Below are 41,306 nucleotides of genomic sequence, written 5' to 3'. Positions count from 1 at the left end.
CGCGGCCACCGCCCGCAACCGCAGAATCTCCTGCGCCGACGGCGACAGATGCCGCGCGTCCCCCACCAGATCACTCACACCCAGCTCAACGACCCAGAATCACAAGCGTTTCGGATCAATAGAAGACTCATCAGACCATCACCGTTCCCAGGATGTTCCCATCTGGACATCACAGGGCCCTCCGCGATCACCCGCGGAGGGCCCTGCGATGTCCGGACAGAGAAAAACCCCAGGTCACGGCGAGTGAGTCCTGGGGTTTCTCCGGAGCCGCCTTCGGGATTCGAACCCGAGACCTACGCATTACGAGTGCGTTGCTCTGGCCAACTGAGCTAAGGCGGCGCGCCCTGTCGCACCATGATGCGATCAGCAGCGTCGCCAAGTCTACACAGTTTCCAAGGGTGCTCCGTACCAGCCCGGCTCTGGCCCGTCTTCGCAGGTCAGGGACGGGTTGGAGAAGATCAGGAGCACATTTTGCCCTTGGCCGGCGGGGTGCCGTCCAGGAGGTAGGTGTTGATCGCCGTGTCGATGCAGTCGCTGCCGCGGCCGTACGCCGTGTGGCCGTCGCCGCGGTAGGTGAGGAGGGTGCCGGAGGAGAGCTGGCCGGCCAGGGACTCGGCCCACTTGTACGGGGTGGCCGGGTCGCGGGTGGTGCCGACCACGAGGATCGGGGCGGCGCCCTTCGCCTCGATCCGATGGGGGGTGCCGGTGGGCCGGACCGGCCAGTCGGCGCAGTTCAGGGCGGCCCAGGTGAAGGTCCTGCCGAAGACCGGGGACGCCTTCTCGAAGCTGGGAAGCGCCTGGGCGGCGGCTTTGGCGTCGGTGAAGGCGGGCGGCAGGTCCAGGCAGTTCACGGCGGCGTTGGCGAACATCAGGTTCGCGTACGTGCCGTTCGGCTCGCGTTCGTAGTAGCTGTCCGCCAGGGAGAGCAGGCCGGAGCCGTCGCCCTTCTCGGCGCCGGTGAGGGCAGCGCGGAGCTGGGACCAGGACGACTCGTCGTACATGGCGGCGATGACACCCGTGGTGGCGAGGGATTCGGTGAGCCGACGGGAGGCGCCGGTGGGGATCGGCCTGGCGTCGAGGTCGGCGAAGAGCTGCTTCAGGCGGGTGGCCGCGTCGGCGGTGGAGGTGGTGCCGAGCGGGCAGTCCGCCTGTTTCACGCAGTCGGCGGCGAAGGACTGGAACGCGGTCTCGAAGCCCGCGGTCTGGTCGCGGTTCACGTCGACGACGGGGCGCGACGGATCCATCGCGCCGTCCAGGACCATGCGGCCGACCCGGGCGGGGAAGAGCTCGGCATACGTCGCGCCGAGGTAGGTACCGTACGACGCCCCGACGTAGTGCAGCTTCTCGTCACCGATCAGGGACCGCAGCATGTCCATGTCGCGGGCCGTCTCGACGGTGGAGACATGCGGGAGGATCTCGCCCGAGCGCCGCTCGCAGCCGCTTGCGAACTCCTTGTAGGCGCCGCTCAGCCTGTTGACCTCGGTGGCGTCGTCCGGGGTCTGGTCGACCTGGGTGTAGGCATCCATCTGCGAACCGGTGAGGCATTCGACGGGCTCGCTGCGGGCCACTCCACGCGGGTCGATGGCGACCATGTCGTAACGGGCCCGAACCTGGGCGGGGTAGCCGATGGCCGCGTAACTCTGGAGATAGCCGATGGCCGAGCCGCCGGGGCCGCCCGGATTCACCACGAGGGAGCCGATCCGCTTGCCGGGTCCGGTGGCCCTGGCGCGGGAGACGGCCAGCTTGATGTCGCCGCCGTCCGGCTTCGCGTAGTCCAGGGGCGCCTTCATCGTCGTGCACTGGAACCCCTCGACGCCGCAGTCCCGCCAGTTCAGCTGTTGCGCGTAATACGGCGTGAGCTCGGCGGGGGCGGATGGGGCGGACGGCGAGGCGCTCGTCGAACTGCCGCTGCTGCAGCCGGAGATGAGGAGGCCGGCAGTGCCGAGCGCGGTGGCAAGGATGCGGAGCGGGCGCCTGGTGTCCATCCCCGGAGCGTAGCCGCCGCGTGACGGCCCGCCCGCTTCCCTGCTCATACGGGTGAAAAGCAGTGATGCGCAGTAACAAGCAGCAGTAATTAGCAGCGCTGACAAGCAGCGGCGATGAGTGATGAGGGGCGTCAGCCCGCGCGCAGCGCCATCGTCATCGCCTCGACCGCGAGCAACGGCGCCACATTGCGGTCCAGCGCCCGGCGGCAGGCGATCACCGCCTCTATCCGGCGCAGGGTGCGCTCGGGTGTGGAGGAGCGGGCGATGCGGTCGAGGGCGTCCTGTGCGTCCGCATTGGCGATGGCGATCCGCGAGCCCAGCTGGATGGCCAGTACGTCGCGGTAGAAGCCGGTCAGATCGGTGAGCGCCAGATCGAGGCTGTCGCGCTGGGTACGGGTCTTGCGGCGCTTCTGTCTGTCCTCCAGCTCCTTCATCACCCCCGCCGTGCCGCGCGGCATCCGTCCCCCGGCGACCGCGCCGAGTGCGGCCTTCATCTCTTCCGTCTCCTTGACGTCGACCTCCTCCGAGACCTGCTTGGCGTCATCGGTGGCGGTGTCGATCAGCTCCTGGGCGGCCTTGAGACAGCCGCCGATGTCCTCGACCCGCAGCGGGAGCTTGAGCACGGCGGCGCGACGGGAGCGGGCCTTCTCGTCGGTGGCGAGTCGGCGGGCCCTGCCGATGTGGCCCTGGGTGGCACGGGCGGCGGACGCGGCCCGCTCCGGATCGATGCCGTCGCGCCGGATCAGGACATCGGCGACCGCGTCGACCGGGGGCGTGCGCAGCGTGAGGTGACGGCAGCGGGAACGGATGGTGGGCAGCACATCTTCGAGGGAGGGCGCGCAGAGCAGCCACACCGTGCGCGGCGCGGGCTCCTCGACGGCCTTCAGCAGTACGTTCCCCGCGCCTTCGGTGAGCCGGTCGGCGTCCTCCAGGACGATGACCTGCCAGCGGCCGACGGCCGGGGAGAGCTGGGCGCGGCGGACCAGTTCGCGGGTCTCCTTCACACCGATGGAGAGCAGATCGGTACGGACCACCTCGACATCGGCATGCGTACCGATGAGGCTGGTGTGACAGCCGTCGCAGAAGCCGCAGCCCGGTGCGCCGCCCAGGGCTCGGTCGGGGCTGGTGCACTGGAGGGCGGCGGCGAAGGCGCGGGCAGCGGTGGAACAGCCGGAGCCCGGCGGGCCGGTGAACAGCCAGGCGTGGGTCATCCTCGACCCCGGAGGCACCGGCTCCCCCGCGGAGTTGGCGGTGACCAGCGCATCGGCGTCCCGGGCGGCGGCACCGAGCTGCTCCTGCACTCGGTCCTGACCGACCAGGTCGTCCCATACGGTCATGGGTCACCGCCCTTCCGGTGGTGTGCGGCTGCGCGGCTGTCGTGCGATGCGGCCGCGCGGCTGTGATGTCGCTGCTTGTCGATCCGGCTTCCCCGATCCGACTCCCATTGTGGGGGACGGGTCTGACAATCCCGGCAGCACGGCAGCACGGCAGTCCGGCTGCCGGGCGGGCCCGCCCGGCAGCCGCCGCGGATCAGCGGCGCGGGCGGCGCCCCCGGCCCGAGGGGCCTGAGCCCTCGTCGTCGCGGTGGTCGCCCAGCAGCTCGTCCGCCAGCGTCGGCAGATCGTCCAGCGGGGTCTCCTCGGCCCAGTCGGGACGAGGACGCCGGCCCCGGTGCTCCTGGTGGTCCTGAACCGGCTGCGGGGCGGCCGCATGCGGGTCGCCGATCTGCGGAAGCTCGCGCGTGCGCTCGTTCTCGTTCTCCCGGGCGGAGTCCGCCGGGCGCTCGTCACGGAAGATGCCCCGCGGAACCCGGTCCGCCGGATTCGCGTCCCGAGCGTCACGCACGTCCCGTACCGGAGGAAGAACCGCCGTCTCATCCGCCGCACCAGGGCGCCCGGACCGGTCGGACCGGTCGTGGATCTTCGGAATCATTGCCGTCTCGGCCTCGCCGGAGGGCGACGGCGCGGGCGGGGTGACCGGCGAAGGCACCGGCTGCGTCACGTCATTCGGGTTGACGATCGGTGTCGGCACCGTGAGCTCGTTGTCCGGTACGGACGCCGTCGCAGCCGCCTCGGCCTGCCGACGGGCTTCCTCGGCCCGCAGCAGCGCCTCTTCGGCCTTGTGCTGCTTCTCCAGCCGCCGCGCCTCGGCCTCCTTGCGCAGCCGGGCCTCCTCCTCGGCCTGCCTGCGCAGCCGGGCCTGCTCGGCCTCGCGGACCGCTTCCTCTGCCTCCAGCCTGGCCCGCTCCTCCTCGGCCAGACGCCGGGCTTCCTCGGCCCGCTGCCGGGCCTCCTCGGCCTGGCGTTCGGCCTCGCGCCGGCTTGCCTCCTCCAGCTCGCGGCGCTTGCGCTCCTCCTCCTCGGCGCGGAGCTTGGCAAGCTGTTCCTGCCGCTCGCGCTCCAGCCGCTCCTCCTCGGCCTTGCGGGCCGCCTCTTCCTCGGCCTTGCGCCTGGCCTCCTCCTCGGCGGCCTTGCGCGCCTCCTCCTGGGCCTTGATCTCGGCCTCGGAGAGCGGAAGGAGCTGATCGAGCCGGTGGCGTACGACCGTGGTGATCGCTTCCGGATCCTGGCCCGCGTCCACCACCAGGTAACGGGTCGGGTCGGCCGCGGCCAGCGTCAGGAAGCCGGACCGTACCCGCGCGTGGAACTCGGGCGGCTCGGACTCCAGCCGGTCGGGCGCCTCGGTGAACCGTTCCCGCGCGGTCTCCGGATCGACGTCCAGCAGCACCGTCAGATGCGGTACGAGTCCGCTCGTCGCCCAGCGCGAGATCCGGGCGATCTCGGTCGGGGAGAGGTCACGGCCCGCGCCCTGGTAGGCGACGGACGAGTCGATGTAGCGGTCGGAGATGACGATCGCGCCGCGCTCCAGCGCCGGACGGACGACCGAGTCGACGTGCTCGGCGCGGTCGGCGGCGTACAGCAGTGCCTCGGCCCGGTTGGAGAGCCCGGCCGACGACACGTCGAGCAGGATCGAGCGCAGCCGCTTGCCGACCGGGGTCGCGCCCGGCTCACGGGTGACGACGACCTCGTGGCCCTTGGCGCGGATCCACTCGGCGAGCGCCTCGACCTGGGTGGACTTGCCGGCGCCGTCGCCGCCCTCCAGGGCGAGGAAGAAACCGGTCGCGGCGGGGGCGACAGCCGGGTCGCCGCCGCGCAGTGCCTCGCGCAGATCGCGGCGCAGCGGCACTCCGGAGCGGTCGTCCGTCTTGGCGAGGACGATCACGGCGACGGGCAGCAGCAGTGCGCCGATCAGCATCAGTGCGAAGGCCGCTCCGCCGTGGGCGAAGACGAAGTCACCGGAGGTCAGCCGGTGGGTGCCGATCGCGGCGGCCAGCAGCGGGCCGGCGAGCGCGCCGAGCGCGACGAGGACCCGTACAACGGCCTGGAGGTGTTCGGTGGTCCTGGCCCGGTGGAACTCCTCGGTCTCCTGGTCGACCAGGACATGACCGGTGCCTGCGGCGACACCCGCCGCGTATCCGGCGAGCACCGCGATCATCAGCACGGTCGCCGTGTCCGGCACGAGGCCCATGGCAAGGAGTGCGATGCCCGTGACGGCGGTGGCCAGCGCGAGCAGCCGGCGCCGCGACAGCTCGGGCAGCACCTTCCCCGCGGTACGGATGCCGACACCCGTGGCGCCGGTCAGCCCGAGGATCAGCAGGGCGAAGGTGGCGGGCCCGCCGCCCAGGTCGGCGGCGTGCAGTACGGCGACGGCGGCAGCGGCGGCAATGGCTCCGGCGACCGCGGCCGAGGCGCCGACGATCAGCGGTACGGATCCGGTGCGGCCCTTGTCGCGTCCGCTGCCGGTCGACGGCCGGCGCAGGCCCTCCAGCGGCGAGCGCGGGCGGGGCGTCTGCGAACCGGGCAGTTCCAGGAAGTACAGGGTGGAGATCGAGGCCGAGAAGAGCCCGGCCGCGACGTACGAGCCGAGGGCCGCCTGGTGGAGCGAGAACCACTCCAGGCCCGAGCCCAGCAGGCTACCGACGAGCGTGGCGATCAGCAGGACGGCCGCGGCGGCCGGAATGGCGGCGAAGTCGGTACGGATGGAGAGCCGGCGCAGTGCGTCGAGGTGGTCGGGCAGCGGGCGTACCGCAGCGCCTTCGGGGGGCGGGGCGGGCAGCAGCGCGGGGGCGGCGCCGTCCTTGGCGACCGTCCACAGGCGTTCGGCTGCGCCGACGACGAAGACGGTGATGAGGATCATCATGAGTGCCTTGTCGGGCATCCAGTCGATCCACAGCGGTGCGACGACCAGCAGCGCGAGCCGCAGCCCGTCCGTCCCGATCATCAGCCACCGCCGGTCCAGCGGTCCTCCTGGCGCGGTGAGCGTCGTCAGCGGCCCCAGGAGTACGGCTCCGAAGAGCAGGGTGGCAAGGATCCGGGCACCGAACACCGCGGCGACGGCAAACGCCGCCCCTCGGTACCCGGCTCCGAATGAGCCCTCAAGGACCGCCGCTTGCAGCGACATCAGCACCAGCACGAGAAGGGCGAGTGCATCGCCGATACTGCCGACGAGCTGGGCGCTCCACAACCGCTTCAGCGGGGGAACACGCAACAGGGCTCGTACGGCGCGCTCGCGTGAGTCTGCGGCAAGTGTGTCGGAGGTGGGGCTCACGACCGTTGGCTGCTCGGCTCGCGTCATCCGCCCAGCCTATCCGGAGCAGTGGGGTCCCCGGAGGCCCCGTCCGAACATATGGGCGTCCGGGGACTTTCCAGCCCCTCCGCCTTCCAGCCCCTCCACCTCCCAGCGCCTCCGGCCTTTCCAGCCCCTCCGGTCTTTCAGCCCCTCCGGCGCTTGAGGAGCGGGGTCGGGGTGCGGGGGCATTTCCAGCCCCTCCGGCGCTTGAGGAGCGGGGTCCGGGACAGAGCCCCGGTTTCGGGAAGGGGCGGGTAGGGGAACAGCCCCGCCGCAGGAGCCCCACCCCCGCCCCTCGCCCACCCGGCCCGGGTACGCAAACGCCGGAGGGGCTGGAATATCCAGCCCCTCCGGCGATCGATCGGACCGCTCGTACGGTCAGTCCTCCACAGACGCCGCGGCCGTCTTCTTCGCCGCAGCCGCCTTCTTGGCGGTCGCCGTCTTCTTCGCCGTCGTCGTCTTCTTCGCGGCGGTCTTCTTGGCTGCCGCCGCAGTCGCCTTCTTGGCCACCGTCTTCTTCGCGGTCGCCTTCTTGGCGGGTGCCTTCTTCGCCGTCTTCTTCTTGGCGGGTGCCTTGGCGCGCTTCTCCGCGAGGAGCTCGTAGCCGCGCTCCGGCGTGATGTCCTCGACGCTGTCGTCGGTGCGCAGCGTCGCATTCGTCTCGCCGTCGGTGACGTACGCGCCGAAGCGCCCGTCCTTGACCACGACCGGAGCCCCGCTCACCGGGTCCGTGCCCAGTTCCTTCAGCGGCGGCTTGGCGGCGGCGCGGCCGCGCTGCTTGGGCTGGGCGTAGATCGCGAGGGCCTCTTCGAGGGTGATGTCGAAGAGCTGGTCCTCGGAGGTCAGCGAACGCGAGTCCGTGCCCTTCTTCAGATACGGGCCGTAGCGGCCGTTCTGCGCGGTGATCTCGACGCCGTCGGCGTCCTCACCGACGACACGCGGCAGCGACATCAGCTTGAGCGCGTCGGCCAGCGTCACCGTGTCCAGTGACATGGACTTGAAGAGCGACGCGGTCCGCGGCTTCACCGCGTTCTTGCCGGTCTTCGGCGTGCCCTCGGGCAGCACCTCGGTGACGTACGGACCGTACCGGCCGTCCTTCGCGATGATCTGGTTCCCGGTCACCGGGTCCGCGCCGAGCTCGTAGTCGCCGCTCGGCTTGGCCAGCAGCTCCTCCGCATACTCGACGGACAGCTCGTCGGGCGCCAGTTCCTCCGGCACGTCCGCGCGCTGGTGGCCCTCGGCGTCCTTCTCACCGCGCTCGATGTACGGGCCGTACCGCCCGACGCGGAGCTTGATGTCGTTGCCGACGGGGAAGGAGGAGATCTCCCGGGCGTCGATCGCGCCGAGGTCGGTGACGAGCTCCTTCAGACCGCCGAGGTGGTCGCCGTCGCCGTTGCCCGCGGCGGAGGCCGCGCCGCTGACGGCGTCGTCGCCCTCGCCGAAGTAGAAGCGCCTCAGCCACGGCACGGACTGGGCCTCGCCCCGCGCGATGCGGTCGAGGTCGTCCTCCATCCGCGCGGTGAAGTCGTAGTCGACGAGCCGGCCGAAGTGCTTCTCCAGCAGGTTGACCACGGCGAAGGAGAGGAACGACGGGACGAGCGCCGTGCCCTTCTTGAAGACGTAGCCGCGGTCGAGGATGGTGCCGATGATCGAGGCGTACGTCGACGGGCGGCCGATCTCGCGCTCTTCCAGCTCCTTGACCAGCGAGGCCTCGGTGTAGCGGGCCGGCGGCTTGGTGGCGTGGCCGTCGACCGAGATCTCCTCGGCGGACAGCGCGTCGCCCTCGGCGACCTGCGGGAGGCGCCGCTCACGGTCGTCGAGCTCGGCGTTCGGGTCGTCGGCGCCTTCGACGTACGCCTTCATGAAGCCGTGGAAGGTGATCGTCTTGCCGGACGCGGAGAACTCGGCGTCGCGGCCGTCGCTCGCCCGGCCGCCGATCTTGACGGTGACGGAGTTACCGACCGCGTCCTTCATCTGGGAGGCGACGGTCCGCTTCCAGATCAGCTCGTAGAGCCGGAACTGGTCGCCGGTGAGGCCGGTCTCGGCAGGGGTGCGGAATCGGTCGCCGGAGGGGCGGATCGCCTCGTGCGCCTCCTGCGCGTTCTTGACCTTCCCGGCGTACGTGCGCGGCTTGTCCGGCAGGTAGTCGGCGCCGTACAGCTGCGTGACCTGCGCCCGGGCCGCGGAGATCGCGGTGTCCGAGAGGGTCGTGGAGTCGGTACGCATATAGGTGATGAAGCCGTTCTCGTACAGCTTCTGCGCGACCTGCATGGTGGCCTTGGCCCCGAAGCCCAGCTTCCGGCTCGCCTCCTGCTGGAGGGTCGTCGTGCGGAACGGGGCGTACGGGGAGCGGCGGTACGGCTTCGACTCGACGGACCGTACGGCGAACGTGGAGTCGGCGAGCGCGGCGGCCAGGGCCCGGGCGTTCATCTCGTCCAGGTGCAGCACCTGGCCGGAGCCGGACTTCAGCTGCCCGTCCGGACCGAAGTCGCGGCCCTGGGCGATCCGGCGGCCGTCGACCGCGTTCAGTCGGGCGGTCAGCGTCGACGGGTCGGAGGCGTCACCGGTTCGGCCGGTGGCGAACGTGCCGGTCAGGTCCCAGTACTCGGCGGAGCGGAAGGCGATGCGCTCGCGCTCCCGCTCGACGACGAGGCGGGTGGCGACGGACTGGACGCGGCCGGCCGACAGCCTCGGCATGACCTTCTTCCACAGGACCGGTGAGACCTCGTAGCCGTAGAGACGGTCGAGGATACGGCGGGTCTCCTGGGCGTCGACCATGCGCTGATTGAGCTCGCGCGGGTTGGCCACCGCCTCCCGGATCGCGTCCTTGGTGATCTCGTGGAAGACCATCCGGTGGACCGGGACCTTGGGCTTCAGGACTTCCTGCAGGTGCCACGCGATGGCTTCGCCCTCGCGGTCCTCATCGGTGGCGAGGAAGAGTTCGTCGGACTCGGCCAGCAGCTGCTTGAGCTTCCTGACCTGCGCCTTCTTGTCCGCGTTGACGACATAGATGGGCTGGAAGTCATGCTCGACGTCGACGCCGAGCCGACGGACCTCGCCGGTGTACTCGTCCGGCACCTCTGCGGCGCCGTTCGGCAGGTCACGGATGTGCCCGACGCTCGCCTCGACGACGTATCCGGGGCCGAGGTAGCCCTTGATCGTCTTCGCCTTGGCAGGCGACTCGACGATGACGAGTCGGCGGCCGCCCTGTGCGGTCTCGCTGGTCGGGGACAACTTCGCTCTTCTCTCCGGTCGACACTCAGTGGGCATCCGGGCAGCGCGATTACGCTGCCGACGGTGCTGTCGCTGCGGAGTGTGACGGTACAACCCGCCCCCGTGTCAAACGGCAAAAGCCCGCAACGGCCACTCGAACGGTAACCCGACTTCCGCCATTCCTGCCGCCCGGACTGTCCGGTCCGCCATTCGCACGGCCGCTGCCTGCGGGTTTCTGGGTGCTGTGGTGGCGCTGCGGGCGTCGGCGGTGAGAGGCGGACGGTCCGGGCGTGTTCCCCGCCACTGCCCGCTGTGCCTTGCGGTTCCCGGCCGGATCCGGCGGGGAGTGGATCAGATGCGGGTGAAGCACCACACACCGAGGACGAGAAAAAGTACGCCGAACACAGTGGCGAGAGTGGCGGAGGCGACGGGGCTCACACCGTGCGCCACCGGCGCGCGGTGCAGCACGCGCGCCCCCGTCCACAGCAGCAGCGCGGCGCCGAACAGCGCGAACGCTGTTCCGGCGAAGACCGCAGGTCCGCTCTCCATGTCCGTACGCCTCCCTGTCCCTGCTCGGCCGGGGCCTGTGCCATCCGGTCAGGGGGAGGCTGCCACCCCAGGGCGTCGTGCACGCGAACCCCGGGTGAATGGCCGGATTCACACATCCGGGAAGCGCGGGACCGAGGCCCCGGGGCAACACCCGGCCGTAAGCCAACCGGAATCCGCAGTCCCCGCGGCGGACCGACGGCGGTGAGCGTGAAGACGCTGGTGGCGAGCCCCTTCATTGCGTACGGCAGTACGCACCCGAACCGGAACGGAGCCCAGTGACGGAGGCGGCCGCGGTGGCGGCAGCCGCCCCGGCCCCGGAATCAGGACCGGGACCGGGGCCGGGGCCGGAACCGAGGCCGGGGCCGGGACCGAGGCCGGGGCCGGGGCCGGGACCGGGGCCGGGGCCGGGACCGGGGCCGGGGCCGGGGCCGGGGCCGGGGCCGGGGCCGGGACCAAAGCAACGCCATCAGCTGGCCGGCGGCACCGGCTCCAGAAAGCCCTCCTCCACCAGCAGTCGGATCGCCTGCGGGGTGCGGTCGCGCAGCAGCACCGGGTCCTCGTTCATCAACTGGGCGATCGCGTCCAGGATCCGGCCCGCGGGCAGCGTTCCGTCGCACACACCCGCGAAACCGGCGCCGACGGCGTCGACCTTCGTCGCACGCCGCATGCCGCGGTTCTGACGGAGCACCACATGCTCGGGGTCCTCCGCGCCCGGCAGCCCGACCTGTTCCTGCATGACCTCGGCGGCGAGGGTGAAATGCCCGGCCAGGAGCGCCGCGTCATCCTGTTCGCGGAGGTAGTCCTGGCGGGCGAAGTGGGCCTGGACGGCCGGTCCGAGCGGCTGCTCCACCGCGTGCGGCCACTCCTCGATCACGACGGACGGGTTCCCTGCGGCAGCCGCGGCGGACTTCCGCAGGGTGATCCAGCCGAAGCCGATGCCCTTGGTCTTGCGGGCCTCGAACTCGTCCAGCCAGGCGTCGTACCGCGGGGCGTACTCGGCGGGGTCCGTGCGGTGATCGCCGCTGTCGCGCAGCCACAGCTCCGCGTACTGCGTGACGTCCTGGACCTCGCGCTGCACGATCCAGGCGTCGCAGCCGTGCGGCACCCAGGAACTCAGCCGGTTCTGCCACTCCTCGCCCTCGATGTGCTGCCAGTTGGCGAGGAAGTGGGCGTAACCGCCTTCGTTCAACCGGTCGCCCGACTGCTGCACCAGGGTCCGGCACAGGTCGTCGCCGCCCATTCCGCCGTCGCGGTAGGTGAGGCGTGCGCCGGGCGAGATGACGAACGGCGGGTTGGAGACGATCAGGTCGTACGTCTCCGTGCCGACCGGCTCGTACAGAGATCCCTGGCGCAGCTCGGCCGGGCCGGCGCCGGACAGGGCGAGCGTCAACCGGGTGAAGTCCAGCGCACGCGGGTTGAGGTCGGTGGCCGTGACCCGGGTGGCGTGCTGTGAGGCGTGCAGCGCCTGGATGCCGGAGCCCGTACCGACATCGAGCGCGGAGGCGACTGGCGTACGGACGGTGATCCCGGCGAGCGTGGTGGACGCCCCGCCGACTCCGAGGACCACGCCTTCCTCGCGCGAACCGATGCCGCCCGCGCCGCCGACCGCACAGCCCAGGTCGGAGACGATGTACCAGTCCTGCCCGTCGGGCCCGCTGTACGGGCGTACGTCGGCCGTGGCCCGCACCTCGTCGCCGGTTCGGGTCACCCAGCCGTCCTCGATGCACTCGGCCAGTGGGAGCGTGGCACGCGCCCGCTCGTACGGGACGGGGTGCTGGAGCAGGAAGAGCCGCACCAGTATTTCGAGCGGGGATTCGCCCCGGGTGGCACGCAGCGCCGGAACCGTCTCGCTGCGGGCGAGCGCGGCGTAGGCGGGCGCACCGAGCAGGTCGAGGAGCCCGTCGGCGGTGAAGGCGGCGGCGAGCAGGGCTTCGCGGAGTTGGGGCGAATGGTCGGGCACGGGGAGACTGGTCGTACTCACCCACCCATTGTGGCCGCTCCCACTGACAACGGCAGCGGCCCGGCGCCCACCGGGGCCGCCGGGCCGTCCGTACAACCGCTGCTTCCGCTACGCCCGCCGCATCCGCTACAAGGGCCCGATTACGACTTCTTGCTGGGCGAGGCGGACGGGGAGGCCGGCTTCGGGGAAGCGGACTTCGGCGGCACCGAGGCCGTCGGCTTCTGGCAGCCCTTCTGCTTCGCCATCGCGGTGCCGACCTCGCCGGACTGGAGCTTCTTCAGCGCCTCGTCACCACTGGTGCTGATCTTGTTCAGCTCGTCCGCGATGCCCTTGAGACCGTCGGCGAACTTCGCCTGGTCCTTCGTGTCGAGGGCGTCGACCTTCTTCTGCAGGTTCGCATACGCCACGGAGGAGGCGTTGAGCTCCTTCACGGCCTCCTTCTGCGTGGTCTCGCCGCCGTCGACCGGCGGCGCGCCCGCCGAATCGACAGCCGCGCCCAGCGCCTTGTACGCCTGCGAGATCTGCTGGAAGGCGGCCGAGTCGGTCTTCTGGACGTCGGCGGGCTTGCTGTTGTCGGCGGTCTGCTGCTGGATGGCGGCGTTGGCGTTCGCGATCTTCTGCAGTTGGGGCTGGACCTGGTCGCAGACCGTCTTGGCCCAGGCGTTCACCTTGTCGCTGCTGTCGTCGCTGCTGCAGCCCGACAGCGTAAGTACCAGTACCGCACCGCCGGACAGCGCGGCCGCAAGCTTCTTGTTCACCGGATCGGTCCCTTCCAAGGCTCTCGGCCCCGGAACTTACACGTCGAGCACCCTCCATCCGGGTGCCGGACGTCCGATGAGTGGCCTTTTGCAGCCATTTGCACCAAGGGAAATGAAGGAGATACAACTCACCCACACAGTCCTCGGGACGCGGGAACACCTGAACGAGCAAGCGTACGGACGGGCGTACGGACACGCTGTCTGCTGACACACGACCGGGCGGACGGCACATCAGAGTGTGCCGCCCGCCCGGTCGTTGAGCCGAGGCCGGCTACGTACCACCGCCCTCTTCCCGTTGCCGCTTCACGAAACAGCCGCCTGGTCGGGCGACTTGGCGGGGCCCCCGCCACCGTCAGCGGGATCCTCCTCGTCCCCCACGGCGATCCCGCGCCGCTTGGAGACGTAGACCGCTCCGATGATGACGGCGATGGCAAGCACCGCCACCACCGCCCGCACGCCGGCGCTCGCGTCCTGCCCGTAGCTGAACTGCACCACCGCCGGGGCGATGAGCAGCGCGACCAGGTTCATCACCTTGAGCAAGGGGTTGATCGCCGGTCCCGCCGTGTCCTTGAACGGGTCGCCGACCGTGTCCCCGATGACGGTCGCGGCATGGGCCTCGCTGCCCTTGCCGCCGTAATGGCCGTCCTCGACGAGCTTCTTGGCGTTGTCCCACGCACCACCCGAGTTGGCGAGGAAGACCGCCATCAGCGTGCCGGTACCGATGGCGCCCGCGAGATACGAACCGAGCGCCCCGACGCCGAACGTGAACCCGACGGCGATCGGCGCCAGGACGGCGAGCAGGCCGGGCGTGGCGAGCTCGCGCAGGGCGTCCTTGGTGCAGATGTCGACGACGCGCCCGTACTCCGGCTTCTCGCTGAAGTTCATGATCCCGGGGTGCTCGCGGAACTGCCGCCGCACCTCGTAGACCACGGATCCGGCGGACCGGGACACCGCGTTGATCGCCAGCCCGGAGAAGAGGAAGACGACCGCGGCACCGAGGATCAGGCCCACCAGGTTGTTGGGCTGCGAGATGTCCAGACTGAGCGTCATCTCCCCGGCCTTGGCCCCCACGTCGTCGACCGCCGTGGCGATCGCGTCGCGGTACGAACCGAAGAGCGCCGACGCCGCCAGGACGGCGGTGGCGATGGCGATGCCCTTGGTGATGGCCTTGGTGGTGTTGCCGACGGCGTCCAGGTCGGTGAGGACCTGAGCACCGGCGCCCGTGACGTCACCGGACATCTCCGCGATGCCCTGCGCGTTGTCGGAAACCGGGCCGAAGGTGTCCATGGCAACGATGACACCGACGGTGGTGAGCAGCCCGGTCCCCGCCAGGGCCACCGCGAAGAGCGCCAGCATGATCGACGTACCACCGAGCAGGAACGCCCCGTAGACGCCCAGGCCGATCAGCAGCGCCGTGTAGACGGCGGACTCCAGACCGATGGAGATACCGGCGAGTACGACGGTGGCCGGACCGGTCAGCGAGGACTTGCCGATGTCCCTGACGGGCCGCCGGTTGGTCTCGGTGAAGTAGCCGGTCAGCTGCTGGATCAGGGCGGCCAGCACGATGCCGATGGCGACGGCGACCAGGGCGAAGACCCGCGGGTCGCCGCCGTGCGAGGTGATGGCGCGGTCGGTGACGCCGTCCAGATCCGCGTACGAGGACGGCAGATAGATGAAGACTGCCACGGCCACCAGGACCAGCGAGATCACCGCGGAGATGAAGAATCCGCGGTTGATGGCGGTCATTCCGCTGCGGTCGGCGCGCCGCGGGGCGACCGCGAAGATCCCGATCATCGCGGTGACCACGCCGATCGCCGGGACGATCAGCGGGAAGGCCAGTCCGGAGTCGCCGAAGGCGGCCTTGCCGAGGATGAGCGCGGCGACGAGCGTCACGGCGTACGACTCGAAGAGGTCGGCCGCCATGCCCGCGCAGTCACCGACGTTGTCGCCCACATTGTCGGCGATGGTGGCGGCATTGCGCGGGTCGTCTTCCGGGATGCCCTGCTCCACCTTGCCGACGAGGTCGGCGCCGACGTCTGCGGCCTTGGTGAAGATGCCGCCGCCGACCCTCATGAACATGGCGATCAGCGCTGCACCGAGACCGAAGCCCTCCAGCACCTTGGGCGCGTCGGCGGCATAGACGAGGACGACACAGGAAGCACCGAGCAGCCCGAGGCCCACGGTGATCATGCCGACCACGCCACCGGTACGAAAAGCGATCTTCATCGCCTTGTGCGAAACAGCGGTGAGATCCTTTTCGGGTTCGCCCTCCGCGGGAGTCGCCTCACGCGCAGCAGCAGCCACACGGACATTACTGCGTACGGCGAGCCGCATACCGATGTATCCGGTGGCCGCCGAGAAAAGCGCACCCACCAGGAAGAACAACGAACGGCCCGCGCGCTGCGACCAGTTGTCGGCCGGAAGCAGCAGAAGCAGGAAGAAGACCACGACGGCAAAGATGCCGACGGTACGCAACTGCCGGGCCAGATAGGCATTCGCGCCTTCCTGGACGGCGGCCGCGATCTCCTTCATGCGGTCGGTACCCTCACCGGCCGCCAGCACCTGACGGGCCAGCAGCCGGGCGACGACCAGCGCGGCGATGGCTACGACCGCGACGACGATCACGATGACGCGATTGTCATCGGTGAGTACCGCGGCGGCGAGAGATGTGGGTCGGCCGGAAGGTGTGGAAAGTGCGGAATCTTGCGTCATTCCTGCCAGTGGGGTGTTGAAGAACTCCGCCATACGTCCTCCTTGACGCTCAGCGCTCAAGACGTGGACGGATTGTAGGGAGCGGGAGCTGATCAAAACAGTGCGCGGTAAATGTAATTGACCTTCACGGGTGGATCGGCAAATGATCGAGGGCACGGATCGACCCGAATGCAGTAATGGGGCAGGCACATTTTCCGAAGATCATTGATCACACAGAAATGAAAAAAGGCCCTGCTCAGCAGGGCCTCAAAAGACGGATCAAGAAATGGATCGGGGGAAGGGTTCGGAGGAATCGGGACGGCCGGACCGCCCGTGACGCCTGCGGCGCCTCAGGGAAGCACCGTCACGGGCGTCTTCGGCCAGCTCATGCGGATCACTCCGCCATTGACTCCCGATCTGACTTCCACATCATCGACGAGGCCGCTGATGACTGCGAGACCCATCTCGTCCTCGCCGTCGGCGTCGGCGTCGGGATCCGGCCCATCGAGTCCCACGCCGGGCGTGGCGTCGCGTGTCGCGGAGGCTCCGTCGGGAGCCGGCTCGGCACCCGGTCCGGGCACCTCGTCGCCGACCTCGATGGAGAAGGACTTCTCCTCCTCGGTCAGGACGACGGAGACGGGAGCGGTGATGCCATGGCTGCGGTGCAGCCCGACTGCGCGGCTGCAGGCTTCACCGACGGCGAGTCTGACCTCGTCGAGCACGGCTTCATCGACCCCTGCCCGGCGCGCCACGGCAGCTGCCACGAGGCGGGCCGTCCTGACGTGTTCGGGCTGGGCGCTGAAGCGGAGTTCAACGGTGGCCATGCAATCCCCCTCAGACGTACGGGCGTGCATCCCAGGGGCCCGGGCGGGCTGCCCGACACCCCTGCTCTTCTTCCAGTCTTCATCCGGTCTTGTTCTGGCCTTCTTCCAGCCTTCTTCCGGAACCGGCGAAGCCGTCGGCCGACCGGCCCGGTCGCCAGCCGCCGGCCCACTGACGGACAGCTGCCGGCCGGCCGACAGGCGTCCGACCGGCAGACGACCCACTCCCGAGCGGCCGAATGCCGAACGGCCGACCAGAAAGCGGCCGACCGGACACCGACCAGTTGCCCAGCGGTCGGGGCACTGGCTATCCAGCTCCCCGGCCACTGGTTGCCCGACCGGCCGACTGCCCGACTACGGCAACCGGCGGTCAGGCCGCCTGCGTCGCACCGGCCGCCAGTCACGGCTACCGGTGCACCGACCGCGCGCCGGACCGGCCGCGGACCGACCGTCAGTCGGTGGCCGCAACTGCCTCGTCGACCGTGGTGTGAATCGGGAACACCTTGGTCAGACCAGTGATCCGGAAGATCTTGAGAATGCGCTCCTGGTTGCAGACCAGGCGCAACGAGCCCTCATGGGCCCGGACACGCTTCAGGCCGCCCACGAGCACGCCGAGGCCGGTGGAGTCGAGGAAGTCGACGCCTTCCATGTCGACAACCAAGTGGTAGCTGCCGTCATTCACCAACTCGACCAACTGCTCGCGCAGCTTGGGCGCGGTATACACATCAATCTCGCCACCGACCTCGACGACCGTACGGTCGCCACCAGGGCCGGACACATTGCGAGTCGACAAGGACAGGTCCACGGATCCTCCAGCACCTTGCTATCGAGCGGTCGCCCCTCGGTCTCCCCGGCGGAGCCAGGGGACGGATCGCCAGCCGCGATGGCATTCAATCACTTACCAGCAGCCATGCACGACGCCTTGGGACCATTGTCCGTCACGCCAGTGACACACTCGGTGCCGATGGCCAAGAATCACCGCCCCAGTCGACCACCCGAGAACAGGGACTCCCGCCCCTCTCCCGCCATGGTCCTCGACCGGCTCGCCGCATCGGCGGGCCGGTCCGCGCGCATCACTCATACGGAGCACTTGCCCCCGCGTACGGGAACCCATGCCATCTGGCCCGATCGCATCCGGCCAGAAGTGATCGCCGCGATCCAGAAGGCCGGAATCGTCCACCCGTGGGCGCACCAGGCGATCGCCGCCGAGCACGCCCTGGACGGCGAATCCGTGGTCATCGCCACCGGCACGGCGTCCGGCAAGTCGCTCGCCTATCTCGCCCCGGTGCTCACCGCCCTGCTCGACGGCTCCGAGGCCCCGAACGGCCGGGGTGCGACCGCCCTGTATCTCGCCCCCACCAAGGCCCTGGCCGCCGACCAGAGGCGTGCGGTGAAGGAACTCGCGGCACCGCTCGGCAACGCCATCAGGCCCGCGGTCTACGATGGCGACACCCCGGTCGAGGAACGCGAGTGGGTGCGTCAGTACGCCAACTACGTCCTGACCAACCCCGACATGCTGCACCGCGGGATACTCCCGTCCCACCCCCGCTGGTCCTCCTTCCTGCGCGCCCTGCGCTTTGTCGTCATCGACGAGTGCCACACCTACCGGGGTGTCTTCGGTTCCCACGTCGCCCAGGTGGTGCGCCGGCTACGCCGTCTGTGCGCCCGATACGGAGCGAATCCGGTCTTCCTCCTCGCCTCGGCCACCGCGGCGGAGCCCTCCGTCGCGGCGGGCCGCCTCACCGGTCTCCCGGTCAGGGAGGTCGCCGACGACGCCTCGCCGCGCGGCGAAATGGTCTTCGCCCTGTGGGAGCCGCCCCTGACCGAGCTGCAGGGCGAGAAGGGCGCGCCCGTTCGCCGTACCGCCACTGCCGAGACCGCCGACCTCCTCACCGATCTGACCGTCCAGGGCGTCCGCTCGGTCGCCTTCGTACGCTCCCGGCGCGGCGCCGAACTGATCTCCGTCATCGCCAAGGAACGCCTCGCCGAGGTGGACCCCTCCCTGCCCGCCCGGGTCGCCGCCTACCGTGGGGGTTATCTCCCCGAGGAGCGCCGCGCCCTGGAGCGCGCCCTGCACTCCGGCCGACTGCTCGGCCTGGCCGCCACCACCGCCCTCGAACTCGGCATCGACGTTTCCGGCCTGGATGCCGTCGTCATCGCGGGCTATCCCGGCACCAGGGCGTCGCTGTGGCAGCAGGCGGGCCGCGCCGGACGTTCCGGCCAGGGCGCCCTGGCCATCCTGGTGGCCCGCGACGACCCGCTGGACACCTTCCTCGTCCACCATCCCGAAGCGCTGTTCCAGCAGCCCGTGGAGTCGACCGTCCTCGACCCGGACAACCCGTACGTCCTCGCCCCTCACCTGTGTGCCGCCGCTGCGGAGCTCCCGCTCACCGAGCCCGACCTGGAGCTCTTCGGCCCGGCCGCGGCCGAACTGCTGCCGCAGCTGGAGGCCGCGAAGCTGCTGCGCAAACGGGCATCGGGCTGGCACTGGACCCGCCGGGAGCGCGCCGCCGATCTCACCGACATCCGGGGCGAGGGCGGCCGCCCCATCCAGATCGTCGAGGAGGGCACCGGCCGGCTGCTGGGCACCGTCGACGAATCGGCCGCGCACACCGCCGTCCACGAAGGCGCCGTCCACCTCCACCAGGGCCGCACCTACCTGGTCCGGAAGCTGGATCTGGAGGACTCGGTGGCCCTGGTCGAGGAGGCCAACCCGCCGTACTCGACGACCGCACGCGACACCACATCCATCGCCGTCCTGGAGACCGACACCGAGATCCCGTGGGGTGACGGGCGGCTCTGCTACGGCTCCGTGGAAGTCACCAACCATGTCGTCTCCTTCCTGCGCCGCAAACTGATCACCGGCGAGGTCCTCGGCGAGACCAAGCTGAATCTGCCGCCCCGCACTCTGCGCACGCGCGCCGTGTGGTGGACGGTCACGCAGGACCAGCTCGACGCCGCCCGTATCAACCCGGAGATCCTGGGCGGCGCCCTGCATGCCGCGGAGCACGCGTCGATCGGGATGCTGCCGCTCTTCGCCACCTGCGACCGATGGGACATCGGTGGCGTCTCCGTGCCGTTGCACCCGGACACCCTGTTGCCCACGGTCTTCGTGTACGACGGTCATCCGGGCGGTGCCGGATTCGCCGAGCGGGCCTTCCACACCGCCCGTACGTGGCTGACCGCGACCCGCCAGGCCATCGCGTCCTGCGAATGCGAGGCGGGCTGCCCGTCCTGCGTCCAGTCCCCCAAGTGCGGCAACGGCAACGATCCGCTGCACAAACGCGGCGCCGTGCGCCTCCTCAGCGAACTCCTCCGGTCCGCGCCGCCGGACCCGGGGGAGCCGAGCCCTCCGGAACCGTCGGAGACGACAGCTCCGGAGAGCCGGGAGCAGCCGCCTCAGGCCCCGCCCGGGACCTGACCGCCGGTTTGTACGGCCCGAAACTCACCCGGGCCGTCACATCGGCGATCTCCCCACGCACCACGCACCGCACCACCACTGCCCCCTGCGCTGCGGCCACCTTCCCGGCCGCCCCGCACGCCTCCTCGGGCCCTTGCAGGGCCCGGTCGGCCGCGGCCAGGGCTGCCAGGTCCGCCGCACCGCCGGCCCGGTGCCGAACGACCACCACCTGTCCGAGCGCAAGCACGACCCCGAACACCGCGCACAACGTGGCCGTGGTCATCGCCACCCACACCGTCGCCAGGCCCCTGTCCCGGTCCGGATCCCGCCCCCGCCCACCGCAACCGCGTCCGCGATCCCCACGCGTGTGCAGCCACCTGATGGCGGCCCTCCGGGCGCCCTCCCCCATCCCGATCACGGCGTCACCCCCACCGTGTCCTCGGCCAGTGCTGCCGCCTCAGCATGGAGCGTGAGGGCCAGTGGGCCGAGTCCTGGCGTCGGCGCCGCCACCCGTACCCGCCACAGCTCCCCGGCCCGCTCCATCGCGACTTCGGCCCCGCCGGGTGCCGCCGAACGGGCGGCTTCCAGCACCTGCGGCTCCGGTTCCGAGCGGGCCGCCGCCCGCGCCCCGGCCCTGGCCGCGTCCACGCACCGGATCTGGGCGGAGGCGGCCATCAGCGCCCAGACCAGCGCCAGGGCGAAAACCACCAGCACCGGAATCGCCATGGCCGCTTCCGCCGTCACCGCACCCCGGTCCCCGACTCCGACCCCGCCCGTGGTCCCGGAACGGCCCCCGGCGCACGCCCCGGAACCGCTCCTAGAACTTTGCATCGAGCGCGTCCTTGAGAAGTGACTGCAGTGCGGACATGACCGGCTGGCTGGTCACCACCTTGTAGAGCACCGCTGCGAACGCACAGGCCGCGATCGTCCCCACCGCATATTCGGATGTCGTCATTCCGTTGTCCGACCGGGCTCGGCTCACCATGCCCCGCACCCAGCCCCTGATTCGCTGTGCCATTTCAACCCCCGTGAAATGCATAATTCATATCGAATAGATACTTACTAGTACTTTTCTGTCATCCGGCGTGAAGCAGGCCGGTCGCCAGACCGATCACCACCGGCGCCACCCCGACCGCCAGGAAAGCGGGCAGAAAGCAGAGCCCGACCGGTGCGGTGATCAGCACGCCTGCCCGCTGGGCGCGCGCCACGGCCGCACTCGCCCGCTCCGCCCGCATCGCCTCGGCCAGCCGCGCCACCGGCTCCGCCGCCGGAGCCCCGGTCGATCCCGCCCGGTCCAGGCAGCGGGACAACGCACCCGCGCCCGGTATCTCCCCGAACCGCCCCCAGGCCACCGCAGGTTCACCACCGAGCCGGATCTCCGCCGCCGTCCGCGCCAGACGCACGCCGACCGGTCCGCCCAGCGACTCCCCCACCGCTTCCGCCGCCTCTCGGGGCCCGGCTCCGGCAGAGATGCAGGCCGACAAGAGGTCTGCTGCCAACGGGAGTTGGCGTAAGACCTGCGCCGCTTCCACAGCACCGGCCCCCGGTTCGCGGCTGCGCCGGGCCCGCTGCCACCTCCAGGCGCCGTACGCCCCCGCCAGCCCGGCCGCGAACCCCGGCAGGCCGCCGATCAGGACCGCGCCCGTCGCCAAAGCACCCAGCGGCGCGATCCATACCTTCGCCCGGGCGCCGGAAACCGTCCGCCCGCGCCGACGCTTCACCGGGCCGATGGCCAGCAGCACAGCGCCCCGGCGGCGTACCGCCCGTGTCCGCCGCCGTCCCGCCAGGGCAAGGGCCAGATACACGACCGTGCCCAGAACCGCCCACACTGCCGCCACCCGGTGGGCGACTTCGCCGGTGACCCCGTTCATGCCGCCTCCCCCGCCCGTACGATCCGGCAGGCCCAGCAGAGTCCGGCCGCCTCCAGCAACCCGCCCGCCACCAGACAGACCAGCCCGGCCGGCGTGTGCAGCAGCACCCTCAGCGGATCGGCTCCGAGCGCCGCTCCCAGCCCCAGGCCAAGCACCGGCAGCAGCGCCAGCACGGCCACCGTCGACCAGGCACCCGCCAGTTGGGCCCGTAACTCCTCCCGTCTGCGTCGCTCTGCCCGCAGCGCACCCTCCAGGCGGTCCAGGCCCGCCGCGAGCCCGGCCCCGCCGTCCACCGCCACCCGCCAGCAGGCCGCCACCCCGGCGAGCCCGTCCAGACCCGGCTCCCGCGCCGCCTGCCTGAGCGCCCCCGGCACATCGCCACCGAACCGCGCCGCAGCGGACACACCGGCCTCCGCCGCTCCCATCACTCCGGTCCCGCGGACGGCGACGAGCAACGCCTGCCCCGGCTCGTGCCCGGCCCGCAGCTCACCCACGACGGCACCGCACAGCGCCACCACCTCATCGGCCCGGCGTTCCCGCTCCTGCGCCAGGGCCCGTCTCCGCAGCCACCGCCGCACCAGCGGCACCGCCACCACCCCTGCCGGCACCGGAAGCATGGACTTCCCCAGCACGGCGATGGCCAACGCCACCGGCAGACAGAGCCACTCCCGCCGCTCCCGCAACCGCTCCTGGAACCAAGCCCGAATCCGCTCCCAGCGCTCACGCAGCGGCGACTCCACCACCCCGTCTACGAACAACACCCGTGCTCGCCGTCGCCCCTGGTCCTGTGCCACCACCAGCCAGGCCGCCACCCCGACGCACAAGACCGCCGCACAGCTCGCGCTCGCCGACAGCCCCACCGTCGCACCATTGCTCACAGCGCACCCCCGATCAGCGACCGCAGCCGTTCCCAACCCTGTTCCTGCACAAATCCGTCGGCGCCCCAGCGCAGCGCCGGCACGGTCACCACCAGCCCAGCTGCATCCCGCTCCAGGACCTGCACCTCGGCGATCCGCCGCTGCCCGGCCCGGTCCCGTACGAGATGGACCACCACCGACAGCGCCGCCGCCAACTGGCTGTGAAGCGCCGTCCGGTCCAGCCCCGCCGCCGTCCCCAATGCCTCAAGGCGGGCCGGGACGTGCTCGGCAGCATTGGCGTGAACCGTCCCGCAGCCGCCCTCGTGGCCGGTATTCAGCGCGGCCAGCAGTTCGGTGACCTCGGCGCCCCGCACCTCCCCGACCACCAGCCGGTCGGGCCGCATCCGCAGCGCCTGCCGCACCAAGTCCCTCAGGGTCACGCGCCCCGCCCCCTCCTGGTTGGCGGGGCGCGACTCCAGGCGCACCACATGCGGATGGTCCGGCCGCAGCTCCGCCGAGTCCTCGGCGAGCACGATTCGCTCACGCTCCCCGACCGCGCCCAGCAGACTCGACAACAGGGTCGTTTTCCCGGCCCCCGTCCCCCCACTGATCAGATACGAGACCCGGGCCTCCACCAACGCCCTCAGCACCCGGTCACCGCCCGGCGGCACGGTCCCCGCCGCGACCAGCTCCGTCAGCGAGAAGGCCCTGGGCCGCACCACCCGCAACGACAGGCACGTCGAGCCGACGGACACCGGCGGCAGCACGGCATGCATACGGGTGCCGTCCGGCAGCCGCGCGTCCACCCAGGGCCGGGCGTCGTCCAGCCGCCGCCCCGCCACGGCCGCCAGCCGCTGCGCCAGCCTGCGCACCGCGGCGGCGTCCGGAAAGGTCACCCCGGTGAGTTCGAGCCCGCCACCCCGGTCCACCCACACCCGGTCCGGCGCGGAGACCAGCACATCTGTCACGGCCGGGTCGGCGAGCAGCGGTTCCAACACCCCGGTGCCGACCAGCTCGCCGCGCAACTCATCGGCCGCACCGAGCACTTCGGCATCGCCGAGCAGCCGCCCCTGGGCCCGAAGAGCTGCCGCGACCCCGGCCGGGGTCGGCGCCGCGCCGCTCTGCGCCAGCCGCTGCCGCACGGCGTCGAGCAGCGCCTGAGTCATGATGCACCCCCGCCGGCGCGTCCCCCTGCGCCCTCCGAGGCGAGTGCCCGCTCCCAGAACGCCGTGCAGAACCTGGCCAGTGGACCGCGCGCACTGCCGCCGGGCGGTGCGCCGCCGTCCTGGGCGGCCAGCAGCCCGGCGTCGAACGGGAGTTCACCGGCGAGCGGCAGCCCCAGCGCCTGCGCCACCCACCGTTCGTCGAGGCCCGCCGCGTACGGGCCTCGGGCTACCACCCGCAGGTCGTCCAGGACCATCCCGGCCATCGACGCCACCCGCTTCGCCGCCGCGACTGCGCGAAGCTCCCCAGGAACCACCAGCAGCCCGAGGTCCAGCTGCGCGAGCGCCTCGGCCACCGACTCGTCGACCCGCCGGGGCAGATCGACGACCACCACCCCGCCGAGCCTGCGTGCGGCGGCCAGCACGGCCTGCATGGCCTGTGGCGGGATGACCACCCAGTCGTCGCGGCCCCAGCTGAGCACCCGCAGACCGTGCAGTGCGGGCAGGGACTCCTCCAATGCGCCTCCGCCGACCCGCCCTTTGGAATGGGCGAAATCCGGCCACCTCATTCCCTCGGCCCGTTCGCCGCCGAGCAGCACATCGATGCCCCCGCCGAGCGGGTCACCGTCGATCAGCATGGTCCGCCGTCCGGCCCTGGCCGCGGTCACCGCGAGGGCGCAGGCCAGTGTGGATGCGCCGGATCCGCCCCGTCCGCCGATCACCCCGACGGTGAGTGCCGGCCGGCCCACGCCTTCCGCCGCATTGGCGATCTGGTCGACGAGCCAGCCCTCCGAATCGGGCAGCCTCAGCACATACTCGGCCCCGATCTCCACGGCGCGGCGCCAGACATCCGGGGCGTCCTGGTCCCGGCCGACGAGCATCACGCCGCGCCTGCGCGCCGCGCCGCGGCACCGCTGGGCGGCATCGTCCCCCACGAGAACCATCGGGGCCTGCTCCCAGCCGCCTCTGCGTTCGGGCAGCGAGTGATGAACTTCCGGTTCCGCTCCGGCGGCCGCGCACAGCCGCAGCAGGTCGTCGAGGAGTTCCACATCCTCGGTCACGATCAGCGGTCCGCCCCGCCGCACTTCGGCGGTCGGCAGACGATCCCGTGCGATGGATTCAGCCACGATCTCCGCCCCCTTCTCACTGCACCTTCATCGCGGTTCGCGGTGATCTCGGAGCGTTCCGAGATCGGCGATTCCACAACCCGCGGACTTCGCGGCAGGAATCACCGTGCAGCGCTTCGGAAAATCGTGTGGATCTTGCTCAAAAACTGTGGACAACTCCACCGTTGTGAATAACTCTGTCGCTCGTACCGGCGACTTCCGGAGAGCAGCACTTCCGCTACGCACCGTGACGAGTCAAGATGGCGAGGGACGGACCGAGAAGCGGGCCGTCACGGCCGAAATGGAGGCAGGATGCTTGATTCCGAACGGCAGAAACGCGTCCGGACATGCGACGACCCCCGCCGGGGGGGAGAGCGGGGGTCGTCCCCACGGCCGACTCGGGGGGGGAGGAGTCGGACCGGGTTAGCACGGTCGCGAACGATCCGTGACTTCCATGGTGTACCCGAGACCCTTCTCAGGCAAACCCACGCGCCAGAGTTTACGCCGAATGGTGGGCCCCTATGCTCTGCCTTGTGGAAAACCGCTTCTTGCCGCGCACAGCAGCCTTCTTTGACCTGGACAAGACGGTCATTGCGAAGTCATCGACGCTGACCTTCAGCAAGTCCTTCTACCAAGGCGGACTGATCAACCGCCGCGCTGTACTGCGCACCGCGTACGCACAGTTCGTGTTCCTTGCCGGGGGTGCAGATCACGACCAGATGGAGCGGATGCGGGAATATCTCTCCGCGCTCTGCAAGGGCTGGAACGTCCAGCAAGTGAAGGAAATCGTCGCCGAGACCCTGCATGATCTGATCGACCCGATCATCTACGACGAAGCGGCAACACTCATCGAGGAGCATCACACCGCCGGACGCGATGTGGTGATCGTCTCGACCTCGGGCGCAGAGGTCGTCGAACCGATCGGCGAGCTGCTCGGCGCCGACCGAGTCGTCGCCACCCGAATGGTCGTCGGTGACGACGGCTGCTTCACTGGTGAAGTCGAGTACTACGCGTACGGGCCGACGAAGGCCGAGGCGGTCAAGGCGCTCGCAGTGTCGGAGGGATACGACCTCTCTCGCTGCTACGCCTACAGCGATTCCGCGACCGATGTACCGATGCTGGAGTCGGTCGGCCACCCGCACGCGGTGAATCCGGACCGCGCTCTGCGGCGCGAAGCAACCCTTCGCGAGTGGCCGATTCTCGTCTTCGACCGACCGGTGCGGCTCAAGCAGCGACTGCCCACGTTCTCACTGCCGCCGCGCCCGGCATTGGTCGCGGCGGCGGCGCTGGGCGCAGCCGCCGTCACAGCGGGACTGGTCTGGTACACCTCTCGCCGCCGCACCACCACGACCTCCGTCTGATGTACGAGCCGGGCGGCGCCCCGACCCACGCCCTGATCCCGCCGCCCGGCCGGTCAATGGGATCGAGCAAGGCGGCCGATCGGTCCCATTCATCCGGCCGAACCGAGTTGTCCAACTCGCCCGTAATTGAACCTAAAAGTAAAGAAGTGTGGCCAGCACTACCGTTCACCCCGGCTCTGGAGTACAAAGGACTCAACGGCCCGCGAGACCAAGGACATCCGAGAGGATTACCTGTAACGCAGTGAAGGCCCCACGGACCGAGCATGAAAACCGAGCACCCACGCGACGTCGACCCGTCGATTACGGGCCAGCCGCACCAGGGAACGGGCAAAGTCCCCGACCTGATGGGCATATATCGAGGACGCATGGTAACTGGGTAGACATGCCAGCGGCGGTACCGAGAACGGTACCGCCGCAACCCTTTTATCGGGCACGGAAGTTACTGTGGTGGAGTCACCGTGCAGGAGTTACCACGGTGAAGTCATCCATTCGCCACACCCAGTTGCCGCGCCCGGCCCCGCGGACCCGCCGCCCCGTTACGCGGCGCCGCGCTGCAGCGCCTCGCACACCGCCGTCGACTCCCTGACACCCAGCTCCACGGCGCGCCCGCAGTGTGCGATCCAGGCCGCCACCCCCTCCGGCGTCCCCGACAGATAGCCCTCGAACGCGGCGATGTACGCCGCCCGCCCCTGCTCGGCATGGCCCATCTCGGCGGGGCAGATCGATTTGGGGTCGAGCCCACTACCGATCAGCACGATCCGCTCGGCGGTCCGCGCGACGAGGCCGTTGTACGAACCGAAGGGACGCAGGGCCAGCAATTCGCCGTGCACGACCGCCGCCGTCACCAGTGCGGGCGCCGCAGTGCCCGAAAGGATCAACCCGGAGAGCCCCTCCAGCCGCCCGGCCACCTCCTCGGCGTCCGGCAGCGGCGCTTCGATCAGCGGCTCGTCCACGGGTTCGCCCGCCAGCCGCGGCCGGCCGACAGCATCCTCGGGCGCCGCGCCGCCGGCCGCAACCAGATGCAGCCGCGCCAGGACACGCAGCGGCGACTGCCGCCAGATGGAGAGCAGTTGGCCCGCTTCGGCGGTCAGCCTCAGGGCCGCTCCGATCACATGCGCCTCACCGTCACCGCTGAAGTCGGTGCGTCGGCGCACCTCCTCCAGATTCCAGTCGGCGCCGGACAGCGCCGCCGAGCCGCGGGCGCCGCGCAGCGCCGCTTCGGCGGTGACCTCGTTGCTGCGGCGCCGCATGACGCGGTGGCCGTAGACCCGGTCGACAGCCTTGCGTACGGAGTCCACCGCGTCGGCAACCCCCGGCAGGGTGCCCAGGGTGGCGAGCGGATCAGAGGCAGTCGTACTCATAAGTAGCGAGGCTACGCGCCCCCTACACCGATACCGCCCGGGAGTGGCCTTCTTCACGAAGTGAGACAGCAGAACGCAATCACACCGCTACCCTAGGTGAACATGAAGATCGCTTTCGTAGGGAAGGGCGGCAGCGGCAAGACCACGCTGTCCTCGCTCTTCATCCGCCACCTTGCCGCCAATGAAGCCCATGTCGTCGCGGTGGACGCCGACATCAACCAGCACCTCGGGGCCGCGCTGGGTCTCGACGACCACGAGGCTGTGGCGCTGCCCGCCATGGGAGCCCAGCTGCCTCTGATCAAAGAGTATCTGCGTGGCAGCAATCCCCGTATCGCCTCCGTCGAGACGATGATCAAGACGACTCCGCCCGGCGAGGGCTCGCGGCTGCTGCGGGTCCGCGAGGACAACCCGATCTACGACGCGTGCGCCCGCACGGTCCGGCTCGACGACGGGGAGATCCGGCTGATGGCCACCGGGCCGTTCACCGAGTCGGATCTCGGCGTGGCCTGCTACCACTCCAAAGTCGGCGCGGTCGAGCTCTGCCTCAACCATCTCGTCGACGGCCCCGACGACTACATCGTCGTTGACATGACAGCAGGTTCGGACTCCTTCGCTTCCGGGATGTTCACCCGCTTCGACATGACGTTCCTGGTCGCCGAGCCGACCCGTAAGGGCGTGTCGGTCTATCGCCAGTACAAGGAGTACGCGCGGGACTTCGGGGTCGCGCTGAAGGTCATCGGCAACAAGGTGCAGGGCGAGGACGATCTGGACTTCCTGCGTGCCGAGGCGGGCGACGATCTGCTGGTCAGCGTCGGGCACTCCGACTGGGTACGGGCGATGGAAAAGGGCAGGCCGGCCCGCTTCGAGCTGCTGGAGGCGGACAACCGGATGGCCCTGCAGGCGCTGCAGGACGCCGCGGAGGATTCGTACGAGCAGCGGGACTGGGAGCGCTACACGCGGCAGATGGTGCACTTCCATCTGAAGAACGCGGAGAGCTGGGGCAATGAGAAGACGGGCGCCGACCTGGCGGCCCAGGTCGACCCCGCCTTCGTGCTCGACGAGCGGTACATGCAGGACGGCGCCGCTCAGCCCGCCTGATCAGCCGGCCCCGGCCGGAAGGATGCGCTCGTTCCGGCCGGGGGAGCCGCCGCACCCTCAAGCGGCAGCCGCAGCCGAAGGACACGCAGCTCGGTGACCGCGCGCGGTCACCGAACCCGGCCACCGGACACCGTCACCGAGCTAGTGACCGGCCTGATCCGCGCCGGACCCGGCCTGAGCCTTACCGGCCCCCGACACCCGGCCTGCTTCCGCCCCCGAGTTCCCGGCTTCGTCGAGAAACTCCGTCCAGCCCTTCACCGGGGCCTGGCCGACATCGAGCGTGCCGAGCTTCGCCAGCGTTGCCGGGTCCTGCGCGTCCAGCCAGTCGGCCAGCTGCCGGAAGGACACGCAGCGGACGCCCTCCTCGGTGCAGACCGTCGCGATGGTCTCCTCGACGGCGCGCATGTACGTGCCGCCGTTCCAGGACTCGAAGTGGTTGCCGACGATCAGCGGGGCACGGTTTCCGTCGTACGCGCGATCGAAGGCCTGGATCAGGCCGTCGCGTATCTGATTGCCCCAGTACTCGTGCTGGTCCGGGTCGCCCTGTGCCGTACCGGACTGGTTGAACATGAAGTTGTAGTCCATCGAGAGGGTCTCGAACTCACGCCCCGGGACCGGGACGAGCTGCATCGAGAGGTCCCAGATGCCGTCCTTCTTCTTCGGCCAGACCTGGTTGTTGACGCCGCTGGAGTCGTAGCGGAAGCCCATCGTCCGCGCTGCGGCCACCATGTTCTTCTGCCCCTCCAGACAGGGGGTGCGGCCGCCGACGAGTTCCTTGTCGTAGTCGAAGGGAAGCGGCATCTCGCCCTTGAGGTCGGGGGCGTTGGTCTTCCAGCTCTTCACAAAGGACTTGGCCTGGTCGATCTCGCTCTTCCACTGGTCGACGGACCAGGTGCCGCCACCGTCGGGGCCGCAGAAGTGGCCGTTGAAGTGGGTGCCGATCTCATCGCCGTCCTCCCAGGCGCCGCGAACCTGGGTGATGGTGTTCCGGATTCCCTCGGTGTCGTTGAAGCCGATGTCGGAGCTGCCGGCATTGTGCTTCGGCGGGTCGTAGAGCTCCCGCTTCTCGTCCGGCAGCATGTACACGCCGCTGAGGAAGTACGTCATGTTCGCGTGGTATTTCTTGCCCACCTCACGGAAGTGCGAGAACAGCTTCTGGCTGTCCTCACCTGCGCCGTCCCACGAGAACACCACGAACTGCGGGGGCTTCTGACCTGGCGCCAGGCGCTGCGCCACGGGCTGCTTCGGCTGGCTGCCCGTGAAGGCGGTGGAGCCGTCGCCGATGAGCCGGAGCCCGCTCTCGGGTGCGGCCCGAGGGGCGTTCTTCTTCGCTCCGGTGCCTCGCTTCGCGGCAGCGGGTCCGGGGGCCCCGGTCCTGGAATCCGTACCGGAGGAGCAGCCGGCCACTCCCGAGGTCAGTGCAACGGCCATGACTCCCAGGGCGACCCGCTCGGCGGCGATCCTCTTCGTGGCGCCCATCATCCGCTCACCCCCTTCCTTGCGGGAAATTTGCGTTGAAGTGCCGACACGGCGCGGCCAAGGCTGCACACGACCCTGCCGGAATCAGCACGACAAGTCATATGAAAAGCTGCTTATTCACTTGAATGAGTGGTTGAATCGTCTATTTAGCCTCAACTGTGGACACAGATCTTTACTCTCCATTACGATCTGTTTACTGAGAGTTGAGAAATCCCGCCGCTGCACGCCGTGACCCACGGCCGCGTCCCTCACGTTCCGCGACCGCGCTGCCCCGGAGGAGACGGGAACATGTCTGCTTGCGTCCCCACTCGTCATGACCGCACATCCCGTAGTTCGGGCCCACCCCGCGCCTCGGGAATCAAGCGACCGCACAGCCCGCCACCGCCGCCGCGCGGCGGACGATTCCGCATCGCGGGCGCCGACCTGTCCGCATCGATCACGGTCTTCCTGCTCGCCGTCCCCATGTCGCTCGGCCTTGCCGTCGCCATGGACGCCCCGCTGACGGCCGGCCTCGTCTCCGCTGCGATCGGCGGCATCGTCGCCGGACTGCTCGGTGGCACACCCCTCCAGGTCAGCGGCCCGTCCGCCGGACTGACCGTGGTCACAGCCGAGTTGATCCAGATCTACGGCTGGCGCACCACCTGCGCGATCACCATCGCCGCCGGTCTTCTTCAGATCCTGCTGGGCTCGCTTCGGGCGGCGCGCAGCGCCCTCGCCGTCAGCCCCGCCATCGTGCACGGCACCCTCGCCGGCATCGGTGTGGCCATCGCACTCGCCCAGCTGCACATCGTGCTCGGCGGCTCACCTCAGAGTTCGGCCGTCGCCAACGCCCTCGCCCTCCCCGGCCAGGTGGGGCGGGTGAGTCCGGCCGCCCTGCTGATCGGCGCGCTGACCATCACCGTCCTGGTCCTGTGGCCGCGGATTCCGGGGCGGATCGGCCGGGTGGTACGGCGGATTCCGGCTGCCCTCGCCGCGGTGGTGACCGCGACGGCGGTGGCTGCGATCACGGCGCCCGGGATCGCCCGGGTCGATCTGCCGTCCTGGCGCTCGCACGCCCTGCCGGAGATGCCGCACGGCCCCGTACTCGCCCTGGCCACGGCTGTGTTCACAGTGATGCTGGTGGCCAGTCTGGAGTCGCTGCTCGCCGCGGTCGCCGTGGACAAACTGTCGGCCGACCGCGCCGGCGAGCAAGCGTCCGCCCGGTCCAAGGCCGACTTGGCGTCGGCGTCGGGTTCGGCTTCAGCCCCGGGCCCGGCCTCGTCCCCGGCGTCCCCGCAGGACCCGGCGTCCCCGGCGTCCCCGGCGTCCCCGCCCATCAGACGCTCCGATCTCGACCGTGAGCTGCGTGCCCAGGGCATCGCCAACACCCTGTCCGGGCTGGTGGGCGGGCTGGCGGTGTCGGGCGGTGCGGTGCGCAGTTCGGCGAATGTGCGGGCCGGGGCGACGGGCCGTGCCTCCACCGTGCTGCACGGCGTCTGGGTGGCACTCGCCGCCGGACTGCTGATCACCACCCTGGAGCGGATCCCGCTGGCCGCGCTCGCCGCACTGGTCATGGTGGTCGGCATCCAGATGGTGAGTTTCGCCCACATCCGCAATGTTCATAAGCACCGGGAATTCCTGGTGTACGGGGCGACGATCACCGGCGTGGTCCTCTTCGGCGTGCTCAAGGGTGTGGTGATCGGCATCGCGGTGGCGGTAGCCGTCGCCCTGCACCGGCTGGCCCGGACCAGGATCACCGTGACCGATCAGGGCGGCCGGCATCTGGTGGTCGTACGGGGCCAGTTGACGTTCCTGGCGGTGCCTCGGCTCAGCCGGACGCTCGGCCAGCTGCCTCCGGACGGGGATGCCGTCGTCGAGCTGGACGGCTTCTTCATGGACCATGCGGCGTACGAAACGATCCAGGACTGGAGCATCGCCCAGACGGCCCACGGCGGCCGGGTCGTCTTCACCGGCAAGTCCGGCGGCCGGATCGCCGAGCCCGCCTCGGCGGCGCATTCCTGTTGCCGCCCCTGGACGCCGTGGCGCAACCATCACTGCCACGACCGGCCCGAGCAGACGCCCGAGACCCAACACGGCCGCCTCGGCACGGGCCCCGACCCCGACTCCGGATCCAGTTCCATCGAGGACCGCTCCCCCGGCCCGACCGACTCCCCCACCGCCGCTCCGCGCCCGACCGGCGACAACCGCCTGTTCAGCGGCCTGAGTTCGTTCCAGCGGAACACCGCTCCGCTCGTGCGCGAGGAGCTGGCCCGGTTGGCCCGCGAGGGTCAACGCCCCTCCCAGCTCTTCATCACCTGCGCCGACTCCCGCCTGGTCACCAGCATGATCACGGCGAGCGGCCCGGGTGACCTGTTCACCGTGCGGAACATCGGCAATCTGGTGCCCCCGCCGGACGCCGAGTCGAGTGACGACTCGGTGGGCGCCGCAATCGAGTACGCGGTGGATGTACTGAAGGTGGAGTCCATCACCGTCTGCGGGCACTCCGGCTGCGGCGCGATGCAGGCCCTGCTCGGCACCAAACCGGCCCCGGACACTCCGCTGACGTCCCTGTGGCGCTGGCTGAGACACGGGCTGCCGAGCCTGGAGCGGATGGCGTCCCGGCATCATGCCTGGGCCCGGATCTCCGGCCGACTGCCTGCCGATGCGGTGGAGCAGCTCTGCCTCACCAATGTGGTCCAGCAGCTGGACCATCTGCGCGCCCATGAATCGGTGGCACGGAGGCTCGCGGAGGGCACACTCCAACTGCACGGGATGTACTTCCATGTGGGCGAGGCGCAGGCCTATCTGCTGACCGAGGGCGCGAGCGCCGGGCTCGCGCTCGAGGAAGTCTTCGACCGTGTGGACCCTGGCGACGCCCATACCTCGGCCGACTCCCACGCCCCGGCCGACTCCCACTCCCTCGCCGACGCCGACACGCCCAGGCCCACCGCCGCCCCGGGCGATCCATCCGGTTCCGGCGAGTTGGTACGTACCGGCGTCTGAACCACATTCGCCCCCGGTCCGTGAGACCTTGTGGTCCCGCCTCCATGCCGCTCCGTGTCGCGCTGCGCCGCTCTGCGCCGCGCTGCGCCGGACCGCACGTGGAGGCGGGACCGTGTCTCCATACACGAGACACAGGTCTAAACCAATTCCGGGCAGACACTTGTCACCCGGCCTTTGGCCTGATGAGCTATGCCCCGGGACACAACGGACACCCTGGGAATGGGAGATGTCGTGAGCAACGAAAGCCTGGCCAATCTGCTCAAGGAGGAGACGGGAGCATGAGCGAGCATTCCTCCCTCTCCAACCTGCTCAAGGAGGAGCGGCGGTTCGCACCGCCTGCCGATCTGGCCGCCAATGCCAACGTCAAAGCGGAGGCGTACGAGCAGGCCGAGGCGGACCGGCTGGGCTTCTGGGCCGAGCAGGCCCGTCGCCTGACCTGGGCCACGGAGCCGACCGAGACGCTCGACTGGAGCAACCCGCCCTTCGCAAAGTGGTTCGCGGACGGCAGGCTCAACGTCGCGTACAACTGCGTGGACCGCCACGTCGAGGCCGGCCATGGTGACCGGGTCGCCATCCACTTCGAGGGTGAGCCCGGCGACAGCCGTGCCATCACTTACGCGGACCTGAAGGACGAGGTCTCCCGCGCCGCGAACGCCCTCACCGAGCTCGGTGTCGGCAAGGGCGACCGGGTCGCCGTCTATCTGCCGATGATCCCCGAGGCCGCCATCGCGATGCTGGCCTGCGCCCGCATCGGCGCCGCGCACTCGGTGGTCTTCGGCGGCTTCTCCGCCGACGCCATCGCCACCCGTATCCAGGACGCGGACGCCAAGGTCGTCATCACCGCCGACGGTGGCTACCGCCGCGGCAAGCCGTCCGCGCTCAAGCCCGCCGTGGACGACGCCGTCTCCCGTATCGACAGCGTCGAGCATGTCCTCGTGGTGCGGCGCACCGGACAGGACACCGCATGGACCGAGGGCCGCGACGTCTGGTGGCACGAGATCACCGGCCGGCAGTCCGCCGAGCACACCCCCGAGGCGTTCGAGGCGGAGCAGCCGCTCTTCATCCTCTACACCTCCGGCACCACGGGTAAGCCGAAGGGCATCCTGCACACCTCCGGTGGCTACCTCACGCAGGCTGCGTACACCCACAACGCGGTCTTCGACCTCAAGCCGGAGACCGATGTCTTCTGGTGCACCGCCGACATCGGCTGGGTGACCGGCCACTCGTACATCGTCTACGGCCCGCTGGCCAACGGCGCGACACAGGTCATGTACGAAGGCACGCCCGACTCGCCGCACCAGGGGCGTTTCTGGGAGATCGTGCAGAAGTACGGTGTCACGATCCTCTACACCGCGCCCACCGCGATCCGTACGTTCATGAAGTGGGGTGACGACATCCCCGCCAAGTTCGACCTGAGCAGTCTCCGTATCCTCGGTTCGGTCGGTGAGCCGATCAACCCCGAGGCGTGGATGTGGTACCGCAAGCACATCGGCGCCGACAAGTGCCCGATCGTGGACACCTGGTGGCAGACCGAGACGGGCGCGATGATGATCTCGCCGCTTCCCGGTGTCACGGAGACCAAGCCCGGTTCGGCCCAGCGCGCCCTGCCCGGTATCTCCGCCACGGTCGTCGACGACGAGGCCAACGAAGTTCCGAACGGCGGGGGCGGCTACCTCGTCCTCACCGAGCCGTGGCCGTCGATGCTCCGCACCATCTGGGGCGACGACCAGCGCTTCATCGACACCTACTGGTCGCGCTTCCAGGGCAAGTACTTCGCGGGCGACGGCGCCAAGAAGGACGAGGACGGCGACATCTGGCTGCTCGGCCGGGTCGACGACGTGATGCTCGTGTCCGGGCACAACATCTCGACCACCGAGGTCGAGTCGGCACTCGTGTCGCACCCTTCGGTCGCCGAGGCCGCCGTGGTCGGCGCCGCCGACGAGACGACCGGCCAGTCCATCGTCGCCTTCGTGATACTGCGCGGTACGGCTGCCGCCTCCGACGAGCTCGTCGCGGAGCTGCGCAACCACGTCGGCACCACGCTCGGCCCGATCGCCAAGCCGAAGCGGGTCCTGCCGGTCGCCGAACTGCCGAAGACGCGCTCCGGCAAGATCATGCGGCGTCTGCTGCGTGACGTCGCCGAGAACCGCGAGCTGGGCGACGTCACGACGCTCACCGACTCCTCGGTGATGGAGCTCATCCAGACCCAGCTGCCGACCTCCTCCTCCGAGGACTGAGCGCGGCAAGTACGTTCCCGAGGGGCATCCGGCAACGCGCCGGGTGCCCCTCGGGCATTTAAGGTGAAGATCACCGAATACAGTCCCGCGCACCCCGGGTACAGTGGCAGCGGCGTCAACAAAGCAATAAGAAATCTCCACAGGGTGTGCCGGGAAGTCTGGTCGGCAAGTGCATCAGCCATGCCATCGCTGCCGTACCGACCCGGAGGTCCTCACTCGTGGCCGCGCCCACCCCCACACCCACTTCCTCCCGCCGCACCTTTCTCGGGCGCCTGCCGCTCCCTGAGCGGAACTACCTCGCGGACGCCCTGCGCACCGAGACCGTCGGCGGAGTCATCCTGCTGGTCGCCGCAATAGCCGCCCTGGTGTGGGCGAACACCTTCGGATCCAGTTACACGGCCGTCAGCGACTTCCACTTCGGTCCCGGGTCGCTGGGCCTCAACCTCTCCGTGGAGCACTGGGCGGCGGACGGGCTGCTCGCGGTCTTCTTCTTCGTCGCGGGCGTCGAACTCAAGCGGGAACTGGTCGCGGGCGAGCTGCGCGACCCCAGGGCGGCCGCCCTCCCGGTCGTCGCCGCGCTGTGCGGAATGGCGGTTCCGGCCGTCGTCTACACACTCGTGGCCGTGACCGGCGGGGGTTCCACGGACGGCTGGGCCGTCCCCACCGCCACCGATATCGCCTTCGCGCTCGCCGTCCTCGCGGTCATCGGCACCTCGCTGCCGAACGCGCTGCGCGCCTTCCTGCTGACCCTCGCCGTCGTCGACGACCTCTTCGCGATCCTGATCATCGCGGTCTTCTTCACTGATGAGATCAACTTCATGGCGCTGATCGGCGCCTTCATCGGCCTCGCCGTCTTCTATCTGCTGCTGCACAGGAATGTGCGCGGCTGGTACATCTACGTACCGCTCGCCCTGGTCATCTGGGGCCTGATGTACAACAGCGGCATCCACGCCACCATCGCCGGTGTCGCCATGGGCCTGATGCTCCGCTGCACCCGGCGGGACGGCGAGACCCACTCCCCCGGCGAGCACATCGAACACCTGATCCGCCCGCTGTCGGCCGGTATCGCCGTGCCGCTGTTCGCCCTCTTCTCGGCCGGCGTCTCCCTCTCCGGCGGTGCGCTGGCGGACGTCTTCACCCGGCCCGAGACGCTCGGCGTCGTCCTGGGGCTCGTCGTCGGCAAGACGATAGGCATCTTCGGCGGTACGTGGCTGGCCACCCGCTTCACGAAGGCGGAGCTGAACAAGGACCTGGCCTGGGCGGACGTCCTCGCGGTCGCCTCGCTCGCCGGGATCGGCTTCACCGTCTCGCTGCTCATCGGTGAGCTGGCCTTCGCCGGCGACGAGGACATGATCAATGAGATCAAGGCCGCCGTGCTGCTCGGCTCCCTGACAGCCGCCGTACTCTCCGGTGTACTGCTCAAACTCCGGGTACGCAGATACCGGACGCTGTACGAGGCCGAGGAGCTCGACGAGGACGAGGACGGCGTGCCCGACGTCTACGAGCAGGACAACCCGGAGTACCACCTGCGGATGGCCGCGATCCACGAGAAGAAGGCGGCCGAGCACCGCCGCCTTGCGCAACTGGCGGGGGCAGCGAGCAGCAAGCCGGACAGTCCGGCATGATCTGACACCAGATGTGTTGAGCAGAAGAGCAGGAGAGGGAGTCAGGGATGAGCGACCCCGGCAACAACGCGGGCAGTGCCGACCGCAGTCTCGGGCAGCTGGTCGCCGCGGCGACGGCCGAGATGTCCGCACTGGTGCACGACGAGATCGCCCTGGCCAAGGCCGAAGTGCGGCAGGACGTCAAGCGCGGCGTCACCGGGAGCGTGGCATTCATCGTCGCGGGCGTGCTGATTCTGTTCGCGATCCCCGTACTGAGCTTCGGGGCCGCCTACTGGATCCATACCTCGGGGCTGGGCCTCGCCTGGTGCTTCGGGATCGTGGGCCTCGCCTTCATCGTGCTCGCACTGTTGCTCGCGCTGTTCGCCGTCAGCAAGATCAAGAAGGTCAAGCCGCCGGAGAAGTCCATCGCTTCGGCCAAGCAGACGGCAGCCGTGCTGCAGGGCGTCAAGCCGCACCCGCGGCCCGCCGTCACGGCGGGGGAGAGCCGTCCGGCCGCCGTGGGCAGCACGCGGACGGACAAGGCCCTGGAGAAGTCTCCGGTCCGGGACAAGGCGTCCGCTGTGGCACGCTCGTCCACATGACGGTCCCCGATTCCAGTGCATCCGGCCCAGTAGGCCCGGAAGGTCAGGCAGGCCCGGAAGGTCAGGCAGGCCTGCACAGCCAGGCGGGCCCGGACCGCTCCTCGGGCTCGACCGGTCACTCAGGCCCCTCGGGCCGCTCGGGCCCCCCGGCCCCCTCCGACCTGCCGAGTTCACCCGGCCTGGCCGGCTCCGGTGGGCCCGTGCGGCTCGACGGGCCGTGGACCCACCGGGACGTGGCGGCCAACGGCGCCCGCTTCCACATCGCCGAGCTCGGCGACGGGCCGCTGGTGCTGCTGCTGCACGGCTTCCCGCAGTTCTGGTGGACCTGGCGCCATCAGCTCACCGCACTGGCCGACGCAGGTTTCCGCGCCGTGGCAATGGATCTGCGCGGGGTCGGCGGCAGTGACCGCACGCCCCGGGGTTACGACCCCGCCAACCTGGCGCTCGACATCACCGGCGTGATCCGCTCGCTCGGCGAACCGGACGCCGCCCTGGTCGGCCACGACATGGGCGGCTACCTCGCCTGGACGGCCGCGGTGATGCGGCCGAAGCTGGTGCGCCGCCTCGTGGTCTCCTCGATGCCGCACCCGCGCCGCTGGCGTTCCTCGATGCTCTCCGACTTCGCGCAGTCCCGCGCGGGCTCGTACATCTGGGGCTTCCAGCGCCCGTGGGTGCCGGAGCGTCAGCTCGTCGCGGACGACGCGGCGTTGGTGGGCCGGCTGATCCACGACTGGGCGGGCCCCCGGACCCCTGAGTTCCCCGACGACGCGACGGTCGACGTCTACCGGCGTGCGATGTGCATCCCGTCGACGGCGCACTGCTCGATCGAGCCGTATCGCTGGATGGTGCGCTCCCTGGCCCGTCCGGACGGGATCCAGTTCAACCGGCGCATGAAGCGGCCGGTGCGGGTACCCACACTGCATCTGCACGGTTCACTCGATCCGGCGATCCGTACGCGGAGCGCGGCGGGGTCCGGCGAGTACGTCGAAGCGCCGTACCGTTGGCGACTTTTCGACGGTCTGGGGCACTTCCCCCACGAGGAGGATCCGGACGGGTTCTCGGCCGAACTCATCAGCTGGCTCAAGGATCCCGAGCCCGACCGGTAGCCATACGGGCACAGTTGTCCGCCGAACAGCCAATTGCCCGGCGCATAGGCCAATTGGCTGACGGATGGGCGGTTACCGACCATGAGGCACGGGCAGACGTCGGGGTATGGGCTGGACGCACGACTTCGGTGACGCAGCACGCAACCGTCGCTCGACCGCCACGGCGAGTCCGAGCACTCATGAGGGGGGCGGCCCCCAGGGCCGGGTGCACGATATGCATGTTCTGCATGATCCCCGGCTCGGTATTCCGCGCATTCTGCGCCGTCGGGCCCGCTGGGTCTCGGCGCGGCTGCGCCATCCACGCGGATGATGTCCGCCCCGGCCGGCCGGTGAGCGTTCACCGGCCGGGCGGGACTTCCACAACTCTCCCGGCTGCGGCGGGGCAGTACGCCCAGGGCCTGTCCGGCGGCGGATCAGGACCCCAGAGGCTCTAGAGGGCGCACGCCTGGCTGTCGACCTGCTGGTTGGCGGTGCGGCCGTGCGCGATGTCCTGGCGGATCTCGTCGGCCGTCAGCGCGTAGCCGGTGTCGGGGTCGTCGAGCGACTTCGCGAAGACGACTCCGTACACCTTGCCCTCGGGGGTCAGCAGCGGTCCGCCGGAGTTGCCCTGACGGACGGTCGCGAAGAGCGAGTACACATCGCGGCGGACGGTACCCCGGTGGTAGATGTCCGGTCCGTTGGCGTCGATACGGCCCCGGACGCGCGCGGCCCGTACGTCGTACGAGCCGTTCTCCGGGAAGCCCGCGACGATGGCGCTGTTCCCGGTGAGGGCGTCGTGATCGGTGTCGGTGAACTTCAGCGGCTTCGCGTCGAGGTCCGGTACGTCGAGTACGGCGATGTCGCGCTGCCAGTCGTAGAGAACGACCTTCGCGTCGTACAGCCGCCCCTGGCCGCCGATCTGGACGGTCGGCTCGTCGACGCCGCCGACGACATGGGCGTTGGTCATCACCCGGCGGTCGGAGAAGACGAAGCCGGTGCCTTCGAGGACCTTGCCGCAGCTCGGGGCAGTACCGACGACCTTGACGATGGAATTCTTGGCGCTGGCTGCCACGGGGCTGCCGGCCAGCGCCGGGTCCGGGGCCCGGACCTCGGTGATCGGCTCGTTGGCGAAGGGGCTGAAGACCTGCGGGAAGCCGTTCTGCGCGAGGACCGAGGAGAAGTCCGTGAACCAGGTGGAGGCCTGGGCCGGCATCACCCGGGAGATGCCGAGCAGGACCGAGGAGCTACGGACCTCCTTGCCCAGCGTAGGCAGTGAGGTACCGGCCAGTGCGGAGCCGATGAGCCAGGCGACCAGCAGCATCGCGACCACATTGACCAGGGCGCCGCCGGTGGCATCGAGGGCGCGCGCGGGCGACCACGTGATGTACCGGCGGAGCTTGTTTCCGAGGTGGGTGGTGAATGCCTGGCCCACCGAGGCGCAGACGATCACGATGACGACGGCGACGACGGCTGCCGTCGATGAGACCTCTGAGCCGTTCGTCAGCTGGTCCCACAGGACCGGCAGCAGATAGACGGCGACGAGACCGCCGCCCAGGAACCCGATCACCGACAGAATGCCGACGACGAACCCCTGGCGATAGCCGATGACCGCGAACCACACGGCGCCGGCCAGCAGCAGGATGTCCAGCACGTTCACCGTCTATAGCCTCGCAGATTCGTCACCGGGCCTGTTCCTTCTGCTGGATCCGGGCAGGGCCGGACAGCGCAGCACGGGAGTCAGCCTGTCATGCGCGCCAGTCGAGCGGCACCTGCTTGGCGGTGTCCCACGGGCGCTCCCAGCCCGCGAAGTGCAGAATCCGGTCGATCACTCCGGCCGTGAAACCCCAGACCAGGGCGGATTCGACCAGAAATGCCGGACCTCGGTGACCGCTCGGGTGGACCGTCGTCGCACGGTTGGCCGGGTCCGTGAGATCCGCCACGGGGACGGTGAAGACCCTGGCCGTCTCACCCGGATCGACGACGCCGACCGGGCTCGGCGACCGCCACCAGCCGAGGACCGGCGTCACGACGAAGCCGCTCACGGGGATGTAGAGCCGGGGCAGCACGCCGAAGAGCTGCACCCCGCGCGGATCGAGGCCGGTCTCCTCCTGGGCCTCCCGCAGAGCGGCCCTGAGCGGCCCTGTAGTGGCCTGGTCGCCGTCATCCGGGTCCAGGGCACCGCCGGGGAAGGAAGGCTGCCCAGCGTGGGAACGCAGGCTTCCGGATCGCTCCATGAGGAGCAGCTCGGGGCCGCGCTCCCCCTCCCCGAACAGTACGAGTACGGCGGACTGCCGCCCGGCGCCGCTCTCGGGCGGCAGAAAGCGGCTGAGCTGGTCCGGCTCGATGGTCCGCGCGGCACGGGCGACGGGGTCGAGCCAGTCGGGCAGGCCCTCGGTCGTGACGGCGATGGCTCCGTCACGACGTCCACCTGCTGTGGCCGCGGCGGCCGCTGCGACCGCCGCTGCAGGGCTGACGGCCGCGGGGCCGACCGCCG

The 41,306-nt window shown here is 70.1% G+C and carries 29 protein-coding genes, 1 tRNA gene and 1 pseudogene (1 of these 31 cut by a window edge); 9 read left to right on the top strand and 22 right to left on the bottom strand.

All coding sequences use genetic code 11. The annotated features are described in order from the left end of the window. Positions 1-265: 265 nt before the first annotated feature. From ACGFU7_RS31275 to ACGFU7_RS31225, 11 genes are all read right to left on the bottom strand, one after another. A tRNA-Thr gene (locus ACGFU7_RS31275) sits at positions 266-339 on the bottom strand. A gap of 119 nt (positions 340-458) precedes the next feature. Next, positions 459-1,985, bottom strand: coding sequence for an alpha/beta hydrolase (locus tag ACGFU7_RS31270; RefSeq protein ID WP_393700222.1), 1,527 nt, complete (start codon positions 1,983-1,985; stop codon positions 459-461). A 131-nt stretch (positions 1,986-2,116) separates the two neighbouring features. Further along, complete coding sequence (locus ACGFU7_RS31265) at positions 2,117-3,322, bottom strand: DNA polymerase III subunit delta' (RefSeq protein WP_393700220.1); 1,206 nt, start codon at positions 3,320-3,322, stop codon at positions 2,117-2,119. A gap of 193 nt (positions 3,323-3,515) precedes the next feature. Next, positions 3,516-6,620, bottom strand: coding sequence for a dTMP kinase (gene tmk / locus ACGFU7_RS31260; RefSeq protein ID WP_393700218.1), 3,105 nt, complete (start codon positions 6,618-6,620; stop codon positions 3,516-3,518). Between the two features lie 372 nt (positions 6,621-6,992). Continuing rightward, positions 6,993-9,848, bottom strand: coding sequence for a type I DNA topoisomerase (gene topA / locus ACGFU7_RS31255; RefSeq protein WP_393700216.1), 2,856 nt, complete (start codon positions 9,846-9,848; stop codon positions 6,993-6,995). A gap of 330 nt (positions 9,849-10,178) precedes the next feature. Then, on the bottom strand, positions 10,179-10,376 hold the full coding sequence (locus tag ACGFU7_RS31250) for a hypothetical protein (RefSeq protein ID WP_393700215.1): 198 nt from the start codon (positions 10,374-10,376) through the stop codon (positions 10,179-10,181). A 466-nt stretch (positions 10,377-10,842) separates the two neighbouring features. Beyond that, positions 10,843-12,357, bottom strand: coding sequence for a methyltransferase (locus ACGFU7_RS31245; RefSeq protein ID WP_393700213.1), 1,515 nt, complete (start codon positions 12,355-12,357; stop codon positions 10,843-10,845). A 119-nt stretch (positions 12,358-12,476) separates the two neighbouring features. Next, on the bottom strand, positions 12,477-13,094 hold the full coding sequence (locus ACGFU7_RS31240) for a small secreted protein (protein WP_393700212.1): 618 nt from the start codon (positions 13,092-13,094) through the stop codon (positions 12,477-12,479). A 303-nt stretch (positions 13,095-13,397) separates the two neighbouring features. After that, complete coding sequence (locus ACGFU7_RS31235; protein ID WP_393700210.1) at positions 13,398-15,839, bottom strand: sodium-translocating pyrophosphatase; 2,442 nt, start codon at positions 15,837-15,839, stop codon at positions 13,398-13,400. Positions 15,840-16,135: 296 nt separating this feature from the next. After that, a complete protein-coding gene (locus ACGFU7_RS31230) occupies positions 16,136-16,609 on the bottom strand; it encodes an ATP-binding protein (RefSeq protein ID WP_393700209.1) in 474 nt (157 codons plus the stop codon). Positions 16,610-17,057: 448 nt separating this feature from the next. Then, entirely contained in the window at positions 17,058-17,411 is a 354-nt protein-coding gene (locus ACGFU7_RS31225) for an STAS domain-containing protein (RefSeq protein ID WP_003967428.1), read from the bottom strand. Between the two features lie 78 nt (positions 17,412-17,489). Here ACGFU7_RS31225 and ACGFU7_RS31220 point away from each other — a divergent pair, with 78 nt between their 5' ends. Continuing rightward, the gene (locus ACGFU7_RS31220; RefSeq protein ID WP_393700207.1) at positions 17,490-20,027 is read left to right on the top strand and encodes a DEAD/DEAH box helicase; all 2,538 of its coding nucleotides are present in this window, start codon (positions 17,490-17,492) and stop codon (positions 20,025-20,027) included. Here ACGFU7_RS31220 and ACGFU7_RS31215 read toward each other — a convergent pair. The 7 genes from ACGFU7_RS31215 to ssd are packed head-to-tail and all read right to left on the bottom strand — an operon-like array spanning position 19,909 to position 24,958. Then, positions 19,909-20,415 (bottom strand): Rv3654c family TadE-like protein, encoded by a 507-nt coding sequence (locus ACGFU7_RS31215; RefSeq protein WP_393700238.1) that lies wholly within the window; start codon positions 20,413-20,415, stop codon positions 19,909-19,911. The genes ACGFU7_RS31220 and ACGFU7_RS31215 overlap by 119 nt on opposite strands. A gap of 5 nt (positions 20,416-20,420) precedes the next feature. After that, the gene (locus ACGFU7_RS31210; protein WP_393700205.1) at positions 20,421-20,837 is read right to left on the bottom strand and encodes a TadE family type IV pilus minor pilin; all 417 of its coding nucleotides are present in this window, start codon (positions 20,835-20,837) and stop codon (positions 20,421-20,423) included. After that, positions 20,824-21,024, bottom strand: coding sequence for a DUF4244 domain-containing protein (locus ACGFU7_RS31205; protein WP_393700203.1), 201 nt, complete (start codon positions 21,022-21,024; stop codon positions 20,824-20,826). The genes ACGFU7_RS31210 and ACGFU7_RS31205 overlap by 14 nt, the downstream gene beginning before the upstream one ends. Positions 21,025-21,082: 58 nt before the next feature. Continuing rightward, positions 21,083-21,877 carry a type II secretion system F family protein gene (locus ACGFU7_RS31200; RefSeq protein ID WP_393700201.1) on the bottom strand — a complete coding sequence of 265 codons (795 nt, stop codon included), beginning with the start codon at positions 21,875-21,877 and terminating at the stop codon, positions 21,083-21,085. Further along, the gene (locus ACGFU7_RS31195; protein ID WP_393700200.1) at positions 21,874-22,755 is read right to left on the bottom strand and encodes a type II secretion system F family protein; all 882 of its coding nucleotides are present in this window, start codon (positions 22,753-22,755) and stop codon (positions 21,874-21,876) included. Before ACGFU7_RS31195 ends, ACGFU7_RS31200 begins: the two co-directional genes overlap by 4 nt. Next, positions 22,752-23,900, bottom strand: coding sequence for a TadA family conjugal transfer-associated ATPase (locus tag ACGFU7_RS31190; protein ID WP_393700198.1), 1,149 nt, complete (start codon positions 23,898-23,900; stop codon positions 22,752-22,754). Before ACGFU7_RS31190 ends, ACGFU7_RS31195 begins: the two co-directional genes overlap by 4 nt. After that, on the bottom strand, positions 23,897-24,958 hold the full coding sequence (ssd, locus tag ACGFU7_RS31185) for a septum site-determining protein Ssd (RefSeq protein ID WP_393700236.1): 1,062 nt from the start codon (positions 24,956-24,958) through the stop codon (positions 23,897-23,899). Before ssd ends, ACGFU7_RS31190 begins: the two co-directional genes overlap by 4 nt. 566 nt (positions 24,959-25,524) lie before the next feature. Between ssd and ACGFU7_RS31180 the strand changes: the two genes are divergently transcribed. Next, positions 25,525-26,364, top strand: a complete 840-nt coding sequence (locus tag ACGFU7_RS31180; RefSeq protein ID WP_393700196.1) for an HAD family hydrolase — start codon at positions 25,525-25,527, stop codon at positions 26,362-26,364. Positions 26,365-26,900: 536 nt separating this feature from the next. Here the strand turns inward: ACGFU7_RS31180 and ACGFU7_RS31175 are convergent. Beyond that, positions 26,901-27,725 carry an oxidoreductase gene (locus ACGFU7_RS31175; RefSeq protein ID WP_393700195.1) on the bottom strand — a complete coding sequence of 275 codons (825 nt, stop codon included), beginning with the start codon at positions 27,723-27,725 and terminating at the stop codon, positions 26,901-26,903. Between the two features lie 102 nt (positions 27,726-27,827). Here ACGFU7_RS31175 and ACGFU7_RS31170 point away from each other — a divergent pair, with 102 nt between their 5' ends. Further along, entirely contained in the window at positions 27,828-28,823 is a 996-nt protein-coding gene (locus ACGFU7_RS31170; RefSeq protein WP_393700193.1) for an ATP-binding protein, read from the top strand. Between the two features lie 141 nt (positions 28,824-28,964). Here ACGFU7_RS31170 and ACGFU7_RS31165 read toward each other — a convergent pair whose 3' ends face one another. Further along, the gene (locus ACGFU7_RS31165) at positions 28,965-30,305 is read right to left on the bottom strand and encodes a hypothetical protein (RefSeq protein WP_393700191.1); all 1,341 of its coding nucleotides are present in this window, start codon (positions 30,303-30,305) and stop codon (positions 28,965-28,967) included. 285 nt (positions 30,306-30,590) lie between these two features. On the opposite strand from ACGFU7_RS31165, the gene ACGFU7_RS31160 reads away from it, so the two are divergent. From ACGFU7_RS31160 to ACGFU7_RS31135, 6 genes and pseudogenes are all read left to right on the top strand, one after another. Further along, positions 30,591-33,284 carry a bifunctional SulP family inorganic anion transporter/carbonic anhydrase gene (locus ACGFU7_RS31160; protein ID WP_393700190.1) on the top strand — a complete coding sequence of 898 codons (2,694 nt, stop codon included), beginning with the start codon at positions 30,591-30,593 and terminating at the stop codon, positions 33,282-33,284. A 189-nt stretch (positions 33,285-33,473) separates the two neighbouring features. Beyond that, positions 33,474-35,521: pseudogene (acs, locus tag ACGFU7_RS31155) on the top strand (acetate--CoA ligase). A gap of 218 nt (positions 35,522-35,739) precedes the next feature. Further along, the gene (nhaA, locus tag ACGFU7_RS31150) at positions 35,740-37,146 is read left to right on the top strand and encodes a Na+/H+ antiporter NhaA (RefSeq protein WP_393700189.1); all 1,407 of its coding nucleotides are present in this window, start codon (positions 35,740-35,742) and stop codon (positions 37,144-37,146) included. 47 nt (positions 37,147-37,193) lie between these two features. After that, on the top strand, positions 37,194-37,727 hold the full coding sequence (locus ACGFU7_RS31145; protein ID WP_393700188.1) for a phage holin family protein: 534 nt from the start codon (positions 37,194-37,196) through the stop codon (positions 37,725-37,727). Further along, entirely contained in the window at positions 37,724-38,833 is a 1,110-nt protein-coding gene (locus ACGFU7_RS31140) for an alpha/beta fold hydrolase (RefSeq protein ID WP_393700186.1), read from the top strand. The genes ACGFU7_RS31145 and ACGFU7_RS31140 overlap by 4 nt, the downstream gene beginning before the upstream one ends. Positions 38,834-38,939: 106 nt before the next feature. Then, a complete protein-coding gene (locus ACGFU7_RS31135; protein WP_229845996.1) occupies positions 38,940-39,143 on the top strand; it encodes a hypothetical protein in 204 nt (67 codons plus the stop codon). A 120-nt stretch (positions 39,144-39,263) separates the two neighbouring features. Here ACGFU7_RS31135 and ACGFU7_RS31130 read toward each other — a convergent pair whose 3' ends face one another. Beyond that, positions 39,264-40,469 carry a MarP family serine protease gene (locus ACGFU7_RS31130; protein WP_393700184.1) on the bottom strand — a complete coding sequence of 402 codons (1,206 nt, stop codon included), beginning with the start codon at positions 40,467-40,469 and terminating at the stop codon, positions 39,264-39,266. An 88-nt stretch (positions 40,470-40,557) separates the two neighbouring features. Then, positions 40,558-41,306, bottom strand: partial view of an NUDIX hydrolase gene (locus ACGFU7_RS31125; RefSeq protein WP_393700183.1) — the 3' portion only. The gene runs 82 nt beyond the window's last position; only the last 749 of its 831 coding nucleotides appear in the window; its start codon lies off the right edge, out of view; its stop codon occupies positions 40,558-40,560.

It is taken from the genome of Streptomyces sp. NPDC048473 (assembly GCF_043200155.1).
In the GTDB taxonomy this organism is placed as follows: domain Bacteria; phylum Actinomycetota; class Actinomycetes; order Streptomycetales; family Streptomycetaceae; genus Streptomyces.
This window is presented reverse-complemented; position numbering and strand designations above follow the sequence as displayed.

Coding starts and splice junctions, on each gene's coding strand:
- ACGFU7_RS31145 (WP_393700188.1), top strand. CDS start 37,194: ATGAGCGACCCCGGCAACAACGCGGGCAGTGCCGACCGCAGTCTCGGG.
- tmk (WP_393700218.1), bottom strand. CDS start 6,620: ATGACGCGAGCCGAGCAGCCAACGGTCGTGAGCCCCACCTCCGACACA.
- ACGFU7_RS31265 (WP_393700220.1), bottom strand. CDS start 3,322: ATGACCGTATGGGACGACCTGGTCGGTCAGGACCGAGTGCAGGAGCAG.
- ACGFU7_RS31160 (WP_393700190.1), top strand. CDS start 30,591: ATGTCTGCTTGCGTCCCCACTCGTCATGACCGCACATCCCGTAGTTCG.
- ACGFU7_RS31140 (WP_393700186.1), top strand. CDS start 37,724: ATGACGGTCCCCGATTCCAGTGCATCCGGCCCAGTAGGCCCGGAAGGT.
- ACGFU7_RS31200 (WP_393700201.1), bottom strand. CDS start 21,877: ATGAACGGGGTCACCGGCGAAGTCGCCCACCGGGTGGCGGCAGTGTGG.
- ACGFU7_RS31210 (WP_393700205.1), bottom strand. CDS start 20,837: ATGCAAAGTTCTAGGAGCGGTTCCGGGGCGTGCGCCGGGGGCCGTTCC.
- ACGFU7_RS31270 (WP_393700222.1), bottom strand. CDS start 1,985: ATGGACACCAGGCGCCCGCTCCGCATCCTTGCCACCGCGCTCGGCACT.
- ACGFU7_RS31220 (WP_393700207.1), top strand. CDS start 17,490: ATGGCATTCAATCACTTACCAGCAGCCATGCACGACGCCTTGGGACCA.
- ACGFU7_RS31170 (WP_393700193.1), top strand. CDS start 27,828: ATGAAGATCGCTTTCGTAGGGAAGGGCGGCAGCGGCAAGACCACGCTG.
- ACGFU7_RS31250 (WP_393700215.1), bottom strand. CDS start 10,376: ATGGAGAGCGGACCTGCGGTCTTCGCCGGAACAGCGTTCGCGCTGTTC.
- ACGFU7_RS31205 (WP_393700203.1), bottom strand. CDS start 21,024: ATGGCACAGCGAATCAGGGGCTGGGTGCGGGGCATGGTGAGCCGAGCC.
- ACGFU7_RS31180 (WP_393700196.1), top strand. CDS start 25,525: ATGCTCTGCCTTGTGGAAAACCGCTTCTTGCCGCGCACAGCAGCCTTC.
- ACGFU7_RS31135 (WP_229845996.1), top strand. CDS start 38,940: ATGGGCTGGACGCACGACTTCGGTGACGCAGCACGCAACCGTCGCTCG.
- ACGFU7_RS31230 (WP_393700209.1), bottom strand. CDS start 16,609: ATGGCCACCGTTGAACTCCGCTTCAGCGCCCAGCCCGAACACGTCAGG.
- ACGFU7_RS31235 (WP_393700210.1), bottom strand. CDS start 15,839: ATGGCGGAGTTCTTCAACACCCCACTGGCAGGAATGACGCAAGATTCC.
- ACGFU7_RS31165 (WP_393700191.1), bottom strand. CDS start 30,305: ATGATGGGCGCCACGAAGAGGATCGCCGCCGAGCGGGTCGCCCTGGGA.
- ACGFU7_RS31175 (WP_393700195.1), bottom strand. CDS start 27,725: ATGAGTACGACTGCCTCTGATCCGCTCGCCACCCTGGGCACCCTGCCG.
- ACGFU7_RS31215 (WP_393700238.1), bottom strand. CDS start 20,415: ATGGGGGAGGGCGCCCGGAGGGCCGCCATCAGGTGGCTGCACACGCGT.
- ACGFU7_RS31190 (WP_393700198.1), bottom strand. CDS start 23,900: ATGACTCAGGCGCTGCTCGACGCCGTGCGGCAGCGGCTGGCGCAGAGC.